This window comes from Roseivivax sediminis (assembly GCF_900112685.1).
GTDB lineage: Bacteria > Pseudomonadota > Alphaproteobacteria > Rhodobacterales > Rhodobacteraceae > Roseivivax > Roseivivax sediminis.
Genome location: NZ_FOMS01000002.1, coordinates 276,765 through 333,576 on the forward strand (window position 1 = coordinate 276,765; position 56,812 = coordinate 333,576).

The window sequence follows — 56,812 nt, forward strand, 5'->3', positions numbered from 1 at the left end:
TCGCCGGCTGGCTCAAGGCGGTGTTCCCGGCGGTCTACGCGCAGATCCGGCTGCCGGTCTACGTGGTGCTGGCCTATTCGATGTCTGTGGTCGACGTCGCGCTGATCCTCGGGCCGTCGACGCCGCCGACCCTGTCGGTGCAGATCGTGCGCTGGATGGGCGATCCCGACCTTGCCATGCGCCTGACCGCGGCGGCGGCGGCGATGCTGCAGCTTGCCCTCGTCGCGGGGGCGCTGGCGCTCTGGCGGCTGGGCGAGGTGGCGGTGGCGCGGATCGGCCTGCGCTGGATCGCCCGCGGCGGGCGCGGGGCCGGGGCCGACCCGGTGCTGCGGCCACTCGCCCTCGGCGCGGCGGGGCTGTCGGCGGCGAGCGTGCTCCTGGGGCTGTTCACGCTCGCGATCTGGAGCGTCGCGGGGTTCTGGGGCTTCCCCGATGCGCTGCCCGAGGGCCTCTCGGGCCGAAGCTGGATGCGTTTCGCGCGGGACGGCGGAGGCGCCATCGCGCAGACCGCGATCATCGCCGCCGTCGCGACAGGGGTTGCGCTGGCGCTGGTGATCGGCTGCCTCGAGGCGGAGCATCGCCGCCGCCGGCCGCTGTCGCAAAAGGGGCTGTGGCTGATCTACCTGCCGCTCCTGGTGCCGCAGACGGCGTTCCTGCCCGGGTTGCAGACGCTGCTTCTGACCGCCGGTCTGAGCAGCGGCATCGGACCGGTGATCCTCGCCCATATCGTCTTCGTGCTGCCTTACGTCTTCCTGTCGCTGGGCGATCCCTGGCGCGCATGGGAGCCGCGCTACGCCACCGTCGCTGCGGCGCTGGGAACGACGCCGACCGGCACGCTGTGGCGGGTGCGACTGCCGATGCTGCTGCGGCCGGTGCTGATCGCGGCGGCGGTGGGCGCGTCGGTCAGCGTCGGGCAGTATCTGCCGACACTGATCGTCGGCGGTGGCCGGGTGGAGACGCTGACGACCGAGGCGGTGGCGCTCGCCTCGGGCGGGGACCGGCGGGCCATCGGCACCTGGGGGCTGGCGCAGACCGCCGCGGTGATCCTGCCCTTCGCGCTGGCGCTGATCCTGCCGGCGCTGATCTTCCGCAACCGCAGGGGGCTGCATGGCTGAGGGACTGAGGCTCGACGGGCTGTGCATCCTGCGTGGCGAGACCCCGCTGATCGAGGTCGACGCCACCGTGCCGCCGGGCGAGGTGCTGACGGTGATGGGGCCCTCCGGCGTCGGCAAGTCGACGCTGCTGGCCTACCTCACCGGCACGCTGCCGAAGGGATTCGCCGGCATGGGGCGCGTGTTCCTCGGCGGGCAGGAGATCACCGATTTGCCGCCTCACGCGCGCCGCCTCGGCATCCTTTTCCAGGACGATCTGCTGTTTCCGCACCTGTCGGTGGGCGCCAACGCCGCCTTCGGCCTGGCCCCCGGCGGCCCGGCGGCGCGGCGGCGTAGGGCGGTGGCCGAGGCGCTGGCCGATGTCGGCCTCGGCGGCTTCGAGGATCGCGACCCGGCGACTCTCTCGGGCGGGCAGAAGGCGCGCGTCGCGCTGGTGCGGATGCTGCTGTCGGAGCCGCGCGCGCTCTTGCTGGACGAGGCGTTTTCGGGCCTCGACGCGACGCTTCGGGCGCAGACCCGGCGGCTCGTCTTCGACCGGGCGCGGGCGCGGGCATTGCCGGTGCTGATGGTCACTCACGATGCTGACGACGCCCGCGCCGCCGGCGGCGCGGTGCTGGAGATGCAGGCCTGGCGCCCCACGGACCGGCGCGCGCCGTAACGTCGTGCCGCGCATGTCTTTGACGGGCGAGAAAATGACGCTTTTGGCCGCGCGGGATGGCGCGCGCGACTTCATCAGGGGGGCTTGGGGATTATCCCGATTCGACCATAGGTGCCCTCATGCTTCGCGATGCGGACGTTCTCTCCCTCCTTCTCCAGCGGCAGCCGGGGCATTCGCTCGCGCGGCCGTTCTACACCGATCCCGGCCTCTACGAGGTCGACCTCGCGCGCATCTGGTACCGCGACTGGCTGATGACGGCCGTGTCCGCCGAAATCCCCAAGACCGGCAACTACGTCACCCGCCAGATCGGCGCCTATTCGGTCATCGTCGTGCGCGGCGCCGACGGCATCGCGCGGGCGTTCCACAATTCCTGCCGCCACCGCGGCAGCCGCATCTGCTCGGCCGCGAAGGGCTCGAACCCCAAGCTGGTCTGCCCCTACCACCAGTGGACCTACGAACTCGACGGCCGCCTCCTCTGGGCGCGCGACATGGGGGAGGATTTCGACGCCTCCAGGCACGGGCTGAAGCCGGTCGCCTGCGAGGAAGCCGCCGGCATGATCATGATCTGCCTTGCGGACAATCCGCCCGATATCGCGCCCTTCCGCGCGCAGGCCGAAGCCTATGCCGGCCCGCACGGCCTCAAGGACTGCAAGGTCGCCTATCAGTCCTCGATCGTGGAGCAGGGCAACTGGAAGCTGGTGATGGAGAACAACCGGGAGTGCTACCACTGCGCTGGCTCGCATCCCTCCCTCTGCCGCACCTTCCCCGAGGATCCCAAGGTCTTCGGCACCAACCCCAAGGAGCAGGCGCCGGTCCTGCGCGACCACATCGCCAAATGCGAAGCCGCCGGCCTGCCGTCGAAGTTCATGATGGCGCCGGACGCGCAGTGGCGCTTCATCCGCATCCCGTTCCTCGGCAACGCCGCGTCCTACACGATGGACGGCAAGCCCGCGGTGTCCAGGCGAGTCGGCCGGGTGTCGATCGACGATGCGGGCAGCTGCCTGGCCTACCACTACCCGTCGTCGTGGAATCACTTCCTGTCCGATCAGGGGCTGGTCTTCCGAATGACGCCGATCTCGCCGACGCAGACCGAGGTGTCGACCACCTGGCTCGTTCACAAGGACGCGGTCGAGGGCGTCGATTACGACCTCGAGCGGCTGACCGAGGTGTGGATCCACACCAACGACGAGGACCGCGCCATCGTGGAGGAGAACCAGCGCGGCGTGAACTCCCCGGCCTACGAACCCGGCCCCTATTCGCCCCAGCACGAGGCCGGCGTGATCGCCTTCGTCGACTGGTACGCCAGGACCCTGCAGGAGCGGCTGACCGGCCGCGCCATGCTCGCGGCCGAATAGGCGCCGCCCTGCGCCGCGACGCGCCGGCCCCCGGCTTCTTTGGGCCGGAAATACTCCGGGGTCCGGGGCAGCGCCCCGGTCCCATACTCACCACAGCGCCCGACGCAATCCGGGCAGAGCGCCCCACACACCACCGAGGAAAGACCCGACATGATCCCGATGCCGCGCGAGGACGCGCCCGTCTGGTCCGACAGCGAAGAGCTGGAATGCGTCGCCACGGTGCCCGAGGCGCCGAACGTGATGACCTTCGCCTTCCGCCCGCCGTCGGGCGCCCGCATCTGGTTCCGGGCGGGCCAGTTCATCACCCTCGACCTGCCGGTGCCGGGCGGCAACGTGCAGCGGACCTACACGATCTCCTCCTCGCCCTCGACCTCGGCCTTCCTGACGGTGACGGTGAAGGCGCAGGAGGGCAGCATCGGCACGCGCTGGATGCTCGACAACCTGCGGCCGGGCGCGCGCATCCGCGCCTACGGGCCGGCGGGGCATTTCCACATGCCGCCGCAGCCGGACGGCAAGTACCTGTTCATCTCGGCCGGGTCGGGCGTGACGCCGATGATGTCGATGGCGGCGTTCCTGTGGGAACGCGGCGAGGACCCGGACATCGCCTTCGTCCACTGCGCGCACTCGCCCAACAACATCATCTTCCGGCAGAAGCTGGAATACATGGCCAGCCGGGTGTCGGGGCTGAAGCTGCATTTCGTCGTCGGGCGCGACGATCCCTACACCGTGTGGACCGGCTATCGCGGGCGGCTGACATCGCTGATGCTCGGCCTGATGGTGCAGGACTACCTCGACCGCGACGTCTATTGCTGCGGCCCCGAAGGCTTCATGGAAAACGTGCGCGAGATCCTCATCTCGCTCGGTTACGACATGGACAAGTACCACCAGGAAAGCTTTGCCGCTCCGGCCGAGAGCCGCGCGGAGCTGACGGAGTTCGACGACCTCGTCCTCGACGAGAGCGCGAAGGCTTCGGTCATCTTCGCCAAGTCCGGCGTCACTTCGGATTGTTTCGAGACCGACACCGTGCTCGGCGTCGCGCGGGCCTCGGGGCTGAACATCCCGTCGGGCTGCACATTCGGCCTGTGCGGCACCTGCAAGGTCAGGAAACGGTCGGGCGATGTGCACATGGTCCACAACGGCGGCATCAGCGACGAGGACATCGAGGCGGGCTACATCCTCGCCTGCTGCTCCAACCCGATCGGCACCGTGGAAGTGGAGATCTGAGGCGCGGGCGGAGGCATCAGGTTTCCGCGCCGACGCCCCGCAGAAACACCGACAGGCCCAGCTCGAACCGTGCGGAGACGGCCTCGAAGTCGAAGGGCCGTGCCGGATCTACCAACCGGTCGAGCGGCGAGGGCCGGACCATGTCCGTCAACAGCGCCGCGGCGGCCTCGGTGTCCGCGATGTCCGCCTCGCCGCGGGCGTTGGCGCGGTCGAGTTCGGTGCGGATCGCGGCGCGGACCGCCGGCAGTCCGTGCTGGAAGATCCGCGAGGCCATGTCGGGCCGTTCCGGTGCCTCGGCGATGATCGTGCGGATGATCGCGAAGGGCAGCGAAAGCGACCGCATCGCATCCGACGGCGCCAGCAACCGGCGCAGGCGCTGCGCCAAGGGCAATTCGATGTCCTGCGGAGTCAGCTTGCGGACGGCGCGGGCCATGTGCCGTTCGGTGTAGGCTTCCAGAAGTGCGGCGCGGTCGTCGAACACGGCGTAAAGTGTCCGTTTGGACATCCCCGCTTCCTGTGCCACGGCTGCCATGGTCACGCCGGCCATGCCGGCGCGGTCGAACACCGCCTGCAGCGCGTCGAGGATCAGATCGCGCCGCTCGTCCGCGTCGAGCGCCGGGGGGCGACCCCGGCGGGCGGGGCTGTCGGGGCATCCGGTCATCGCGGGTCCTCGCGCAGGGCGGTGGCCCGATGCGGGCCGACATCGGGGATTGCCGCGTTTTCTATATCGCGCACCGCGTCGGCTCAAGGCCGAGCGGGATGGAGTTGCGGCGCGGGCAGAGTGCCCTAAGGTCTGGGCGCGGAGCCAAGTCCGGCTCCACGGTTTCGATAGGGGGTGCGCCCGGTGGCCTTCGGCCCAGTTCTGATCCTGCGCGCGGTGGAGCCGTCGCACATACGCCTCGCCGCGATGATCTGCCGCGACGATGCGGCCGAGCCCGCGCCGCTGCGCGCGGGGGGCGCCGACCATGCCCCCGTGCGGCTGGCCGAGATCGACGGGCGGTGCCTCTGGCGCTACGACTTCGAGCTGCCGCGCGGCGGTCGTCCGGATTACAGCCTCGACGGTCGGACCTACCGCGTGGCGACCGATTACGACGATCTGCGCATCGGCTTCGTCTCCTGCAACGGTGAGGAGGATGGCGATCTCGACCGGGACGCGGAGGAACGCAACGTGATGTGGCGCCGCCTCGCGGATACGAACGAGACTGCGCCCTACCACCTGCTGCTGCATGGCGGCGATCAGGTCTATGCCGACGAAGTCACGAAGGGCCACAGGCTCAGCGAGGACTGGCCCGACGACGTGCCCCAGGCTGCCACGCCCGAGGCGCTCGCGGACCTCGAGGCGCATCTGCGCAGGCGCTTCCTCGACCGCTACGACGCGACCTATTCGGCGCCCGGCTTTGCCCGGATCGCCGCCGAGGTGCCGTCGCTGATGATGTGGGACGATCACGACATCTGCGACGGCTGGGGATCGCTCGGCGAGGTGGAGGGGACGGCCGTGGGCCAGACCCTGTTCGGCTGCGCGCGCGAGGCGTTCCTGCTCTACCAGCACGCGGCGACCGACGCGGACGTGTCCGAACTGTTCCTCGATCCCGAGGGGCGGTCGCTGTCGTGGCGGCGCGATCTGCCGGGGGTGACCATCCTCGCGCCCGACTTGCGGTCCGAACGCACGCGCGAGCGCATTCTCGGTCCCGCCGGCTGGGCGGCGTTCACCGAGACTTGCGAGGACGTGGAGGCGCGCGTGGTGCTGGTGTCGAGCGTGCCGCTCCTCGGGCCACGGCTGTCGCTGATCGAACGGGCGATGCGGCTCACCCGCCGGATGGAGAAGTACGAGGACGACCTGCGCGACCAGTGGCAGAGCTATGCGCACCGCAAGGAATGGGTGCGGATGCTGCGACAAGTGCTGGCGCTGGAGGATCGCGGCCACCGCGTCGTCGCGATCTCGGGCGAGATCCACCTCGCGACACGGGCGGAACTGGCCGCCGACGCAACGCCGGTGCACCAGCTCGTCGCCTCGGGCATCTCGCACCGGGCGCCGCCGAAGCTCTGGGCGCTGTTCCTGGGCACGCTGGCACGCCTCGGCGAAGCGCCGATCCAGAAGCACCCGATCCGCATCCGCCCTCTGCCCGGCCAGCGCCACAACTACACGGCGGAGCGCAACTACCTCACGCTCGCCCGCGAAGGCGGCGAATGGCGCGCCTCCTGGGCGCTGGAGAAGAGCGGCGACACGCCTTGGCTTTCGGTCTGACGCCGCTTCGGCCGGGCGCGATCTTCGGCCCCGGCCACCCGTTCCTGACCGGCTTGCAAGCGTCCGAAGGCGAGCCATGCCGCGTGCTGGCGTCGGTCGATCCCGGGGCCTACGAGGTGGCCGCGTTCAGGGCCCTTGGCGTGACGTGCCCGGCGCGGCTGGACCGTGCCGTTGACGTGCGGCGGGCGGGATACCTCTCGGGGCGCATCGCGACGCGTGTGGCGCTCTGGCAGCTGGGGGTGCCGTGGACGGACCTTGCGGCGGACGACAATGGCGTGCCGCTCTGGCCCGAGGGCGTCGCCGGGTCGATCAGCCATACCGCCGGCGTGGCCTTCGCCGTCGTCTCGCGGGGCCATGCGCGGATCGGCGCCGATATCGAGGCGGTGCCGGACGGCGCGGCGCTGCAGGCGCTGCGGGACGTCGCGCTGTCGGAGGCAGAGCGGACGCGCCTGCCCGCACCCTGGCAGGCGACCTTGGGCTTCTCGGCCAAGGAAACGCTCTACAAGGCGCTGTTTCCGGAGCTACGGACGTTCTTCGGCTTCGACGCGGCCGAGGTGGTGGCCCTGTCGGACACCGCGCTCGATCTGCGACTATGCCACGATCTGAATGCCGACCACCGGGCGGGACGCCTCTATCGCCTGTGCTGGGACCAAGCGGAGGGGCGCGTCGCGACATGGCTGGCCGAGGGCGCGCGCTGAGGGCGGTTGCCCGCGCGCGGCCCGCCCGGCAGAGTTGTGCCGAGGCAGAACAGGCAATGGAGGACATCATGCAGATGTCGAGACGATGGGCCGTGCTCGCGGGCGGCGCGGCGATGCTGGCCGGATGCGGCGGCGGTGCGATGCGCGCGCCGCTGACGCCGGCGGCGGACCCCGCGCTGCAGCCGCAGCCCAATCCGGGATGGGACGCCTGGGTCGCGTCCTTCCGGCCCCGCGCGCAGGCGGCGGGCGTGCCGCAAAGCGCCATCGACGCGGGCTTTCGCGGCGCGGGCTTCCTGCCCGGTGTGGTCGAACGCGACCGCAACCAGACCGAATCGGTCCGCACGCTGGAGGATTACCTCGCCATCGTCGCCGACGAGGAAAAGGTGCAGACCGGCCGCGCGCAGGCCCGCGCGCAGGCAGGTCTGCTGCGCGAGATCGAGGCCCGCTACGGCGTGCCGGCAAATGTGGTCGCGGCGGTCTGGGGCATGGAGAGCAATTACGGCGCAAGGCGCGGCGAGATCCCGGTGGTCTCCGCCACCTCGACGCTGGCCTATGACGGGCGCCGCGGGGCGTTCTTCGAAAGCCAGCTGATCTCCGCGCTGAAGATCCTCGCGCGGGGCGACACGAGCGCGGATCGCCTGGTCGGAAGCTGGGCCGGCGCGATGGGGCACACGCAGTTCATCCCCACGACCTACGAGACCTACGCGGTGGATTTCCGCGGCGACGGGCGGCGCGACATCTGGTCGGAGGATCCGACCGACGGGTTGGCCTCGGCCGCGTCCTACCTCGCCGCCTCGGGCTGGCGGCGGGGCGAGCCCTGGGGGCAGGAGATCACCGCTGCCGACCCCGGAAGCGGCGGGCGGGTGATCCAGCCCGATCCGGGCGGGCCGCGCTTCCGCGTCTTCCGCAACTTCGACGTGATCCGGCGCTACAACAACTCCGTCAACTACGCGATCGGGGTCGGCCACCTGTCGGACCGGATCGCCGGGGCGGGGCCGCTGCGCGGCGAGTTCGCGCCCGACCGCTACGGCCTGACCCGCGAGAACCGGCAGGAGATCCAGCGCCGCCTGACCGCGCAGGGCTTCGACGCCGGGGAGGCGGACGGCGTCATCGGCGACCGCACAGAGGCGGCGATCACGGCCTACCAGCAAAGCGCCGGTATGGCGGTGACGGGGGAGCCGTCGCAGGCGCTCCTGTCCCGGCTGCGCTGACGGGCTTCAGACGGCCCCGGGGGATCGTCCGGGGCACGCCGCTGCGCGCGGGACCGGCCCTCAGCTCGGCTGGGTCGGCGCGTGGCGCGACAGGCCGGCGCCGCCGATCGGCGCCAGTATCCGCCGCATCCGCGCGAGGCCTCTGTCCCGTCGCGCGCGGTTCGGCAGTTTGCGGACCGAGGCCACGAGTTGGGCATCGTGCTGCCACCACGGCGTCAGCACCTCGCGGGCGACGGCGTTACCCGCGGACAGGCGCTGGGATCGCGCGGTGTTGACCTTGCCCTCGCTCGCCGCTGCGGCGCCGCGCCGGCGGGCATGCGCCTCGAGCGCATGGCGGAAGGCGACCTGGTCGTCGGACAGACCGACGATGGCGAAATCGCGCAGGGCGGCGCGCGCGCGGTCGAGATCCGCTTCGCCGACCGGCCGGCCCTTGGGAGCGTCCTGCGGCGTGACCATCCGGACCTGGAGGTTGTCGAAGAGGCCGTCGTCGCCGGCCTCGGTCAGCTTGGCGACCAGCGCGGCGAGGCTGTCGCGGTCGTCGAAATCGGTACTCTCGAGCGCGGTCACGATACGCGTGTGGGATGGGGCGAGCCGCGCCTGCGTGCCCGCGTCGATGCCGAGGTTGAACCGGTCCATCCAGTTGATATGCGACACCAGCCTGGTCCAGGGATCGCGGAGGACGGTCGCGGCGGGATAGAGATCGGACAGGCCCGTGAAGCGCCATGAGGCGTAGGCGATATGTCCGCTCACCGCGTCGGCGCGCATCGGCGGCGCGACCCGGTCGCGGATCGCGTTGAACCAGCTTTCGGCATGAATGATCGCGCTGTCCTGCCAGATCGCGGAGATTGCCGTGTTCTGCGCCGACCCGGAGGTCTTGGGAATGTGCAGGTAGAAGATCGGAGCTGTTTCGCCGATCGGTGTGAAAATTTCCCGGCGCATAGGTGGTTCGGGCTCCTCGCGCGTCAGAATGGAATTGACGGTTCGTTCAATGCAGAAAGCCGGCGTCCAGTGTATAGCGCACGGCGTCACCCGGCCGAAAGGGAGAATACCCGATGTCCATCTCACGCCGCCGACTTGTCGGCCTCGCGGCCCGAACCGCCCTCGCCCAGGCCACCGGCGGCGGTGCCCATGCGCACCTGCTGTACGAGGCGCAATACGGCGCCGCGCCCGGGCCGGGGGGCGGGGCGATCTTCGCCACCCGGCAGGCGGCGGCCGCCGCCGACACCGGCGCCGCAGAGGTCCTTTGGGTCGGCGACCTGGTATACCGCCCATCGGCTGAGGCCGCGCCGGCGCTCGTGACCGCGGACGGTCAGGGCTGGGTGCCGGCCGGGCCGGTCTTCCTCGATCACTGGGACGTGGACCCGAGCGGGGAGGCCGACGCGACCGATGCGCTTCAGGCCGCGATCGATTTCTGCATCACCGCAGGGGTGGGCGAGTTGAGCATTCCCGACGGCATCTTCCGCATCCGCGGCGTGACGGTGGGCGGCCCGCTGCACATCGTCGGCAACCCGCGGTCGGCCATCTTCCGCATGTTCGACCCCGAGGGCACGGCGTTCACGTTCGACGATACCCATTCGGGCATGATCGGCTGCCGCCTTCAGGGCAACGACCGGGGCGGCACCGGTGTCGCCTTCGCGCGGGCCGACCATTCCAAGGGCTCGGGAATACTCATCGGAACCGAGATCGAACGCTTCCGAATCGGGGTGCACAACCGCGGCCGCGGCGGGCTGAATTTCGACCGCATCCAGGTGCTCGGCTGCTCCCGCGCCGCGGTCGAGAGCGCCGGCAACTTCATGGAGTCGCGAATCACCAATTCGACGCTTTGGTGTTTCGGAAACGGGGGGGATGCCCTTGTCGTCGACCGCGAAAGCGACGACATGGTCAATCCCGAAGGCTGGGTCGTGGCGCATTGCACGATTCTGGCCACCGGCGGCTCGCCCTTCGTCTGTCGCGCGGCTTTGTCGGTGCGTCTTTTGGCCTGCACCTTTTCCGAAGGGGTGAAACCGCTCCTGATCGAAGGCGGCCCGAACGCGATCACGGGCCTTCAGTTCATCGGCTGCTGGCATCAGATCCAGAGCCCCGAAAAGCTGCCGACGATGCTGGTGCGCGGCTCCCGCATTTCCAATATCCACGTGATGGGCGGTCAGATCATCCACGAGGCGGGCGCCTCGGGGGTCCGCCTCGAAGGGCCCGGCCCCCAATCGATCCGCTTCACCGACGTCGATTTCCGTGTCGGCCGGAGGGACCGGGAGGCGCTCGCCGATACCACGATCGGGATCGAGAACCGGGGCGCCAAGGCCGTCTTCGTCACCGGCTGCACTTTTCGCTACTACGTCGAGGGTGCCCGCAACGTGGCGGAGAGCGAAGGCGCCGTGACCCGGTACGACGGCAACCGCTTCACCGTGCCGCCCTTCGACGACCTTTCGCCGGCCTCGTCCCTCGGCGTGAACTTCGGGGCCGGAAGTTCGCCGGCAGTGGGCAACTTCACTCTCTTCGTGCAGGACGGCGCGCCGGAGGATCCGGCGCTGGCCTTCCAGTCGCGCCCGGGAACGGGGCTGTGCCGACGCGGCGACGGCATGGCCTTCGTGCATGACGGGGCGATGGGGGCAGGTTTCGACCCGCGGGGCGTGATCGTCCCGCGCAGTGGCGCCCTTTGCGGGCAGGCTGAACGCATGGAGGCGGACACCGCGATCAGCTTCGAACCTGAGTTTCCTGCCGGCATGATCCTGGTGTCCACCGAGGACGCCGCCTGCGAATTCCGCTACTCGGTCGATGCGCGTCGCGCCGAATGCGTGCCGACGATAGCCAACCCGCCAGTCGACATCGCTGCGGCGTCGGGGGTGCTCGGCGGGCGCGACGGGCCGCCCGGAACGCTCAGCGTCTCTGCCCATCGCGACGGGCGCATCTACATCGAGAACAGGCGCGCTCCCGGCGCGGTCCGTATCACCCTGCGTGCCTGAGCGCCGGCTTGCCCGGGCGCCGGATCGCGCCTACACCGAGGGTCCGGGGCGCGGTGTGCCGCACGGCTCCCGGGCAGGAAGGGCGAGTATCTATGGCGGTGAGACGACAGCGTGACACAGGCGCGGCGGCAGGACGGCCAGCCCCGTGACGCCGGCCAATCCCGCCCCCCGGATTCACGTGCTGCTCGCGGTCTACAACGGCGGTGCGCACCTGGCCGAGCAACTTGGCAGCATCGCCGCCCAGACGCATCCCGACTGGCAGCTCATCGCAGCCGACGACGGCTCTTCGGACAACAGCCGATCGGTACTCGAAGCCTTTGCCGCAGACCACCCTGTGACGGTCCACGAGGGACCCCGGCAGGGCGCCGCGGCAAATTTCCTGGCGCTTCTGGGCCATGTGCCCGAAGCGCCGGACACCTGGATCGCCTTCGCCGACCAGGACGACATATGGCTCGAGGGCAAGCTTGCGCGCAGCTACGCCGCGCTGCGGGATCTGCCGCCGGACCGCCCGGCGCTTTATTGCAGCCGGAGCTGGATCACCGACGCGGACGGGCAGACCCGGCGGCTGTCGCCGCCGCGGCCGCGGCCGACCGGCTTTCGCAACGCGCTGGTGCAGAACGTGGTCGCGGGCAACACGATCCTGCTCAACCCGGCGGCCTCGGACCTCGTGCGCGCGGCCGCGCGCGAGGCCGGCCGCGTGGTGGTGCATGACTGGTGGGTCTATCAGATCGTCACCGGAGCCGGTGGCCGCGTGGTGCACGACGACGAACCGACGCTGCTCTATCGTCAGCACGGCGGCAACCAGATCGGCGCCAACGACAGTGCCCGCGAACGCGCCAAGCGCATCCGGATGATCCTCGACGGCACGTTCCGCGCCTGGAACGAGACCAATATCGCCGCGCTCCGCGGCTCCGCCGCGCGGCTCACGCCGGACAATCGCGCCCTCCTGGAGGATTTCGACGCGATGCGCCGGGCCGCCCTGCCCAAGCGCCTCTGGCGGCTCGGGCGTATGCGGCTGTACCGGCAGAGCAATATGGCGACCGCCGCGCTCTGGCTCGCGGCGGTGCTGGGTCGCCTCTGAGGGCTACGCCACGTCCATGACAACTTCGGTCAGGGCGAGGTTGTCGATCGTCACCGGGCTGCCATCGGCCGCTTCGAGCGTGGCGTAGTAGAAGTCCTCCGTACCCGAGAACGTGATCTGCTCACCGGGCGCGACACTCTGCGTGTATTGCCCCGCTTCCTCGTAGACGGCGTAAATCTGGTAGATGGCGAAGCTCGCACCTTCCGACACGGTCACTATCTCGTAGCCGACCGTGTAGAGTTGCAACGTGACGTCCGTTGGCGTTCCGGTGTCCGATGCAATCCCGGCGACAAACTCGAATTCGTCGACCGCCGTGCCGAACGTGGCCGGGTTGTTCGCTATGTATAGGTCCAACTGCGGCCGGACTTCCTCGTCAGAAGGCGGGGCAGGGGGGCTCGAGGTCGAGAAGGCCTGGTAGACATATGGCCTCGCCTCCAAATCGCCCGCGGCCCCCGCACCGAAGATGCCGAACGGGTCGACGCCGGTGACCACGGTCTCGCCCTCGTCGCGACCACCCTCCTCGGGATCCTGGGGCTCGGGCGCGGGGCCGAGGATCTCCTTTTCCCGAGCGAGCAGAAGCTGCGTGCCGCCATCGTCCGCAAGGTTGCCGGTGAGGTCGAGCCCGAGCCGCGAGGCCGCGAGCGCTGGCACGTCGACCACGGAAGCGCTGCCGCTTAGCCTATGGTCGCCCAGAAACCCGATTGACGCGGTCGGGCCGGTATCGGGCACCTCGATATCCTCGAAGGTATACAGCACCGACGGATTCACCTCCGCCGCGTCCAGGAATTCCAGTGTGATCCGGCCCTCGGACGTGAATTCGCCATCGCTGACGGTGAAGTCGAAATGCCCCAGCTGAGATTCACCGTCCTCCAGCGGAATATCGGCGAAGTCGATGGTGACGATGGCTCCGCCCGGCGTGGTGGTGGTGTCGAATTCGAACGGCAGCGCGTCGGCGACGCCGGTTTCTTCGTTCCTGAACAAGTAGAAGGGGCCCGGCGTCACGTCGAGTTCGGTATCGGCCGTCTCCGCATCCGACAGGAAGTCGTAAAGGTCGAAGCTCAGGCTGGTTGGTGCGTCCGGCCCCTCGGCGTCGACCTGCACGAGGCCCGGTCCGGCATAGTTGCCGGCGTTGTCCCTCTGCACCGGATAACCGTCGATGCTGAAGGCGAACCGGGCGTCCGGCGCGGTGTTGATGGGAGCGTCGGGGTCGTCGAGCACCACGTCCACCGCGAATCTGGTCGCAATCGTGTCGGTGCCGCCGGCTTCCTGAAGCTCGATCTCGTAGTTCAGGGTGACGGTCTGCCCGTTCAGGCTGTCGTCGTCGAAGAGAACCGAATAGGGATACTGACTGGCATCGAACGACAGCCCGCCCTCGCCGAAGGTCGCCGAAACCACGGTCGGATCGGCGATTGTCATCGCGCCGATAGATGGCTCGTCGGAGCTGACGTTGAGCGACACGACCTCTTTCTCGACACCGTCGGGATCGGTGATGAGCTTATCGAACGGCACCAGGAGCGGGCGTCCGTCGGCCTCCGTATACGTGAAGACGGCGTTGTCGATGGCGGTCGAGGCGATCGGTTCGGGCGGCTCCGGCGTGACCTCGTCGGCGCCCTCGATGGTCAGTTCGAAACTGCCGGTCTGGGACGTCGTGCCGTCTGTGACGTCGTAGGAGACGGTCGCCGTGTACGACTCGCCCTCGTCCAGCTCAAGCACTTCGGGATCGAAGGTGAAGCCGGTGTCGTTGAAGGTCGCGGGAATCACCAGAGCGCCGCGCTCGATCTGGATGTTCGAGAAGGCGAGCGCGTCACCGTCCACCTCCGTCACCCGCGCCCCGAGGTCCACCGTGGCGATGCCGTCGTCTTCCTGCACCGTCTGGTCGGCCTCGGGCGAGGTCTGCAGGATCGGGGCGTCGTCGACGGGTGCGATGTTCACCGTGACCGTCGCGGTGTCGGTAAGCCCGCCGCTGTCCGTCATCTCGTAGGTGAACGTGGCGGTGCCGGTGGCGTTCTCCGCCGGAGTGAACAGGATGGTGTTGTCACCCTGCACGACGGCGGTGCCGAGCGTGGCGCCGCTGGTGCCGGTGACCGACAGCGTGTCGCCTTCCCGGCCGATATCCACGTCGGTGTCGTTGGCCAGCACGTCGATCAGGATCGGCGTGTCCTCGATCGCGGCGATGGTGTCGTTGTTGGCGACGGGCGCATCGTTCACCGGCGTGACGATGACCGTCACAGTCGCGGTCGCCCGGGCGTTGTTGCCGTCGTTGATGGTGTAGGTGAACGTGTCCGTGCCGTTGAAGTCGGGAACCGGCGTGTAGGTCAGGCCGCCGCCCGCTTCGGTCGACACCGACCCCCACGGCGGCGACGTGGTGCCCGAGATTACCAGGGGGTCCTTGTCGACGTCGCTGTCGTTGGTGCGGGGATCGAAGGAAAGCGGCGTGTCCTCGGCGGTGGTGACCGTGTCGTTGCCGGCGACAGGCGCGTCGTTCACCGGGTCCACGGTCACGGTGACCGTGGCGCGATCCGTGCCGCCGTTGCCGTCCGAGACAGTGTAAGTGAACGTGTCCGTGCCGTTGAAGTTCGCGTCCGGCGAATAGGTCACCCGGTTGTCCGTGCCCACCGAGAGCCAGCCGTTGGAGGCGCCGCTGGCGCCGGTCACGCTCAGCGTGTCGCCCTCGACGTCCGTGTCGTCGTCCAGCACGTCGATGACGACGGAGGTGTCCTCGTTCGTGCGCGCGATGTCGTCCCCGGCGACCGGAGCATCGTTGACAGAGGTCACCCCCAGCACCACCTGCACCCTTTCAGCCGCGCCGGTGGTTCCGTCGAAGACCCGGTAGCTCAGCGTCTCGGTCCCGAAGAAATCGTCGTCCGGCGTGTAGAGGATGCCGCCGCCCTGTGCGACGGCGGTGCCGTTCGCGGCGCCGGTGACGTCCGTCACGCTCAGCGTATCGCCGTCGTAGTCGATGTCGTTCGCGGTCACGTCGATCAGCGTGGGGCCGGCATCCTCGGCCAAAGTGACCCTGTCGGCCCGCCCGATGGGCGCGTTGTTCCCTGTCAGGTCGAGCCTCAGGTCGTCGAAGACCACGGATTCCACGTTGAGCAGCCGGTTGCTGCCCTCGTCGCCGTCATCGGGGTTCAGGTCGGTGACCAGCACGAAGGTCGGAGAAAGGCGGTCGATACGGAAATCGAAGATCGATCCGGCGATCCGCACGACGTCGGTATCCTCGCCGCCGAGAACGGAATCGTCCCCGCTGCCGGGGTGAAACAGGTTCGTGCCGCCGGTCGCCGACAGCACGTCGTTGCCGGAGCGGCCCAAGAGCGTGTCGTCGCCCTCTCCGCCGAAGAGCGCGTCGTTGCCGCCGTTGCCGGAGAGTGCGTCAGCCCCGTCCTGGCCGAAGATGAGGTCCTGCCCGGAATTGCCACGGATCGTGTCGTCTCCGGCTCCGCCATAGATGGTATCGGGTCCGCCGAGCCCTTCGATGCTGTCGCCGCCGTCCGTGCCGGTCAGGAAGTCGCCCGACATCGTGCCGCTGATCCGGGGGGTGGTCGCCGCGATCTCGCGCGTGCTCGCAGTATGCCAGAGCGGCGCCTCTGTGCCGGGCTTGCGATAGGCCATGCCCTCTCCTCGGAGTTTGTTGTTGTTTCCTTGTCGTGCAGGAAACTATCACCGGATCCTCGACTTAGGGTAAAAATACGTCAGTTTGCGACCGCCGCTTGCAGATCGAAGATCGGCAGCAGCACGGCGAGCACGATGACCAGCACCGCAGTGCCGACGATTATCATCAGCAGGGGCTCGATCAGTGCGGCGATGCGCTTGCGTTCGGCGCGCAGGCCGTTCTCCACCAGCACTGCGGCGCGGGCCGCCATGCGCGCGACACGCGCCGACATCTCGCCGGCCTCGACCAGTTGCCGCGCCACGGGGGGCACGAAGCTGAGTCGTCCCATCGCCTGTGCGAGGCTCTCGCCGCGGCGCACCGCTTCGGTCGCGGCCTGCGCCTCGGTGCGGAAGCGGGCGACCGACAGGACCTCGCCGGCGCTTTCCGCCGCGGCGATCACCGCCTGGCGGGAGCCCAGGACCAACGCCAGCGTGCGCAGGTATTGCACCGCCGCCGACAGCCGCATCAGCCGGCCCACGAGCGGCAGCCGCAAGGCCGCGCGGTCGCGCCCGGCGCGCAGGGCCGGCACGTTGGCCGACAGCGCCCAGAGCGCGGCAAGAACCGCGCCGAGGATCGCCAGCGGCACCGGATGGCTCTGGATCCATCCCGAGACCGCCAGCACGTATTGCGTGATCTCAGGCAGCGGCCGGCCCGACAGCGCGAACATCTCCACGATCTGCGGCGCGACCGAGGTCATCAGGATCCCGCAGACCAGCAGCGCCACCGCCGCGACGAAGCCGGGATAGACGAGGGCGGAAGCGATCTCCGCCCGTTCGGTGCCCGCCGTCTCCAGGTGGTCGGCCAACTCGCCCATCACCGCCGCGGTATCGCCCGACCGCTCGCCGGCACGCAGGGCGGCGATGTAGTAGCGCGGCCAGCCTGCGCCCGTGGCGGCCAGCGCGTCCGACAGGGCCGCGCCTTCCATCACGGAGGCCCGCGCCCGTGCCGCCATGGCGTCCATCGCGGTGCCCGTTCCGCTAGTGCGCACCGCCTCGAGCGCGGCTTCGGCGGGAAGGTCGGCGCCAAGAAGAACGGCCATCTGCCGGGTGAACACCGCCTGCAGCTCGCCCGAGAGGCGCGCGCGTCGTCGCCTGCGTGTCGCAGCCTCGCCGCGCATGTCGATCGAGGACACGAAGAGGCCCTGCGCCGCGAGGTCCTGCGCCGCGCGCGCCTCGCTCTCGGCGACGACGGTGCCGCTGCGGCGGCGTCCCTCCGCGGTATAGGCGGTGTAGGCGTAGGCCCTCACGCCAGGTCACCGACCACGCGCATCGCCTCGGTGAGGCCGGTCTCGCCGGCGGCGACGCGCGCGAGGGCCTGTCCGGCCAGCGTCTCGCGCGGTTCGAGGCCCTGGCGGCGCAGCTCGCTCTCGCTCCGGCCCTCGTCGATGGCGGTGCGCAGGCGGTCGGTCACCTCCAGCATCTCGAAGATGCCGACCCGGCCGCGATAGCCGGTGCCGCCGCATTCCGCGCAGCCCCCCGCCTCGTGGATGGTCAGCGGCATCGCCAGCCCGTGCCGGTCGAAGATCTGCGCCTCGCCCGGCGTCACCGGGTGCGGCCGGCGGCACTCGGCGCAGAGCCGCCGCAAAAGCCGCTGCGCGATAACCCCGCGCAGCGTCGCCGCCACCATGAAGTTGTCGATGCCGAGATCGCGCAGCCGCACCACCGCCCCCACCGACCCGTTCGCATGGAGCGAGGAAAACACCAGATGCCCGGTCAGCGCCGCCTGCGTCGCCACCGAAGCGGTCTCGCCGTCCCGGATCTCGCCCACGAGGATCACGTCCGGGTCCTGCCGTAGCGTCGCGCGCAGGCCGGCGGCGAAGGTCATGCCGATATCTGCGTTGATCTGGCTCTGGCTGATCCCCGGCAGATCGTATTCCACCGGATCCTCGACGGTGACGATATTTCGCTCCTCGCGGTTGGCGAGCTTGAGGAGCGAATAGAGCGTCGTGGTCTTGCCCGACCCGGTCGGCCCGGTTGCGAGAATGACCCCGTTCGGCAGCGCGGACAGCCGTTCCAGCAGCGCGACCTGCGCCTCCGACAGCCCCAGCGCGTCGAGCGGCACGAGCCCGGTTGAGCGGTCGAGGATCCGTAGCACCACCCGTTCGCCGTAATTGCCCGGCAGCGACGATACTCGCGTATCGATCAGCCGCCCGCCGAGCCGCAGGGGAATGCGCCCGTCCTGCGGCAGCCGCGTCTCCGCGATGTCGAGCGCGGCCATTACCTTGAGCCGCGAGACGATGCGCTTGGTCGGCACGTCGGCGCGGTCGAGAACGGTTTGCAGGAAGCCGTCCACCCGCATCCGCGCGCGCAGGCCGCCCTCGTAGGGCTCCACGTGCAGGTCGGAGGCGCCCGCCAGCACCGCCCGGCGCAGAAGCTGGTTCACAAGCTGGATCACCGGCGCATCCTCGGCCTCGTCCAGAAGGTCGCGCTCGGTGTCCGGGCGCGTATCCGCCGCCACGTCGAAGGACAGCGCGTCCGTGCTCTCGGCCTCGGCACCGTCCTGGTAGAGCCGCGCAAGCGTGGCCTCGAACGCTTCCGCGTCCTCCTCATTGATCTCCAGCTCGGGGCCGCCGCGGCGCCGCGCTTCGCGCAGGCCCATCTGCGTCGCCTCCGGCGACAGGATCAGCCGCGCTCCGTCGAGCGCCACGCCATTGTCGCGCGCGAAAGCGAAAGGCAGGCGTCCCGCGCCGAGCGTGCCGTCGCGTCCGTGCGGCGTATGTGCAGGCTCGGGTTCCACCTCGGGCGGAGCGGTGGCCGCATCGGCGATGAGGGCGGAAGGGGTGGAGGACATGCGATCCCGGGACATCTCTGGCCCCGGCACAATGCTCTGCCGGGGCGTCCCTTCGCAAGGCCGCGATTGCCGTCCGTAGCGGCCGCGTGTCCGCCGCGTCAGCCGTCGAGCGCGGCGAGGCGCTTGTTGGTGACGGCCTCGACATGGCGCTGCATCTCGACATGCGCCTCTTTGGACAGGTGTCGCGGCGTAACGTATTCCAGCAGCTTCAGCAGACGGTGTTCGTAGCAATGTTCCGCGATCGCACGACGCTGCGCGGCCAGGGCCATGGCGCGCCAGCGTTCCGGATCGGCCGCGATATCGCGCGCGGCGTCGTAGCCTTCCTGGCCCGACTGGACGAGCCGGATCTCGGTCTCGGGGGAGAAGTAATCCTCGATCTCGAAGGACACGAATTCGCAGATCTGCACGGTCCCGGCGAGCGCCGCCTCGAACAGCCGCGGCCCCGGCGTCGTCGACACCAGCTTCTGACGCTCGTTGGCGATCATCAGGCTGCGATGCAGGTAAAGAACGAACCGCGACCGGGCGTAGAGATCCTGCAGCATCGTATGCGTCAGGTCGAGGTCGATCGCCTCTTGCCCCAGCGTCTTCCACTGTGCCCCGGCGAGGTGCAGAGTCAGAGGCTGCATCGCCTCTATTTCCGCCGCGCGCATGTCTTCCACGAAGATCTGCCGGTTCTGGTAGGGTGCGCCGCAGAAGAAGATGTCGATGCCGTGCGCGTCGTAGGCCTTCATCGGCCGGAAGTCCTGTTCGTAGCTCCCGCCAAGCGGCAGATGGTGCACGTCCTCGCGCTCGAGGGCCAGTTTCGTGCTGGTGCCGTCGTTGGAGAGGAAATAGTCGAACTCTCTGGCCCGCCAGGCGAAATCGCGTTCGTACGGGTCCTCGGTCGACCAGAAAACCGAGGCAGCGCCCGCGCGGCGGGCGAGGCCCGGCATCTGTTCGACGGCATTGGTGGCGTCGCTGAGAGAGCCGAGGAAGACCAGGAGGTCGGTGCCATCGAGGCTGCCCGGCTCCAGCACGTATCCCGTCGGCATGACGTGGAGTTCGCAGTTCGGGCCCAGGTTGCGGGCCGCCGAGGCCATCGCGCTCAGGATGTGCTTGTTCAGCGGGTGCGACAGGATGGAGGACGTCAGAACGATACGAAACGGCATGTCACTTCCTGTTCGCCGGGCGTTTGGTCATGTGGCCGGTCACGGTGCGCAGGGCGGTCAGCGCCACGACGCGCCCCTCCGGTGTCAGAAGGCCCACGCCGATGCGGACGCGTCCGCTGAGATCCTGGTTCGGGTTGGCGATGTGCGCGACCGAGAAGAGGCCCCATTCGGTCGCCTCTTCGCCGAAATACTCCGCCAGGTCGCCGCGTTTCTCCGTCCGGGCTTCGAACAGCGCCCACATGTCCGACCCTTCCGATTGCAGCGCCACGACCGGCCTTGCCTTCGCGGGATCGGCGATTTCGACCGGCAGTTCGTCGAACTTGATCCAGCCGCGGATGTTCAGCGTGTCGTCGACGAAGACGTCCTCTTCATGGTCGAGCCCGTCGTGGCCGTCGATCCGGGCGGGCGTTGTCGCGTTCTTTGCCAGATCGATGCGGTCGACATTGCCGCGCAGCGTCTCGACCATGGAAAGGCGTGCTGCCTCGTGGTCGGTCCAGTACGGACCACGCACCGCGACCGGGCGCACCGGTTCCTGCGGCGGGGTCGCACCCGTGCGGGTCCATATGTCGCGCCGCGCCGCCCGCCCCAGAACGTCAACGGTCACCGGCGCCGGGGCGATCTCGGGCATCGGCCGCGCACGGTTGCCCGAGGTCCGGACCAGGACGTCGGCAAAGGCCTTCTCGTATTGCGCCGCGGCGCGCGGGGGATCCATGAACAGGCCCTCGGTGGGGATATCACGCAGATGCTCGAAGCTCTGCGGCGACTTGGCGATGTAGTCGAAGACCGCTGCCAGAGAGCTGGGGTTCTGCGGATTCACCTTCACGCCGTTCTTCATGTGCACCACCCGCTCGCCGAGCGCGCCGATATCGGTGACGATCGGGACCACGCCCATCGCCCAGGCTTCGGAAAGTGTCTGGCAATACGTCTCGGGCCAGGTCGACAGGTGCAGGGAGAAATCGTAAGCGGTCAGGTCGAGCGAGCCGGGCGCATAACGGCCATGGAAGGTCGCCCGGTCGCCCACAGCCCTTTTCACCCGCGTTTCGATGTCCTTGTTCATCGACCCGTGGAAGTGCAGGTGGCCCTTGAACTCCTTGAGCGCTTCCAGCGCCTTGATCAGATACGGCCCGCCCTTGTGCGCGGCCATGTTGCCCAGCAGCACGAAGCTCGGCTCCGAGGTCAGCGGTCGCCGTTTGGCGCCGGAGCGGAAGACCTTGTAATTGGCCGAGGGCAGCGGCGCGTGATGGATGCGGACGGAGGGATGATCCTCCAGCCCGGGGAACGCGGTTTCAAAGATCTTCCGGCCGGCATCGGAGATGTGGATGATCGTCTCCGCCCCCTGCAGCACGCTGAAGAAAACGCTGTGCCGACGCATGTAGGCGCCGGGCGAGACATCCCAGATCTTGGCGGTCAGGCGCTCCATCTCGTTCAGGCAGTCGATCTTTTCGCCCATGAAGTTGCCGTCGCCGTCCGCGAGCGTGAAGTTGCGGAAGATCATGTAGTAGTCGTGCAGCGATACCGTGTAGGGCACGCCGAGGGCGCGGGACACGGCGGCAAGCGACGGCGGCACTTCGCGGAAATGGAAGAAGTGCGTCAGATCGATGTCGTATTTCTGCAGCATCTCCGAGAAGAAGCGCTCGAACGCGTTGTGCTGCAGCAGGACGGAGGTGTCAGACACCGGCGTCTCGCGGCTATCCAAAGTGTTGTAGTCCTTGTCGAGCAGGACCACGTCGCGCCCCTTCTCGGACGGGTGCGCCCAGAAGAAATAGATATCGTAGTTGGCCGAGAGATAGCGGGCGACGATTTCCTGGTGCAGCTCCAGCCCGCCGAAGGCGTTGTCGCCCCGGATGTTGTGCACGACGAACAGGATCTTCTGGCGCCTCGCGGGAGCGGCCGGGGCCTTGGCGGGGGCGAGGCCGGTCGGCGCCTGTCCGGCGGTGGCCGGGGCCGTGTCGCCCTTGGTGCAGACGTCGAAGATGCTGGTCAGGCGGTGGACATAGGTGTGCTTGGCCGCCACCTTGGCCTGGGCGCGGCCTGCCGCCGCTGCACGCCCCTCGGGATCTGCAATCCACTTGCGCAGCGTGTGTGCCAAGTCGGTCACGCCATCGCAGCTCGGCACTTCCTTGTCGTCGAAGGCATCGCGCAGGCCCGGCGTATTGACGCTGAGCTGGAACGCCCCGCGGCCGGCCAGTTCGAACACCCGCGGGCCGGGATAGGTCGCAGACAGCGCCTCCGCGCTGCGGTCGGTGCCGCCGAAGGCGCGGTTGAGGTCCAGCGTCACCCGCGAGCGCGCGGACATCTCCAGCATGTCATCGAAGGCCAGCGTGCGCAAATAGGCGCTTTCCGGCAGGTTAAGCGGGAACGGCGGCAGGTGCGGGTTGTAGGTCAGGCTGATCCGCCAGTCGAGGTCCGGGCACAGTGTCAGCAGCCGGTTGAGCTGCACCACGCGGTTCGGCCAGGCGCTGCCGCAGAAGAACACGTCGTAGGACTTGCGGCTTTCGTCCGGCACGCCGCCGGGATGAACCTCGCCACCGAGCGGCAGAAAGTGCGCCTCCCCGTCATACTGCGGAACGGCGACCGGTTCGTTGGTGAAGACATGATCGAAGATCCGCGCGTTCGTCACGTTCTCGGACATGTTGTACGGATCGTCGAAGAGCCACAGTGCCATCGTCCGGGTATGCAGCCGCGCCGCGCGCAGCACCGCGGTATTGAGGCGCTGGCCGTCGATCACGAGCAGAAGAGGTGCCTCCTCCGCACGGCAGGTGGCGATCACATTGTCGTAGGTCGCGTAGTGCACGCGGTCGCGACCGAGCATCTCGCGAGCCGCATCCAGGATCATCTTGGTGATGTGAATGTTGCGGGTGTGGGTGTTCGAGTTGAGCACCACGAGCCCGCTATGAGAGCCAATTCCAGTCATGCCGCGTGTCCATCGCACCAAAAATGTTGCGGCTCTTCGGTCTCACCCGCGGCAAGCCCAAGCCTTGAGTATACTGTCTTCGGGTATGATGCGCCGTCTGCAAGCGCAAGCTCCATTTCGTGCAGTCCGGGCGGGCGGCGCATACCTGGCATGAGAGGCCGTGCCGGGGTCGCCCGGTCGCCTCCAAGCCGCAAGGGGCGCATTTCTCTGCTGCGATCGGGTCCGAACGGGTGGCTCCTCGACCGCCGGTTTCGCTCTACGGCGTACCGCCTGTAACCACGGGCCGGGATCAGGTGAGTGAGCGCAGGTACCTGCCGTAATCGTTCTTGCGGAAGAGCTGCGCGCGTTCGTCCAGATCCGCGCGATCGATCCAGCCGTAGTGATAGGCGATCTCCTCCAGGCAGCCGGTCTGCTGGCCCTGGCGCTTTTCCAGCGTGCGCACGAAGTTACCGGCGTCGAGAAGGCTCTCGTGCGTGCCGGTGTCGAGCCAGGCGTAGCCGCGGCCCATCCGCTTCACGTCGAGCTTGCCCTCGTGCAGGTACATCTCCAGCAGCGTGGTGATCTCGAGCTCGCCGCGATCCGACGGCTGCACGTGGCGGGCGCGCTCGGGGGCGGTGCCGTCGAGGAAGTAGAGCCCGGTGACAGCGTAGTTCGATGGCGGCTGTTTCGGTTTCTCGATGATCGAGGTCGCGCGGCCGTCGTCGTCGAAGGCGACGACGCCGTAGCGTTCCGGATCGGCCACATGATAGCCGAAGACGGTGCCCCCGGTCTCCTTTTCATCGGCATCCGCGAGAAGCTCGGCAAGCGAATGGCCGTAGAAGATGTTGTCACCCAGCACGAGCGCCGAGGGCGCGCCGTTGAGGAATCCCTCAGCCAGGAGGAAGGCCTGTGCCAGCCCGTCGGGTGAGGGCTGCACGACGTATTCGAGGCTGACGCCCCATTGCGAGCCGTCGCCGAGGACACGGCGAAACTGGTCCTGGTCTTCGGGTGTAGTGATCACGCAAATTTCGCGGATGCCGGCGAGCATCAGCACCGACAGCGGATAGTAGACCATCGGCTTGTCGTAGACCGGCAGAAGCTGCTTCGAGACGCCCATGGTGATCGGGTAGAGCCGCGTGCCCGACCCGCCGGCGAGAATGATGCCCTTGCGCTTGGTCATGCCTTGGCTCCCAGCTCTTTGAGGATGTCGGACAGGCTGTGCCGCCAGTCGGGCCGGGCGATGGCGAAGGTCGCTTCCGTCGCACTGTTGTCCATGCGCGAATTGGCGGGGCGCGCGGCGGGCGTGGGGAAATCCTTCGTGGGGATGTCGACGACCTCGGGGGCCAGTCCCGCCTGCGCGAAGATCTCGCGCGCGAAGTCGGCCCAGCTCACGTCCGGTCCGCCGGAAAAGTGGTAGGTGCCGGTCTTGCCGGCGTCGTCGGCCAATTGCCCGGCAATCGACAGGCACGCATCGGCGATGTCGGCGGCCGCGGTCGGCCCGCCGATCTGGTCGGCGACGATGGTCAGGCGGTCGCGCTCGGCACCGAGCCGCAGCATCGTCTTGACAAAGTTCTTGCCGTGCGCCGACACGACCCAGGAGGTGCGCAGGATCGCGTAGGTCGCGCCACTGGCGCGCACCGCCTCTTCCCCGGCCAGCTTGGTGCGGCCGTAGGCGCCGAGCGGTGCAGTGGGCGCGTCCGTTCCGAACGGCTCCGCGCCGTTGCCGTCGAAGACGTAGTCTGTGGAAATGTGCACGAAGGGGATGCTCTTGGCCGCCGCCGCGCGGGCCATGGCCGCCGGCGCTTCGCCGTTGATGACCAGGGCCTCGGGCTCCTGTTCCTCGGCGGCGTCGACCGCGGTCCAGGCGGCGGCGTTGACGACCGCGTCCCAGTCTCCGCCCTCGATCGCCGCGGCGCAGGCTGCCGGATCCGTCAGGTCGGCCTCGTCGCGGCCGAGGCAGCGCACGCGATCACCGCCCTTGCGCGCCAGCTCGGTCGCGACCTGACCGGTGCGGCCGAAGACCAAAATGGTCATGCAGACCCCCTTTCCGTCGATATGCTCAAAGTATTCTGCCGATATTCAAAAGGTACTGTCCACTCAACCGCCGGTGCCGAGCCGCTCGCCAACGCCTGCACGGTTCTGAAGCGCGCGCCACCATGCTTCGTTTTCGAGGTACCAGTCCACGGTCTTTTCCAGCCCCTGTTCCAGCGTCACGGAAGGCCGCCAGCCCAGTTCCTCGCGGATGCGGGTGGGGTCGATGGCGTAGCGCAGATCGTGGCCCGGCCGGTCGGTGACGAAGGTGATCTGCTCGGAATAGGGCTGGTTGCCCGGCCGCTTGGCATCGAGGATGCCGCAGATCGTGCGCACCAGCTCGATGTTCTGCGCCTCGTTCTCGCCGCCGATATTGTAGCTGCGCCCGATCTGCCCCTTCTGCACGACCGTCAGCAGCGCGTCGGCGTGATCTTCGACGAAGAGCCAGTCGCGCACGTTCTCGCCCTTGCCGTAAACCGGGATCGGCGCGCCGGCGAGCGCTTTCAGGATCACCACCGGGATGAGTTTTTCCGGGAAATGGAACGGCCCGTAATTGTTCGAGCAGTTGGTCAGCACCACCGGCAGCCCGTAGGTTTCGTGCCACGCCCGGACGAGGTGATCGGACGACGCCTTGGACGCCGAATAGGGCGAGCGCGGATCGTAGGGCGTGTCCTCGGTGAACTGCCCGTCGGTCTGGGGGTCCGGGCCGAGCGATCCGTAGACCTCGTCGGTGGAGATATGGTGGAAGCGGAAGCTCTCGGGTCTGCCCGCCTCGGTCCAGTAGGCGCGGGCGGCCTCCAGCAGGTGGAAGGTGCCCATCACGTTGGTTTCGATGAACGTGCCCGGCCCGTCGATGGAGCGGTCGACATGGCTTTCGGCGGCCAGGTGCATCACCGCGTCGGGCTTGTGCGCAGCGAAGATCCGGTCGAGCGCGGCCCGGTCGCGGATATCGGCCTTCTCGAAGGCGTAATTGGGATCGTCCGCGACCTCGGCCACGTTGTCGAGGCAGGCCGCATAGGTCAGCGCATCGACATTGACGACCTGGTGCCCGGCACGGACCGCCTGACGCACGACCGCGGATCCGATGAAGCCGGCACCGCCTGTCACCAGAAGCTTCATGGCCTCAGCCCTCCCACGTGAACGGGGTGTCGAAGTCCGCGAGCCGCTGCGCCGCCTGGTCCTTTTCGGACAGAAGCGCCTCCGAGGCGTCGATGCCCCAGTCGATGCCGATGTCGGGATCGTTCCACAGGACCGCGCCGTCGCATTCGGGGCTGTAATAGTCCGAACACTTGTAGACGATCTCGGTGTCCGGCTCGCGGGTGACGAAGCCGTGCAGGAAGCCCTTGGGCACCAGAAGCTGCTTGCCGTTCTCGAACGACAGCTCCACGCCGACCCACTTGCCGTAGGTGGGCGAGCCGCGGCGTACGTCCACGGCGACGTCGTAGAGCCGCCCGCGCCCGCAGCGCACCAGCTTGTCCTGCGCCATCGGGGGCGACTGGAAGTGCAGACCGCGCACCGTGCCGACCTTGGCCGAGAGCGAGTGGTTGTCCTGCACGAAGTCGAAATCGTAGCCGGCCTCCGCCATCCGCTTGCGGTTCCAGCTTTCGCTGAAGAAGCCGCGCGCGTCGCCGAAGCGTTTCGGGGTGAGGATCACGACCCCGGGCAGGGCGGTTTCTTCGATCTCGAGCATGGGTGCGGTATGTTCTCTTGGGTGGCTCATGAGGGCATTTCGCGCACCCCTTACACCGTTTGCCCGGCCTCGGAAAGGCCGCCGGAACCGTGCTGCATGAACACGCCGGCGCGGCGCAACGCGCGCGACTTTAGGGCAGTGTTTGGGGTGGCGCGGCAAGGGTCGGGCGGCCAGAACAGAGCTGCCCGAAAGGCCCGCCAATGTCCGACACCTCCCCGATCCTGTCGTTGCCCTATCTCGCGCCCGCACAGGCGCAGAAGCATGTCACCGTAAACGAGGCGCTGACGCGGCTCGACATCCTTGCCCGGCTGAGTGTGGCCGCCTTCGCGGCAGAGACGCCGCCGGAACAGCCGGCGGAGGGCGATGTCTACGCGCTGGGCGCCGCGCCGACGGACGCCTGGGCCGGCCAGCCGCCGGGGACCGTGGCTGCCTTCACAGGGGGCGCATGGCTGTTTCTGGAGCCGGGCCCGGGCTGGTTTGCCGTCGCGCGGCAGACCGGCGAGGCACTGGTCTGGACCGGCACGGACTGGAGCGCGTCGCCCCTCGGCATCGCGGAGGCCGACCGCCTCGGCGTCGGCACCACGGCCGATGCGGGCAACCCGCTCGCCGTGGCGGGGCCCGCGGCGCTCTTTACCCATGCCGGCGCCGGACATCGCGTCAAGGTGAACAAGGCCTCGGCGGCCGATACCGCATCGCTGCTGTTCCAGTCAGGCTGGTCCGGCCGGGCGGAGATGGGGCTCGCCGGGTCGGACAACTGGTCGATCAAGGTCTCTGCCGACGGTGCGAGCTGGACCGAGGCGCTGGCGATCGACGCCGCCACGGGGCGGGCCTCGGGCGCCGCGGTGCAGGCCTCGCCCGCAGACGCCTCGCCCGGCAAGCTGATGCGCGCCGATTACGGCTACGGGCCGGCGACGCTTGTCGGGACGGTGTCGCAGGCGGGCGGCACCCCCACCGGCGCGGCGATCGAGACCGGAACGAACGGCTCCGGCACCTGGACACGCTTCGCGGACGGCACGCAGATCTGCCACCATGTCGGCCTCGCCACCGCGTCCGGCGCGGTGGCGACATGGACCTATCCGGCGGCCTTCAGCGCCGCGCCTGCGGTCACCGCGACGCCGACCTCGGGCGCCACCGCGCGGATTGTCACCCTCGGCACCCGGACCGCGACCGCGGTCGAGCTGCACAGCTTCGACATCTCGGGCGGCGACGCGGTGTCGCCGTCCTGCGACGTGGTCGCGCACGGGCGCTGGTTCTGAGGAAAATGGCTGTCTTCGAACCTAGACTTTAGGAAGGATATGAGCGCGGGGAGGCTTCGGCTAACACTTTCTGTCGTGGCCACCCGCGCGTGGCACGCCCGAAAGGCTGACACGAAGAAGACGTTCCAAGGAAGGAAGCCCATGTTCAAGACCCTGCTCGCCGCCACCGCAATCGTGGCACTGCCAGCCGCCGCTGCCTGGGCACAGGATGCCGGCGATCCCGAAGCCGGCGAACGCGTGTTCCGCAAGTGCCAGGCCTGCCACCAGGTCGGAGAGGATGCGCAGAACCGCGTCGGCCCCGTCCTCAACGACGTGTTCGGCCGTGCTGCCGGGGGGCTCGAGGGCTTCAACTACTCCGACGCGATGGTGGCCAAGGGCGAAGAAGGGCTGGTGTGGGATGCGGAGTCGATGGCCGCGTTCCTCAAGAACCCGCGCGAATACGTGCCGGGCACCAAGATGTCCTTTGCCGGTCTGCGCAAGGACCAGGAGGTCGCGGACGTGACCGCCTATCTCCAGCAGTATTCGGGTGGAGGCGAAGGGTCCTGAGCCTGGGAGGGGCGAGGCGGACACGGCGCAGCCGGGACACGTGTCCCGCGCAGCGGTCGAACGGTCCCCGGCGCGGGATAAGGGCCCAGGGCCGCCGCGCATCGCCGGGCCGCCCCGCCGGACCGGCGCTCTGGTGACGCTTGGCGCGACGATCTGAGATCGTCCGGATGTGGTTGGGATAAAGCGCTGTTGTTCGGCGGTCGGGATCGCCGGACCGCGGCCCGTCGATGTGCGGCTCGCGCGCCGTTCGAACCGCATTTCTCGCGAACGGCTGGAACAACCGGCGAAGAGACCGCCCCCCAACCTCAGACGATTGTCTACTCGACTCCGGCGTGGCGGCGTCCCACTCTTCGCCCAGGATCGTCCGGGCGTCCGTCGCCCGGCACTCTGGGAGGAGACATCGATGAGACGCCTGATCGCGGCCACGTTCGCCGCCACATGCCTCGCCGTGCCCGGCTGGGCGCAGGACCTGCCCGTCATCCGCGCCGCTGTTCTCCAGATCGGGACCGTCAACTGGGAGCTTTCGACCATCGTCGACAACGGCCTCGATGAGAAGCACGGCTTCGAGCTCGAGGTCCAGCCCTACGCCGACAACGGCGCCACCCGTGTCGCGGTTGAAGGCGGCGAGGCCGACATGGCCGTCGCCGACTGGATCTGGGTCGCGCGCCAGCGCGCCGCCGGCAAGGATTACGTCTACATTCCCTATTCCAAGGCCGTCGGCGCGCTGCTCGTGCCGGAAGGCAGCGAGGCGCAGAGCCTTCAGGACCTCGCCGGCGGCAAGGTCGGCATCGCCGGCGGGCCGCTCGACAAGTCCTGGCTGATCCTGCGCGCCTATGCCTCGCGCGAGCATGAATTCGACCTCGCAGCCGAGACCGAGCAGGTGTTCGGCGCACCGCCCCTGATCTTCAAGTCCGGCCTGTCCGGAGAGCTCGATGGCGCGATCAACTTCTGGCACTTCCTGGCGAAGATGAAGGCCGGCGGAATGCGCGAGCTGGTGAACGTCGAAGAGGCGGCGGTCGCGCTCGGCCTCGACCCTGACACCCCGCTGCTGGGCTACTACATGAAAGAAAGCTTCCTTTCGGAGCACGAGGGCCTCGCGCAGCAGTTCTACGACGCCAGCCAGGAGGCCAAGGCGCTGCTGCGCGACAACCCCGACGAATGGGACAAGCTGCGCCCGCAGATGAACGCCAGTACCGACGCCGAGTTCGAGGCGCTCAAGACCGACTGGATCGCCGGCGCGCCCGAACGCGGCCCCATCGACCTGGAAAGCATGGACGCTTTCCTGCAGGTGATGAACGACCTCGGCGGGCAGGAACTGGTGGGCCAGGCTACGACGCTGCCCGACGGCCTTTTCGCGGACGTGGAGTGACCGCGCCGCGATGACCGACCCCCGCGCCGTCACCGCGATCTCGCTCGTCGGGCTGCTGGCGCTTTGGGTCGTGGCGGCGGCTCTGACCGCCGATCCCCAGATCCTGCCGGCGCCCGGCGCGCTGCTCGGCCCGTTCTGGGCCGAGCTGACGTCCGGAGAGCTGCTCTATCACCTCTCCCAGACGCTGATCCGGGTAATCTGGGCGTTCGTGCTGGCGATGGCCCTCGGCGTCGCGCTCGGCATCGCAATGGGACGGTCGGAGCGGCTCAACCGCTGGCTCGATCCGTGGCTGGTGGTGTTCCTGAACCTGCCGGCGCTGGTGCTGATCGTGCTGTGCTACCTCTGGATCGGCCTCAACGAGACGGCGGCGATTGTCGCGGTCACGCTCAACAAGGTGCCGAACGTCACCACGGTCGTCCGCGAAGGCGCGCGCGCGCTCGATCCCGGGCTCGACGCGATGGCGCGGGTCTACCGGATGCCGTGGACCACGCGGCTCATGCACGTCACGCTGCCGCAGCTTGCCCCGTTCATCGCCGGCGCGGCGCGGTCGGGCATCGCGGTGATCTGGAAGATCGTGCTGGTGGTGGAATTCCTCGGCCGCTCCTCCGGCGTCGGGTTCAAGATTCATATGTTCTTCCAGCTTTTCGATGTCGGCATGGTGCTGGTCTATGCGCTGTCGTTCATCGCGGTGATGCTGGTGATCGAATGGGCCATCCTGCAACCGTGGGAGCGGCGCGTGCGCCGCTGGCGCACCGCATGATCCGGGCCCACGTGCGCGAGAAGCGGTTCGGCGAAAGCCGGGTGCTGAGCAACATCGCCTTCGAGGTCGCGCCGGGCGAGACCGTGGCGATCCTCGGCCCCTCGGGCATCGGCAAGTCGACGCTTCTGCGCATTGTCGCGGGCATCGACACCGCCTTCGACGGCCACGTGGAGACGCCCGAGCGCATGGCCATCGTCTTTCAGGAGCCCACCCTGCTGCCCTGGCGATCCTGCTTGCGCAACCTGACCATCGTGCATCCGGACCTGTCCGAGGACGACGCCCGCGCGATGCTGGGCAGGGTCGGCATCCCGGACAAGGCCGGCGCCTTCCCGCTGCAGCTGTCGCTCGGCCAGCAGCGGCGGCTGGCGCTGGCCCGCGCCTTTGCCGGGCGGCCCGAGATGCTGATCATGGACGAGCCCTTCGTGTCGCTCGATCCCGAGACCTCTGAGACGATGCTGGCCCTGACCGAGCGGCTGATCGCCGAGGTCCGGCCCGCGACGCTCTTCGTCACCCACGCGCGGGAGGAGGCGGAACGCCTCGGCTCCCGCATCCTGGAGCTGCGCGGTACGCCCGCCACGCTCGCCCCTCGCCTAGTCCAGAACGGAGAATTGCCATGAAGACCCTCTTGCTCGCCGCCTCCGCCACGCTCATCGCGGGCGCCGCGGCGGCGCACGATTTCGGCTTTGCCGGGATCCTGTCCAACACCAACCAGGGGGAGGATCTGCCCACGCTCACCCTCGCCTCGGGCCAGCCGATCGCGGACGGACCGATCGAACTGGAGTCCGGCAAGGTCTACGAGCTGGAGATCGAGGCCGACGGCTCGGCCGAGTTGGGACTCGAAGGGCCAGGGTTCTTCCGTAACGTCTGGGTGAACGAGGTCGTCATAAACGGGCTGGAAATCCGACCCTACGGCCTCGAATCCGTGGAATTCGACCAGGCCGGCACGATGGAGATCGAGTTCATCGCCATCAAGCCTGGCCAATATTTCCTGCGCATTCCCGGCTCGACCGGCGAGTCTCAGCGCGTCGACATCACAATTCGCTGACGGAGGTTATCCGCGATCACCTTTGCACAAGGGGCAGGGCGCCTATGCGCGGCGCCCGCCTTGCCCGCATCGACTCCGGGCCCCATCGTTGACGGTAACGCTGCGGCGCAGCAAATCCTGACACCCCGGCCCGGAGCCCTCGCATGTCACGCGACCAGACGCGGTACGCCGCCACGATCCTGTCCCTCGCGCTCGGCGCCTTCGCCATCGGCGTGAGCGAGTTCGCGGCTATGGGGCTTCTGCCCTATTACGCGGCCGACCTCGGCGTCTCCGAACCCGTGGCCGGCCACGCGATCAGCGGCTACGCGCTGGGCGTGGTGATCGGCGCGCCGGTCCTCGCCGTCCTCTGCGCGCGGATGCGGCGGCGGGCGGTGCTGGCGGCGCTCATTCTCGCCTTCGCCTTCGCCAACGTCGCAGGCGCGCTGGCGCCCGAGATGAACGTGCTGACCGGCACCCGCGTGATCGCCGGCCTGCCGCACGGGGCGTATCTGGGCATCGCGATGCTGTTCGCGGCCGACCTTCTGCCGCGCGGACAGCGGGCGAAGGGCGTGGCGCAGATCCTAATGGGGTTGACGCTGGCGAACATGATCGGCGTGCCGTTGGCCAGCGCCATCGGACAGAGCCTCGGGTGGCGCAGCCTCTTCGTGATCGTCGCGGGGCTTGCGGTGCTCTCGGCGATCCTGATCGTCCGCGTGGCGCCCGACCCCGATCCGGCCGAAGGCGCAAGCCCCCTGCGGGAGCTTGGCGCGCTCGGCAACCGGGCGGTGTGGCTGACGCTCGCCGTCGGGGCGGTGGGCTTCGGCGGGGTCTTCGCGGTCTATTCCTACTTCTCCGCGGCGATGATCGACGCCGCCGGGGCGCCCGGCTGGGCGATTCCGGTGTCGCTATCGCTGTTCGGGGTGGGCGCCACGGCGGGCAACTTTGTGGCCAGCCGGCTGACCGCGTGGTCGCAGATGGGCGGCGCGCTGGTGCTGCTTCTGGGCATGGTGGCGACCGCGCTGCTTTACGCCTCGGTGGTCGGGTCCTGGCCGCTGATGGCGCTGAGCGTGTCGCTGCTGGCGATGACCGCGGGGCTCGTCGTGCCGCTACAGACACGGCTGATGGACGTGGCGGGCGACGCGCAGACGCTGGCCGCAGCCCTCAACCACGCGGCGTTCAACTTCGCCAATGCGCTGGGGCCGTTCGCGGCCGGGCTGGCCCTCTCGGCCGGGCACGGCTGGGCTTCGACCGGGCTTGTGGGCGCGGCGCTTTCGGCCGGCGGCATCGCGGTGCTCGGGCTGGCCTGGATGGACGCGCGGCGCCGGCCGGGCGCGCTGGTTCCGGCCTGAGGCGGCGCGGCGCGGGGGCCTAGAACCCCTGCGCGGCCGCCACGGCGCGTTTCCAGCTGTCGTACTTGCGCGCGCGGGTCGCCTCGTCCATCGCCGGCGTGAACTCGCGCTCGCGCCTCCACATGTCGGCGAATCCGTCCATGTCCGGGTAGACCCCGGCCCTCATCCCGGCGAGCCACGCGGCGCCCATCGCCGTCGTCTCCAGCACCTCGGGCCGGTCCACCGGCGCGCCGATGATGTCGGAAAGGAACTGCATCGCCCAGTCCGACGCGCTCATCCCGCCGTCGACGCGCAGCGTGGCGTCGCCGTCCGCCGAGGTCCAGTCGGCGTGCATCGCCTCGATCAGGTCGCGGGTCTGGTAGCCAACGCTTTCGAGCGCGGCGCGGGCGAATTCCTCGGGCCCCGAATTGCGGGTGAGCCCGAAGATCGCGCCCCGGCACTCCGCGTTCCAGTAGGGCGCGCCGAGGCCCGTGAAGGCCGGGACCAGCACCACGCTCTGCGTGTCGTCCGCCTTCTCGGCTAGCGGCTGCGTCTCCTTCGCGGCGCGGATCAGGCGCAGACCGTCGCGCAGCCACTGCACCACCGCACCGGCCACGAAGATCGACCCTTCGAGCGCGTAGGTCGGCTTTCCGTCCATCTGGTAGGCGATGGTGGTCAGAAGCCGGTTGTTCGACCGCACCGGTTCGCTGCCGGTGTTCAGCAGCGCGAAACAGCCGGTTCCGTAGGTCGATTTCAGCATGCCGGGGCTGAAACAGGCCTGGCCGATGGTCGCCGCCTGCTGGTCGCCGGCGACGCCGAGGATGGGGATTTCGCGGCCGAAAAGGTCGGCGCGGGTGGTGCCGAACTCCGCCGCGCAATCGCGGACCTCGGGCAGCATCTCCATCGGGATGTCCAGAAGCTCCGCGATGGAGGTGGACCAGCGCCCCTTGTGAATGTCGTAGAGCATCGTGCGGCAGGCATTCGTCGCGTCGGTGACGTGGCTCTTGCCGCCGGTGAGCTTCCAGATCAGGTAGCTGTCGACCGTCCCGAACAGCAGCTTGCCGTTCCGGGCCTTCTCGCGCGCGCCGTCCACCTCGTCGAGGATCCATTTCAGCTTCGAGCCCGAGAAATAGGGATCGAGCAGCAGGCCGGTGCGGGCCGTCACCATCTCCTCGTGGCCCTCGTCGTGCAGCATCGAGGTGATGGAGGCGGTGCGCCGGTCCTGCCAGACGATCGCGCGGTGCACCGGCTGGCCGGTGTCCTTGTCCCAGACGCAGACGGTTTCGCGCTGGTTGGTGATGCCGATGGCGGCGATGTCGTCCGGCGCGCAGCCGGCCTTTTCGATCACGCCGCGGCAGGTGGCGGCGACGGTCGTCCAGAGGTCGGAGACGTCATGTTCGACCCAGCCCGATTGCGGGTAGTGCTGCGTGAATTCTTCTTGCGCGATGGCGACGATCTTCAGGCTCTCGTCGAAAAGGATCGCCCGGCTCGACGTGGTGCCCTGGTCGATGGCGAGGACGTAGCGCATGGATCCCTCCCGGTCTTGATTACTGCGCGGCCGCGGCCTGCGCCTCCCGCCGGGCATCCTGCATCCAGGTGTCGAGCGCTGCAATCTCGCTTTGATCCATACGGATGCCGAGGCGCGTGCGCCGGAACACCACGTCCTCCGCGCTGCGGGCGTATTCGCGGCGCATCAGCCAGCGGACCTCGGCCTCCGTCAGGCCATGGCCGAAATCGCGGCCGAGATCGGAGTCGGAGGTGGCGCTGCCGAGGAACTCCCAGGATTCGGTGCCGTAGTGGCGGATCAGCCGCTCCGCCCGCTTGGGCCCGAGGAACGGGTAGTCGGCGGCCAGCTTGTCGATCTTGGCACGCGCCTCGCTGACCTCGAAATCGCCGCCGGGCAGGGTGACTCCTGCCGTCCAAGGCCCGCCTAGATCGCTGAAATGCGGCGCGATCTTCTCCAGCGCGCTCTCGGCGAGCCGGCGATAGGTGGTGATCTTGCCGCCGAAGATGTTCAGCACCGGCGCGCCGGCGCTGTCGTCGACCTTGAGCGTGTAGTCGCGCGTCGCCGCCGTGGCCGAGGAGGCGCCCTCGTCATAGAGCGGCCGCACGCCGGAGTAGCTCCAGACCACATCGTCGGCGGTGAGCGTCCGCTCGAAGTAGTTGTTGGCGAAGTCCAGCAGGTAGTCGCGCTCCTCGGGCGTGCATTCGGGGCGCACGTCGGGATCGTCCTGCTCGCTGTCGGTAGTGCCGATCAGGGTGAAGTCCTGCTCGTAGGGAATCGCGAAGATGATCCGCCCGTCGGTGCCCTGGAAGAAGTAGCACTTGTCGTGATCGTAGAGCTTGCGGCACACGATGTGGCTGCCGCGGACGAGCCGCACGGACTCCGTCGCGTTCGATCGGATCTTGGTGCGGATGATGTCCCCGGCCCAGGGTCCGCCGGCATTCACCAGCATCTTCGCGGTGACGGTGCGGGTGGCGCCGGTCTCGCGGTCCTCGAGCTCGATCCGCCAGCCGTCGCCGCCGCGTTCGGCAACGCGCACCTTGGTGCGGGTCAGGATATCGGCGCCGCGCGCCTCGGCGTCGCGCGCGTTGAGCACCACGAGCCGACTGTCCTGCACCCAGCAATCGGAATATTCGAAAGCCTTGCGGAACTTGTCCTTGAGCGGCTTGCCCTCGGGCGCATCGTGCAGGTCGAGCGTCTCGGTCCCCGGCAGGATCTTCCGCCCGCCGAGGTTGTCGTACATGAACAGCCCGAAGCGGATGAGCCAGGACGGCCGCCGCCCCTTCATCCACGGCATCACGGTGTTGAGCAGCCGCGACGTGGGTGTCGCGTTCTCGAATCGCATGCTGGGATGGAACGGCAGCACGAAGCGCATGGGCCACGAAATATGCGGCATCGCGCGCAGGAGCGTCTCGCGCTCGATCAGACTTTCGCGAACGAGCCGGACTTCGAAGTACTCGAGGTAGCGCAGCCCGCCGTGAAACAGCTTCGTCGAGGCCGAGGAGGTCGCCGAGGCGAGGTCGTGCATCTCTGCCAGGCCGACCTTGAGACCGCGGCCCTGGGCGTCGCGGGCGATGCCGCAGCCGTTGATGCCGCCGCCGATGACGAAGAGGTCGTACTGCGCGGATGTCTCGCTCTGGTCTGCCATGGCGCCCTTCCGATCGCGTCGCGTCTGATCGCGCGGTAAGAGGATAGGGCGGAGAATGAAAGGGCAAGCACTGCGGGCGGTGCATGGGCCTTTGGCACCTGCCTGTTTTGCAGGCGGTAGCGGTCCCTCAGAAATAACTGCGCACGAGGCTGCCGGCGAGCAGCGACCAGCCGTCGGCGAGGACGAAGAAGGCGAGCTTGAAGGGCAGGGAGACGATCGCCGGGGGAACCATCATCATGCCCATCGCCATGAGCACCGCGGCGACGACGAGGTCGATGATCAGGAACGGCATGAAGATCAGGAAGCCGATCTGGAAGGCGCGCGCGATCTCCGACAGCATGAAGCTGGGCACGAGGATCGACAGCGGCGCATCCGGAGCGAGCGCGGTGCCGGCGGCGTCGGGCCGCAGCTCCGCCATGGCGGTGAAGGTGTCCGGGTCGGCGCGGCCGGCCATGAAGTCGCGGAACGGGCCCATCGCGGCCTCGAAGGCGGCGGCGATGGCCATGTCGTCCTCCAGGAGCGGTTCGATTCCGGCGGCGTAGGCCTCTGTGAACACCGGCTCCATCACGAAATAGGTGAGAAAGAGCGCGAGGCTGACGATCAGCATGTTGGGCGGCGATTGCTGCAGCCCGACGGCCTGCCGCAGGATTGCCAGCACCGTCACCATGAACGGAAAGCAGGTGATCATGATGGCGATGCCGGGCGCGAGGCTGAGCAGCGTGACGAGCGCGATGAGCTGCAGCGTCGTGCCGGTAAGCGTGCCGCCCTCGCCGCCGAGATCGAGCGTCAGTTCCTGCGCTTCCGCCGGGGCTGCGAGGGTGGCGAGGAGCGCCGCGATCAGGGCCGCGGCGAGAGCGGGGGGCGCCGCACCTCCTCCGCCCTGACCGGGCGTCGTCGGAGCCGGGCGCGCGGGCCTTCTGGCCGCGCCTTCGGTCATGGTCAGGCCTGTGTCTTGAGGTCGGCGACCTCGGTCAGGCGCACGGCGAGCCGGGTCTGCCCGCCTTCCTCGATGACTTCCAGCGCACCGGTGCCGATCAGGCGGTCGCCGACATACAGCTCCACCGGATCGTCGAGCTGCTTGTCGAGCGTCAGCACGGAGCCCTCGTCGAGTTGCAGAAGGTCCCGGATCAGCGGGCGGGCGCGGCCGACCGAGACGGTAACCTCGATCGGCACGGCTGACAGGCCGTAGGCTTGGGCGGGGGCGGTGTCTGCGCTGTCATCCATGGGTTAGTTGTCCTTCGCTCATCTCGGTCAGTCCGGCGATGGCGTCGCGGATGCCATCGGCGATGTCTGTCAGGTCGATGTGCTGTTCGCTGTCGGCCAGACGGATGTCGGCCTGGCCCTCGTCGAGCGTGCCGTCGGCGACGAGGTCGACGGGGAAGCCGACTTCGCGCATGACCAGCGGCTCCACGAGGGGCACCTGTTCGGGCGCCACTGCGACCGTGACGTGCAGGCCGGCCAGCTCCGCGCTTCGCGCACGAAGTTCGGAGACCACGTGCGCGCCCATCCCGCCCTCGAGGACGGAGGGGAGCACGGTTTCGACAATCTCCTCCAGCAGCGGGCCCATGGCCTTGAGTACGTGGCTATATGCTTCGTGATAGGTGAAGGAGAGGTCCTTGAGGTTCTGCGCGAAATCGCCGCCCAAGCGTTCGCGGTCCTCGGTCTGGGCGCGCACGGCATCGTCCCAGCCGGCCCGGTAGCCGGTTTCGTAGGCGCGTTCCTCGCGAACCGTCACCTCCGCCTCCGGGATCGTGGCGCTGGACCTCGTCGCGCGGGGAGCCGGGTTCGAGAAATCCTGGAGCAGGTCGACAAGGCGGGTCACTCGACCTCCTCCGGCGTGTCGAGCCAGCTGCGGAGGATCTGCACCGCCTCGTCGCGGCGTTCGTCGATGAGCCCGCGCAGCCGCTCGACCGGGTCCTCGGACGTATCCGAGGCCATGTCGAAGCTGCCGTCTCCGCCGCCGGATAGCATCGGCAGGTTGGCGAACCCGTCGCCATCGTCGACCTCCCCGCTCAGCGCCTCGGCGACCGCGAAGGTGGGAATGCCGTCGTCGTCATCCGCCTCCGGGCCGGGCGCGGGCAGGGCCGCGACCCCGGCGCCGGTCAGGACCGGGCGCACGACGAAAAGGCCGAGCACCAGAGCCACGAGCGCCAGCACGCCGAGCTGGATCAGTGTCATCGGGTCGAGCCGGAGTCCGGCGAAGAGACCCGGATCCTCCGCCGCGCTGCCCAGCCCCTCGGGTTGTTCGAACGGCATGGAGCGGATGGTGATCGAATCGCCGCGCGCCTCGTCGAAGCCGACCGCGGAGGCGACGAGTTCGCGCAGGGCGGACTGTTCCTCCTCCGGCAGGGGCACGAAGGCCTGGCTGCCGTCGGCCTGTGTCTCGACCTGTCCGTTGACCAGCACCGCGACGCTCAGCCGCCGGATCGCGCCCGGGGCGCGCATGACCTCGCGTGTGGTCTCGGAGACCTCGTAATTCAGACGTTCCCGCGTGGTGCTTTCGCTCGATTGCGAGCTGTCGCCGCCGCCAGCCTCACCGTCCGGAAGGTTCGAGGCCACGGTCACACCCGCGGCGCCCTGGTCCTGGCTCTGTTCCGTCGTCTCCTCGGTGTCGGAGCTGATGACCACGCGGCTTTCGGGGTCGAACACCCGCTCGCGAATCTGCTCGCTCTCGGTGATGGTGTCGACGCTGACCTCGACCACCGCGTTGCCGATGCCGACGCGCGCCTCCACCAGACGCAGCACGCGTTCCCGAAGCGCGTCGGCGCGATCCTCGGCACTGGGACCGGACATCGCGTCCTCTTCGGCGGTGAGAAGGCCGCCCCGGCTGTCGATCACCGCGACATCGGCGGGGGCGAGCCCCGGCACCGCCGCCGCGACAAGGTAGCGGATCGCCTGCGCCTGGCCCGAATCGAGCGCCGCCGAGGCCCCGGTGACGGACACCGAAGCCGAGGGCGTCACGCTGCGCTGGAACGGATTGGCGCTGCTGGAGGCGATGTGCACGCGTGCGGCCGAGACGTGCGGCGCGGCGGCTATGGTGCGGGCAAGTTCGCCTTCCTTCGCGCGCCAGTAGGCGGCGTCGAACATCTGCGACGTGGTGCCGAAACCGGTCAGCCCGTCCAGCAATTCGTAGCCATCGGTTCCGTTCGCGGGCAGGCCTTCCCCGGCCAGCGTAAGGCGCAGCGCGTCCCGCTCCGACGCAGGCACGAAGATGGCGCCGCCGCGCACCTCGTATTGCACGCCGCGGGCATCGAGCGCGGCGACGATTTCTCCCGACGCGGCCGCATCGAGGCCACCATACAACAAGTTCATGTTCGGCGCGGTGGCGATTCGCGACAAGGCGATCACCGCGGCGAACATCAGCACCGTCGCGCCGGTCACGACGATCCGGCGCTGCAGGCTGAGCGCGTTCCAGACTGACAGCAATTGCTGCACTTCGACCTCCGAATCCCGGTCCGACTTCTTCGGATCGAGGACGACCATGGCCGGGGGCGCTTAATAATCGGTTAGCTGGTTTCCGTTTATCCCTGGTGGCAGAGAAACGGGGAATCGAAGATGACCGATGCCACGGCCGAGGACGCAGAAGCGCCATCCAAGGCTTCGAAACTGCCGCTCATCCTGGGCGTCGTCCTTGCGCTCTTGGGCGCCGTCGGCGGGTTCGTCGCGGTGTCCTCCGGAATGCTCCCGCTCGGGGGCGGGACAGAGGCGCAAGGCGATGACGGGCACGCCGCGGAAGGGGTCCGTGCGGATGAGGAGGCGCATGGCGACGGCCCCGGCGCCCCGGCGCTGGGCGATATCGCCTTTCTGGAATTGCCGGCGCTCGTGGTGTCGCTGGGGCAGGGGGCGAGCAATTCGCACCTGCGGTTCCAGGCGACACTCGAAGTGCCGAGCGGATACGCCGAGGAGGTGCGCGCGCTGCAGCCGCGCGTCCTGGATGCGATGAACGGCTACCTCCGTGCGCTCGAGCCGTCGGATATCGAGGCGCAGGATGCGCTCGTCGTCATCCGCGCGCAGCTCACGCGGCGCGTACAGCTTGTGCTGGGAAAAGAACGGCTGCGCGACCTTCTTGTGCTCGAATTCGTACTCAATTGAGGGAGCGGAGATGGACCTGATCGCCGACATTCTTCTCGTCACGGGGGCGCTGGCCGCCGGGTTTTACTGTTTCGTCCTGGCCCGGCGGCTGTCGCGGTTCACGGATCTCGAGGGCGGGGTCGGCGGCGCCGTCGCCGTCCTGTCGGCCCAGGTCGACGATCTGTCGAAGACGCTGGCCGCCGCGCGGAGCACGACCGGAGCCTCTCAGGACTCGCTTGAGAAACTGACGCAGCGGGCCGAGGAGGTCGCCCAGCGGCTGGAGCTGCTGGTCGCTTCCATGCACGACTTGCCCGACCAGTCCGATCCGGCGCAGGCCTCGGAACGCGCCTGGACGGGGCCGGAATCCGGGACCGTGCCGGAACCGGCCGGGCCGATCTTTTCGCGCCGTGCCAGGACCGGGACGAAGGGATGACGCGGATCCTGAGACACGACGGTACCGGCGCTGCGAGGGCGTCCGCCCGCACGTCGGGGCGGGGCGCACGGGGCCCGGCGGGCGCCACGAAGAAGACGTCCAAAGGACGCAAGCCCGGGCGTCGGCGCGGTACGCTCGCTCTGATCGGCAGCCTGCTCGTCGCGTCCGCCATCCTGCGCCTTGGCGACGATGCCAGCCGGCTTGTCGCCCGCGCTGCAGAGGCGCAGGCGAAGGCTCCCGCGACCGCTGCCGACGGCGGCGGCGCGGAGGTGACCGGGGACTCGGGCGCGCTGCTCGAAGCGCTGGACGCGCGGGAGGCGCGACTCGACAAGCGTGAGCGCGACCTTCTCATACGGATGCAGGCGCTACGGGTGGCCGAAACGGAGATCGAGCAACGGCTTACCGCGCTGGAAGAGGCCGAGGCATCTTTGCGCGCCACGCTCGACCTGGCCCGAAGCGCGGCGACGGAGGACCTCAACCAGTTGACCGAGGTCTATGCGCGGATGAAGCCGCGGCAGGCGGCCGCCCTGTTCGAGGAGATGGACCCGAACTTTGCCGCAGGCTTTCTCGGGCGAATGAGGCCGGAGAACGCCGCGGCGATCATGGCAGGGCTCACGCCGGACGCGGCGTACCTGATCAGCGTGATGCTCGCCGGGCGCAATGCCGACGTGCCGAAGGCCAGCGCCCCGGATGACGCGCGTGCGGATGATCCGGCAGGGGAGGGCGGCTGACGCGGAGCGTCGTCTTGGCATTCGCCTCCGGAGGATTTAGCGTCCCCGCGGACTGGAACGGAAACGGCGCCGGTTGGCGGTTCGGCAGCAGGCCGAGGGAGAGTGACGTGCGGATCGAGATGTGGTCGGGGCCGCGCAACCTGTCGACGGCGATGATGTACGCTTTCGGCAACCGGGCCGACATGCACGTCGTCGACGAGCCGTTCTACGCCGCCTATCTGGCCGAAACCGGATACGCGCATCCGATGCGGCAGGAAATCCTCGCGGCCCAGCCGCAGGACCCGGACGCCGTCATCGACCAGCTCACCGCGCCGGCCCCGGACGGCAGCCCGCACCGATATCACAAACACATGGCCCAGCACATGACGCCGTCGGTGCCCCGCGACTGGATCGCCGGCGGGGTGAACGTCTTCCTGTTGCGGCACCCGGCACGCGTGGTGGCCAGTTTCGGCGCCAAGTATCCCGATCCGGCGCTTGCCGATATCGGCTTCGCCCAGCAGGCGGAGCTGCACGACCGGCTGATCGGCGCGGGCGGCGCCCCGGTGGTGATCGACAGCCACGACATCCGCGCCGCTCCGGAACTCATGCTGCGCCGGTTGTGTGAGGCGATCGGACTTGCCTTCGATCCGGCGATGCTGGCCTGGCCGGCGGGAGGGCACGCGAACGATGGGGTCTGGGCGCCCGTCTGGTACGGATCGGTCCACAGCTCGACCGGGTTCGCCGGCCCGGAAGGACCGCTGCCGGAGCTTGACGGCGCCGGCGCCGAGCTCGCGGACGCGGCGATGCCCGCCTACCGCTACCTTGCCGCGAAAAAAATCTGAAAAAATCTCGTCGCTCCGAAACAGGCACTGCACGCGTTACGTGTATGGTGCGTCGGCACCTTGACGCGGTCCGATCCTCTGGTGCGTCCCAGCGCCCCCCTAGATGGGAACGCCAGAGTTCGAGAGCCCGGCATTCCCCCCGGAATGCCGGGTTTTTCGTCTTCACCCCGTCGCGCTGCCCCGGATCGCGTCCCGCGTATGACTGCAGCGGACCCCGCCATACACCTGCCGCAACACCTCCGGGACCTCGGGTGGCGGCGCCTTCGTGGCCTCGAACAGCGTCATGGAGGAGCGCACCTTGAGCGCATCGACGCTGCCGAGGATCGTCTCGGGTGGTGTTCCGGCATGAGACAGGAGAAGCGCGCTGGCCTCGGCCAGTCGCGGACCAAGGACCGGATGGGCGAGATAGGCCGATGCCTCTTCCACGCCCGACAGGCCGAAATGCCGTGCCCGGGTCGACCGGCCGAGCGTTTCGAGCTGCGGAAACACCCACCAGATCCAGTGCGTCGTTTTGCGGCCGGCGCGAAGTTCCGCGATCACGTCGCCCCAGACCGCGGCCTGCGCCTCCACGAATTCCGACAGCTCTGCCATGCGATCCGACCTAGCGCCAGCGGGACCTCCCGCAAGCGCTTGCGTTCAGCCGCGCAGCCGGCGGTCTCGGGCCGCGAGCAGCTTCAGCCGCAGCGCGTTGAGCTGGATGAAGCCGGCGGCGTCCTTCTGGTCGTAGGCGCCGGCGTCGTCCTCGAAGGTCACGTGCGCCTCGGAGTAGAGCGAGTGATCCGACCAGCGTCCGACCGTCCGCGCCAGGCCCTTGTAGAGCTTGAGCCGGACGGTGCCGGTGACGTGCGCCTGCGAGCGGTCGATCGCCGCCTGCAGCATCTCGCGTTCGGGCGAGAACCAGAAGCCGTTGTAGATCAGCTCCGCGTAGCGCGGCATCAGCTCGTCCTTGAGATGCGCGGCGCCGCGGTCGAGCGTGATCTGCTCGATACCGCGATGCGCCTCGAGCAGGATCGTCCCGCCGGGCGTCTCGTAGATGCCGCGGGACTTCATGCCGACGAAGCGGCCCTCCACGAGGTCGAGCCGGCCGATGCCGTGGCGACGGCCGTATTCGTTGAGCTGCGTGAGGATCGCCGCGGGGCTCATCGCCTCGCCGTTGAGCGCGACCGCGTCGCCCTTCTCGAACGTGACCTCAAGAAACTCGGGCGTGTCCGGCGCGTCTTCGGGATGCACGGTCCGCTGGAAGACGTAGTCGGGTGCCTCCTCGGCGGGATCCTCCAGCACCTTGCCCTCGGACGAGGTGTGCAGAAGGTTCGCGTCGACCGAGAACGGCGCCTCGCCGCGCTTGTCCTTGGCGATCGGGATCTGGTTCTCCTCGGCGAAGGCCAGGAGCTTCGTGCGCGAGGTCAGGTCCCATTCGCGCCACGGCGCGATGACCTTGATGTCGGGGTTGAGCGCGTAGGCCGCCAGTTCGAACCGCACCTGGTCGTTGCCCTTGCCGGTGGCGCCGTGGGCAACGGCGTCGGCGCCGGTCTCGGCCGCGATCTCCACCAGCCGCTTGGAAATGAGCGGCCGCGCGATGGACGTGCCGAGCAGGTAAAGCCCCTCGTAGACGGCGTTCGCCCGGAACATCGGGAAGACGAAATCGCGCACGAATTCCTCGCGGATGTCCTCGATATAGATGTTCTCGGGGCGGATGCCGAGAAGCTCCGCCTTCTGTCGCGCCGGCTCCAACTCCTCGCCCTGGCCGAGATCGGCGGTGAAGGTGACCACTTCGCAGCCGTATTCGGTCTGCAGCCATTTGAGGATGATGGAGGTGTCGAGCCCGCCGGAATAGGCGAGCACGACCTTCTTGGGCGCGTGTGCGGGCATGTGTCGGCTCCTTCGGCGATGATCGCCGCGCGGATAGCGGCTTTCGCGCGCCGCGGCAAGGCGACGGCGCTTGCCTCCGCTCCGCGCATGGGGCAGGAGCCGGACCCATGACCGAGTTCCAGTATGCCGCCCGCGCCGCCGCCGATGCGATGCGCGAGATCTTCCCAGCCACGCCCTGCGCGCGCAACGAGCACCTGTCGGCGCTCTACGGCGCGGATATCTGGCTGAAGCGCGAGGATCTGGCGCCGGTGCGGTCCTACAAGATGCGCGGCGCGTTCAACGCCATGCGGCACCAGGCGGATGCGCCGCTTTTCGTCTGCGCGAGCGCGGGCAATCACGCGCAGGGGGTGGCGTTCATGTGCCGACATTTCGGCACCCGAGGCGTGATCTTCATGCCGGTGACGACGCCGCAGCAGAAGATCCAGAAAACGCGCATGTTCGGTGGCGACGCGATCGAGATCCGCATGGTCGGTGACTATTTCGACGATTGTCTGAAGGCCGCGCAGACCTTCTGCGACGAGGCCGGGGGCGCCTTCCTGCCGCCCTTCGACGACGAGGCGGTGATCGAGGGGCAGGCCAGCGTCGCGGCCGAGATCGAGGCGGAGATCGGCGTGCCCGACCATATCGTGGTGCCGGTCGGCGGCGGCGGGCTGTCTGCGGGGATCCTGTCCTACTTCGGCCCGGAGGTTCAGTACACGTTGGTGGAGCCGGCGGGCGGCGCCTGTCTGCGCGCGGCGCTGATGGCAGGGGAGCCGGTGGCGCTGCCCAAGGTCGACACGTTCGCGGATGGCGCGGCGGTGGGCCGGATCGGCGCGGCACCCTTCGCGCGGCTGCGCGATGTCGGGCTCGCCAACACGCTGACCATCCCCGAGGATCGGATCTGCACCACGATGCTGGAGATGCTGAACGTGGAGGGCATCGTGCTGGAGCCGGCCGGCGCGCTCGCGATCGACGCGCTCAAGGATCTTGGCCAGTCGATCCGCGGTCGGCGCGTGGTGTGCATCGCCTCGGGCGGGAATTTCGATTTCGAACGGCTGCCCGAGGTCAAGGAACGCGCGCAACGCTATTCCGGGGTGAAGAAGTATTTCATCCTGCGCCTGCCGCAGCGGCCCGGCGCGCTGAAGGATTTCCTGAACGTGCTCGGCCCCGAGGACGATATCGCCCGGTTCGAGTACCTGAAGAAATCGGCGCGCAACTTCGGGTCGGTCCTCATCGGGATCGAGACGCTGGAGGCGCGCAATTTCGAGGTGCTCTTCGCGCGGCTCGACGCCAAGGGATTCGTCTACCAAGACATCACCGAGGACGAGACGCTGGCGCAGTTCCTGATCTAGGCGGCCGTGTAGCGTTCCGCGAGACCGCGTTCGAGAGCTGCTCGGGATGCGTCGAAGACCGGCCTGAGGCGCCCCGGATCCGGGACCGGACGTCCGGCCCTGGCCGCCGCTTCCCCTTCGGCGCAAAGACGCGCCAGGCCCGACATGCCGAGGTTGAGTGCGCTGCCCTTGAGAAAGTGCAGTGCCGCGGCCAGTTCCGTGCTCCTGGAGTCCAGCCCGGCGAGCGTGCGGTCTACCTCCCGGAGGAAGACCCCGGCGACCTCTGCAAAGTCGTCCGGCCCGATTTCATCGCGCAGCTGGTCCACCTGGTGCCAATCGATCATGCAGCCCTCCGTTGCTGGTCAAACGTGTCACGACGCCGGTGAAGGCGGCGTTAAGCGGTGCGGTTCAGTGAAGATTAACCCCTGGGCGGTAGACCGGAGCGAACAGGCGCGGGGGCGTCGACCGGATAGGATACAGGATGAGCCAACTGCGACGGCTGCCGGACGGGCCGCGCCACGGCGCGTGCGTTGTGCCTTCGGCGCCAGGGCCGGCGGGGCAGCCGATCCGGCGCGTGATGGTCGTCGACGACTGCGCCGGTCAGCGTATCATGCTTGCGCGTCTGCTGGGCCGCTGGGGCTACGAGGTTACGGAAGCGTGCAATGCCGAAGATGCGCTGGGACTTCTGGCCCGCCGACCGCAGGACATCGTGCTGTCGGACTGGATGATGCCGGGACTCGACGGTCTCGATCTGTGCCGGCGTTTGCGCGGGTTGCCCGATGCCGGTTACAGCTACTTCATCCTGCTTACCTCAAAGTGCGACAAGGCCGAGGTCGCGCGGGGCCTCGACGCAGGGGCCGACGATTTCCTGAGCAAGCCGGTGAACGCCAACGAACTGCGGGCGCGGCTCAATGCCGGGGCGCGCGTTGTCGGGATGCAGCGGGAGCTGCAGGAAAAGAACGGCGTGATCTCGGACACGCTGGGCAAGCTGCAGCAGGCCTACGACGCCATCGACCGGGACCTGAAACAGGCGCGCAACATCCAGCAGGCGTTGGTGCCCGAGCGCACGCTCGACAGGCCCCGCGGCCGGGTCAGCCTGCTGTTCAAGCCCTGCGGCCATGTCGGCGGTGACCTTGTCGGCATGTTCAGCCCGGACGAGGCGCAGATCGGCGTTTACGGCATCGACGTGTCGGGCCACGGTATCACCTCCGCAATGGTGACGGCGCGTGTGGCGGGCTATCTCAACCCCAGGTATGACGACCAGAACATCGGGCTGCGGCGGTGTGCCGGCGGTGTTCATGCCATGCAGCGGCCCGATGACGTGGTCCGCCTGTTGAACGAAAGGTTCATCGCCGATCCGGGCGTCGACGAATACTTCACCATGGCCTACGCGACCGTCGATCTGGCCGCCGGCTTGTTGCGCCTCGTGCAGGCGGGCCACCCGAGCCCCCTGCTGATCCGGCCGGGCGGGCGGATGCAGTTCGTCGGCAGGGGCGGTCTGCCGGTCGGCCTCTTGCCCGACGCGGCCCACGAGACGCTGGAGATGCAGCTCGAGGAGGGCGACCGGCTGCTGATCTACTCCGACGGCATGACCGAAGCGGCGACGCCGGACGGCAGGATGATCGACGACGCGGGCCTGTTGCGCATCGCGGCGGCGTGCGGCGCGGCCAGCGGCACCGAATTCCTCGACGAGCTGTTCTGGCGCCTCGCGCAGGAGGTCGCGCCGGAGAGCGGCTTTCAGGACGACGTCTCGGCGGCGCTTTTCGAATACGGCCTAAGCCGTGCGTGACGCGCCAGATAGGCCCGGTCGCCGCCATTGCCGAGCTGGCCGGCCGCAAGCTCCGGCGCCATCCACACCGCCATGTGCCCCGGCTCGCTCGGCGGGCCGAGCGGCAGCACCGGGCGGGCAGCATAGATGATGCACAGCTTTTCCGCCCAGAGATCGTATTCCGGCATGTAGGTGAACCGTCGGAAGGCGCCGAGCCGGCGCGGCGCGGCGATGCGCCAGCCGGTCTCTTCCAGCACCTCGCGGTGCAGCGCCTGAAGCGGACTCTCGCCCGGATCTATGCCGCCGCCGGGCAGCTGGAATTCCGGCCAGGGCTCTTCCTGGTGCGTGACCAGCACCTCGCCGCCGCGCATCAGCACCGCGTAGGCGCCGGCGCGCAGGGTGTAGCGGCGCCCGCCCTCTGGCGGCGGGCCGAAGCGTTCTGTCATGTCCCGGCCCCCTTGGACGCCTGCTTGCGCTGCATATATGGGGCCGATATGCCAATCCGAGGCCCACAAGGAAACCCCATGACTCTCGGCACGAAGCTCGCCTGGGACGATACCGTCCTGCCCTTTCAGCTCGACCGCTCGGACATCCGTGGCCGGGTGGCGCGGCTCGACGGCGTGCTGGACGGGATCCTCAAGCAGCACGACTACCCCCCGCAGGTGGAGGCGCTGGTCGCCGAGATGGCGCTGCTGACGGCGCTGATCGGCGAGACCATCAAGCTGCGCTGGAAGCTGTCGCTGCAGGTGCAGTCGAAGGGGCCGGTGCGCATGATCGCCACCGATTTCTACGCCCCCGAGAAGGAAGGCGAGCCCGCGCGCATCCGCGCCTATGCCAGTTTCGACCGCGGCCGCATCTCGGGCGCGCCGATGGACAACGTGGGCGAGGGGTATTTCGCGATCCTCATGGATCAGGGCCAGGGCATGACGCCCTACCAGGGCATCACGCCCCTCACGACCGATTCGCTGTCGCGCGCCGCAGAGACCTATTTCGCGCAGTCCGAGCAGCTTCCCACCCGGTTCGAGCTGAAGTTCGGCCGCTCCACCGAGCGCGGCGGGCAGGAGCATTGGCGCGCCGGCGGCATGATGCTCCAGCACATGCCGAAGGCCAGCCCGCATGTCTCGGGCGGTGGCTCGGGCGAGGGCGGCCTGTTGCAGGCCGCGGACATCCTGGGTGACGACGAGGGCGAGGACTGGAACCGCGCAAACTTCCACCTCGACACGGTCGAGGAAATGGAGCTGATCGGCCCGTCTCTGCCGCCCACCGACCTCCTGGTGCGCCTCTTCCACGAAGAGACGCCGCGCGTCTTCGACACCCAGCCGGTGCGCTTCGGCTGCACCTGTTCGGAGGAACGGGTGCGCCAGTCGCTGTCGATCTACTCGGCCAAGGACATCTCGAAGATGACCACGGACGACGGGCTCGTGACCGCCGACTGCCAGTTCTGCGGGGCGCATTACGTGCTCGACCCCGCGACGCTCGGCTTCGAGGCGACCGAGGATCCCGAAGGCGGCGCGGATGACACGCGGCCGGGCGATGACGGCTGACCCTTACGCGCCGCTTCTCGCCGCGCTGGCCGGGGAGGGGGAAAGCTCGTCCGATTTCGACCTGCATCCCGACACGGTGCTGCCGGAGAACCGCAAGCTGCGCCCGGCCGGCGTGCTGGTCGCGGTGATGCCGGCCGAGGACGGTCTGCGGCTCATCCTCACCAAGCGATCCTCGCGGCTGAAGCACCATCCGGGGCAGATCGCCTTTCCCGGCGGCAAGCAGGAAGACATCGACGCCGACGTGACCGCCGCCGCCCTGCGCGAGGCCGAGGAGGAGATCGGCCTGTCGCGCGGCCAGGTCGAGATCCTCGGCCACCTGCCGCCGCACGAGACGGTGACGGGCTTCCTGATGTCGCCGGTGATCGGCCGCGTGGGTGGCGCGTTCGATCCGGTGGCCGAACCCGGAGAGGTCGACGAGGTCTTCACCGTGCCGCTGACCCATGTCACCGACCCCGCGCGCTTCACGGTGCAGTCGCGGCGCTGGCGCGGGACGCGGCGATATTACTACACGGTGCCTTACGGACCCTACTACATCTGGGGGGCGACCGCGCGAGTCCTGCGCGGGCTGGCCGAGCGGATGTCCGCGTGCGGCTGACCGGGGCGGACTGGCTGGACGCGCCCGCGACGCAGGCCGTGCTGGGCATGCTGGAAGAGGCCGGCCACCCGGCCTACGCGGTCGGCGGGTGCGTGCGGAACGCCCTGCTGGGCCGGCCGGTGGACGACGTCGACATCGCCACCCGCGCCCGCCCCGAAGAGGTCACGCGGCTTGCAGAGGCCGCCGGGTTGAAGGCGGTTCCGACCGGCATCGCCCACGGCACGGTCACGGTGGTCGCGGACGGCACGGGGTTCGAGGTTACGACCTGGCGCGCGGACGTGGAAACCGACGGCCGCCGCGCCGTAGTCCGCTTTGCGGACACGCTGGCCGAGGATGCGCGGCGCCGCGATTTCACCATGAACGCGCTCTATGCCGCGCGCACCGGGGATATCGTCGATCCGCTGGGCGGGCTTCCGGACCTTCAGGCGCGGCGGCTGCGCTTCATCGAGGACCCCGCGCGCCGCATCCGCGAGGATTACCTGCGCATCCTGCGCTTCTTCCGCTTTTCCGCCTGGTACGCCGACCCGGCCGACGGCATGGACCCCGACGCGCTCGCCGCCATCGCGGACGCGCTGGACGGCATCGCCACCCTGTCGCGCGAACGGGTCGGCGGAGAGGTCATGAAGCTGATGGCCGCGCCCGACCCCGCGCCTGCCGTTGCCGCGATGCAGGCGACCGGCGTCCTTTCCGCGACCCTGCCGGGGGCGGACGCGCGGGCGCTTGCGCCGCTCGTGCACATCGAGAATACCGAAGGCATACCGCCGGCCTCCCTGCGCCGCCTCGCCGCGACGGGCTTTTACGACGGAGAGGCGCTGCGCCTGTCCAAGGCCGACCGCAAGCGGCTTGTCGCGATCGCGGAGGCCGCGTCGGACGGCGCCCCGCCGCGCGCGCTCGGCTACCGCTACGGCGCTGACACCGCCCGCGATGCGCTGCTGGTCCGGGCCGCGAGCCTCGGCGCGTCGCCCGATCCCGGCGCGCTGGACGCCGCCGGCGAGGGCGCGACGCTCCGCCTGCCGGTCAGGCCGCGCGACCTGACGCCGGGCTATGAAGGTGCCGCGCTCGGCGCCCGCCTGAAGGAACTGGAGGCCGCCTGGATTGCATCGGACTTCCGCCTCACCCGCGAGGAGCTGCTGGCGCGCTGAGCCCGCGGTTTGCATCGCGCCGAAGGAGGGCCTAGGTATCGGCCATCCGCATCGGCCGGCCTGGACGCGCCCCGACGTCCGCCGCCCCGGTCGGCCATCCAGCGACATCGAGGAGCCGTCCGGTGCGCCTCTTCCGTTACTTCGAGGGCCTCGTCGACCCTTACGCCGACTATCCCGAAACCGACGCTCCGCCGCGCCGGCTGCTGCCGTTCATGCTCGACTATTCGAAGCCCTTCCGGGGCGTGTTCGTGGTCGCGGGGCTTCTGTCGGTCGTGGTCGCGGGGGTGGAGCTTCTGCTCATCTGGGCGATGGGCTGGGTGGTCGACATCCTCGCCGGGTCCCCGGCGGAGGTCTGGGCGGAGCATGGCTGGAAGCTCATCGCGCTTGGCGTCTTCATCCTGGTCCTGCGGCCGGCGCTGCAGGCGCTCGACGTGCTGATCCTCAACAACGCCATCCTGCCGAACTACGGCACTCTCTTCCGCTGGCGCGCGCATAGGCACGTCCTGCGCCAGTCCGTCGGCTGGTTCGAGGACGACTTCGCCGGGCGCATCGCCAACCGCATCATGCAGACCCCGCCGGCGGCGGGCGAGGCGGTGTTCCAGATCTTCGATGCGCTGACCTATTCGCTGGCCTACGTGATCGGCTCGTTCTTCCTGCTCGGCGCCGCCGATCCGTGGATGGTGGTGCCGCTCGCCATCTGGTTCGGGCTGTGGCTGGCGCTGATGCGCTGGACGGTGGCGCGGGTGAAACCGGCCAGCCAAGCCGCCTCCGACGCGCGCAGCTTCGTCACGGGCCGCGTGGTCGACAGCTACACCAACATCCATTCAGTGAAGATGTTCGCCCACCACGACCGCGAGGTCGAGTATGGCCGCGAGGCCATCGAACACGCGCGCAAGACCTTCGCCGCGGAGATGCGCATCTACACGATCATGGACGTGGCGTTGACCGTGCTGAACGGCATCCTGATCGTCGGGGTCGTCGGCCTCGCGCTCTGGTTCTGGGGGCTCGGCGCCGCGACGGTCGGCACGGTGGCGGCGGCGACCGCGCTGACGCTGCGGCTCAACGCCATGACCGGCTGGATCATGTGGGCGATGACCAGCTTCTTCCAGCAGCTCGGAATCGTGTCCGAGGGGATGGAGACCATCGCCCAGCCGATCCGCCTGACCGACGATCGTAGCGCCGCGCCGCTGCGGCTGACCGAGGGCCGGATCGAAATCGACCGCCTGTCGCACCATTACGGCAAGGGGCAGGGCGGGCTCGACGCCGTCACCCTGACCATCGCCCCGGGCGAGAAGGTGGGCCTTGTCGGCCGCTCCGGCGCGGGCAAGTCGACGCTGGTCAAGCTGCTCCTGCGCTTCTACGACCCCGAATCCGGCGCGATCCGGATCGACGGGCAGGACGTGACCGGCGTGACGCAGGAAAGCCTGCGCCGCGGGATCGGCATGGTGCAGCAGGATTCGGCGCTGATGCATCGCTCGGTCCGCGACAACATCCTCTATGGCCGCCCGGAGGCGGACGAGGAGGCGATGATCGCGGCGGCAAAGCAGGCGCAGGCGCACGATTTCATCCTCGGGCTGAGGGACGCGCACGGTAATGCCGGCTACGACGCGCAGGTGGGCGAGCGCGGCGTGAAGCTCTCGGGCGGGCAGCGCCAGCGCATCGCGCTCGCGCGCGTGATCCTGAAGGACGCGCCGATCCTGGTGCTGGACGAGGCGACGAGCGCGCTCGATTCCGAGGTCGAGGCGGCGATCCAGGACACGCTCTACGGCATGATGGAGGGCAAGACCGTCATCGCCATCGCGCACCGGCTGTCGACCATCGCCCACATGGACCGCATCCTCGTGATGGATGACGGCCGCATCGTGGAGGAAGGCACGCATTCCGAGCTTCTGGCAGCGGGCGGGCAATATGCCGGCTTCTGGGCGCGGCAATCGGGCGGGTTCCTCGCCATGGACGACAGCGAGGCGGCGGAATGACCCGGCCACTTGCCCTCGCCCGCCGAAGATACAGGTAGCCCCGGCATGACGCATCCCTCCGACTGGATCGACCCGTTTCAACCGGCCGACGGCCCGCCGCCGCGCACGCTCTTGCGGTTCATGCGCTGGGCGCTGAGCGGCGCGTGGGGCGTGCTGCTGGCGGGCTCCGTCCTCGCCATCATCGTGGGCGTGATCGAAGTCGCGGCAGCCATGGTGCTCGGCCGCGTTGTCGACGCCGCTGTGGCCGCCGAAGGCGCGGTCTTTTCGGAGGCGACGTGGATCCTGATCGGGGCGATGCTGTTCTTCGTGGCGCTCAGACCGCTCGCCTATGTGTGCAGCACCTATTTCAACACTCTGATCATTCAGCCAAACGTCTTCAACCTCGTCCTGTCGCGCCTTCATCGCTACACGATCGGGCAGGCGACCACGTTCTTCGACAACGACTTCGCCGGCCGCATCGCCCAGAAGGAAATGCAGACCGCCCGCGCTCTGACCGACGTGGTGGTCGAGATGGTGACCTCGATCCTCGTCGCACTCGCCTCCTTTGTCGGGGCGATCCTGCTGGTCGGGACAATCGACCCGAGGATCGGCTTGGGGCTGCTGGTCTGGCTCCTGGGGTACGGGCTGATGATCCGGCATTTCATGCCGCGCATCCGCACGACGTCGAAGGCGCGCGCCGGCGCCCGCGCCGGGGTGACCGGCCAGATCGTCGACACCGTCACCAACATCAAGACCGTCAAGCTTTTCGCGCATTCCGATCACGAGGATCGCGCGGCACTGAACGCGATGGGATATCTGCGGGGCCGCACGCTCGATTACGGGCGCGTGGCGACGGCGTTCCGATTCTGGCTGGTGATGATCGCGGGGCTGCTGCCGGTCTTCATGGTCGGCGGGGCGCTGGCGCTCTGGTCGTCGGGCGGGCTGTCGGCGGGCGACATCACGGCGACCGGCGCCGTGTCCCTCAGGCTCGCGCAGATGACCGGCTGGGTCAGCCACACGCTCATGGCCCTCTACTCCAATGTCGGGGAGACCGAGGACGGCATGCGCACCCTCACGCCGCCCTACACCCTCACCGATGCGCCGGACGCGACGGAACTTTCGGTGCCCGAGGGCCGCATCGCCATCGAGGATCTGACCTTCCGCTACGGCCACGACCGCGGCGGGATCGAGGATATCGATCTGACCATCGCGCCGGGCGAGAAGCTCGCCGTGGTCGGCGCCAGCGGCGCGGGCAAGACGACGCTCGTGGGGCTGATGCTGCGGATGTACGACACCGAGCAGGGGCGCATTTCCATCGACGGGCAGGACATCTCGCAGGTGACGCAGGAAAGCCTGCGCCACAAGATCGGGATGGTCACGCAGGAAACCGCGATGTTCAACCGCTCGGCGCTGGAGAACATCCGCTACGGCGATCCGTCCGCCAGCTTCGAAGAGGTGCTCGAGGCGGCGAAGAAGGCCGAGGCGCACGAGTTCATCGAGGTCATGCAGGACCACGAGGGGCGCCAGGGCTACGCCGCGCATCTGGGCGAGCGCGGTGTCAAGCTGTCGGGCGGGCAGCGCCAGCGCATCGCGCTCGCCCGCGCGATCCTCAAGGACGCGCCGATCCTGGTGCTCGACGAGGCGACGAGCGCGCTCGATTCCGAGGTCGAGGCGCAGATCCAGGCCGCGCTCGAGAGGGTGATGGAGGGCAAGACGGTGCTGGCCATCGCGCACCGGCTTTCGACCATTGCCCACATGGACCGGATCGTGGTCATGCATGAGGGGCGCATCGCCGAGATCGGCACTCACAGCGAACTTCTCGCCAAGGGCGGCCTTTATTCGCGCTACTGGAACCGCCAATCCGGCGGCTTCATCTCCACTCAGGCGGCTGCGGAATAGCGAGGCCGCGCGGCGATCAGACCCGGGCGGCGGTGCCGGCCTGCGTCGGGACGAGCCGCGCTGCCTGCATGCGCACCATATGCGCCAACGCCCCCTCCCCGGGACAGGAGGGGATCGACGAGATCGCCCCCGACAGGATGTCGTTCAGCCGCGCGATGGCCCCCTCGCGCCCGAGCCGCGCCACGGCGTTCGGCCTGCCATGGGCGGCGTCCTGCCCGATGGGTTTGCCGGTCTCGGCCTCGCTCTCGCAGGCGTCGCGCAGATCGTCGGCGACCTGGAACGCCTCCCCGATGCGGGCGCCGAGTTCGGTCCAAGGCTCCGGGTCCTGCCCGGCGGCAACCGCGCCCATCTGCGTCGCCGCGACGAAAAGCGCGCCGGTCTTGGCGCGGTGATAGGCCGACAGGTCGATCCTCTCCTCGCTTTCCCAGCCCTGACCGGCGCAGATGCCGCCCGGCATCCCGGTCTGCCGGGCCAGGATCTCGATCAGCGCGACTGCGCGCGTCGGGTCCTGCGGCGCCGCCCGGGCAAGCGTCTCGAAGGCGATCACGATGAGCGAATCGCCGGTCAGCACCGCCACCGGCTGCGAAAAGGCGCAATGAACGGAGGGTTTGCCGCGGCGCGTGGCGGCATCGTCGAAACAGGGCAGGTCGTCGTGAACAAGACTGGCGCAGTGAATGAATTCCAGCGCGGCCGCCGCGGCATCGGTGAGGGGCGGGCGGTCCTCGCCGCAGGCCTCCGCCACCGCCGACAGGATCGTCGGCCGGATCCGTGCGCCCCCCGGCAGGCAGGCATAGGAGAGTGCGGCCGAGAGCTGCCCCGGCGCCGTCGCCCCGCCACGCGCCCGGGCGAGGGCTTCGCTGATCGCGGCTTCGATGCGGTGGGCGTCGGGCATCTCGGGTCTCCCTGCGACCGCGGACTGGATCGGCGCCATTGAAAAAGGACGCCGCGCTCGAAATCCGGGGCCGGACACGTGCCGGGGCCTGACAATAAGGCCATCTTACCCGATCCCCCGAATCGGCCCCACCCTAGGTGGAGACGCGGTCAGCGTCATCGCCCGTGCCGGATGTCGGGCGCCGAGTGCGACACTGTGGGCGCAACATCGGGTAAGGGCGGTCTCGCGCCCGCGGCAGCCGAACCGAAAACGGGCCGGGCGACGCGCGCCCGACCCGTAGGGGTAAGGTCCCGATTGCTACGCGCGCCATCGGCGGCGCGCGGCCCGATCAGGTCCAGTCGAAGAGCTTCTTGGCCGCCTTCGCGGTCTTCTCGGCGATCTCGTCGGCCTCTGCTTCGGTCAGGCAGAACGGCGGCGCGAAGCCGAGGATGTCGCCCTGCGGCATGGCCCGGGTGATGATCCCGTCCTCGAGCATCGTCCCCGCGAGGAGCGCGCCGATCTTGTCGGATGCCTCGAAGAAGGTGCGCGAATCGCGGTCCTTCACGAATTCCACCGCGCAGAGCATGCCTTCGCCGCGCACCTCGCCCACATGGGGGTGGTCGGCCAGCGCCTCGGACATGACCTTGTTGAAGTACGCGCCGGTCTTGCCCGCGTTGGTCACGAGGTCGAGCGTGTCGATCAGCTTGAGGTTGGCAACGCCCGCCGCCGCGCCGATCGGGTGGGCCGAGTAGGTCCAGCCGTGGCCGATCGGGCCGTTCTCGTCGGTGCCCTGCTCCAGCACCTTCCACATCTTGTCGGACACGATGGAGCCCGAGAGCGGCGCATAGGCCGACGTCAGGCCCTTGGCGATGGTCATCAGGTCCGGCTTGATGCCGTAATGGTCCGACCCGAACATCGAGCCGAGCCGCCCGAAGCCGGTCACCACCTCGTCGGCGATCAGCAGGATGTCGTACTTGTCGAGCACCGCCTGGATCGCCTCCCAGTAGCCGGCCGGCGGCGGCACGATGCCGCCCGTGCCGAGCACCGGCTCACCGATGAAGGCGGCGATGGTGTCGGGGCCTTCCGCCTCGATCAGCTTTTCCAGCTCGGCCGCGCAATGCTGGCTGAACTGCTCCTCGGTCATCGAGGAATCTTCACGGCGGAAGTAATACGGCGCCTCGGTGTGGATCACCTGGTTCAGCGGCAGGTCGAACTTCTGGTGGAACAGGTGCAGCCCGGTGAGCGAGCCGGTCATCAGGCCCGAGCCGTGATATCCGCGCCAGCGCGAGATGATCTTCTTCTTCTCGGGCCGGCCGAGGATGTTGTTGTAGTACCAGACCAGCTTGATGTTGGTCTCGTTCGCGTCCGAGCCGGACATGCCGAAATAGACCTTCGACATGTGATCCGGCGCGCGATCGAGGATCATCTTGGAAAGCGTGATCGACGCTTCGGTGCCGTGGCCGACATAGGCGTGGTAATAGGCCAGTTCGTGCGCCTGCTCCGCGATCGCCTCGGCGATCTCGGTGCGGCCGTAGCCGACGTTCACGCAATAGAGCCCGGCGAAGGCGTCAAGAAGCTTCTGGCCGTCCCGCGTCTCGATGTGGCTGTCCTTGCCGCCCT

At 68.8% G+C, this 56,812-nt stretch carries 50 protein-coding genes (2 of these 50 only partly in view); 27 read left to right on the plus strand and 23 right to left on the minus strand.

All coding sequences use genetic code 11. The features are described 5' to 3' along the window. From F3H57_RS04440 to F3H57_RS04455, 4 genes are all read left to right on the plus strand, one after another. Positions 1-1,115: the 3' portion of an ABC transporter permease gene (locus F3H57_RS04440; RefSeq protein WP_149754900.1), read on the plus strand. 529 nt of this gene lie to the left of the window's left edge; 1,115 of the gene's 1,644 nt are visible here — the last part of the coding sequence; its start codon lies off the left edge, out of view; the stop codon is at positions 1,113-1,115. Next, positions 1,108-1,770, plus strand: a complete 663-nt coding sequence (locus F3H57_RS04445) for an ATP-binding cassette domain-containing protein (RefSeq protein ID WP_149754671.1) — start codon at positions 1,108-1,110, stop codon at positions 1,768-1,770. Before F3H57_RS04440 ends, F3H57_RS04445 begins: the two co-directional genes overlap by 8 nt. 119 nt (positions 1,771-1,889) lie before the next feature. Continuing rightward, complete coding sequence (locus F3H57_RS04450) at positions 1,890-3,125, plus strand: aromatic ring-hydroxylating oxygenase subunit alpha (RefSeq protein WP_149754672.1); 1,236 nt, start codon at positions 1,890-1,892, stop codon at positions 3,123-3,125. 159 nt (positions 3,126-3,284) lie between these two features. After that, positions 3,285-4,349 (plus strand): hybrid-cluster NAD(P)-dependent oxidoreductase, encoded by a 1,065-nt coding sequence (locus F3H57_RS04455; RefSeq protein ID WP_149754901.1) that lies wholly within the window; start codon positions 3,285-3,287, stop codon positions 4,347-4,349. Positions 4,350-4,365: 16 nt separating this feature from the next. Here F3H57_RS04455 and F3H57_RS04460 read toward each other — a convergent pair whose 3' ends face one another. Beyond that, a complete protein-coding gene (locus tag F3H57_RS04460; RefSeq protein WP_149754673.1) occupies positions 4,366-5,010 on the minus strand; it encodes a TetR/AcrR family transcriptional regulator in 645 nt (214 codons plus the stop codon). Positions 5,011-5,193: 183 nt separating this feature from the next. On the opposite strand from F3H57_RS04460, the gene F3H57_RS04465 reads away from it, so the two are divergent. The 3 genes from F3H57_RS04465 to F3H57_RS04475 all read left to right on the plus strand — a co-directional run bounded on the left by F3H57_RS04465 (position 5,194) and on the right by F3H57_RS04475 (position 8,503). Beyond that, positions 5,194-6,594 carry an alkaline phosphatase D family protein gene (locus tag F3H57_RS04465; protein WP_223162948.1) on the plus strand — a complete coding sequence of 467 codons (1,401 nt, stop codon included), beginning with the start codon at positions 5,194-5,196 and terminating at the stop codon, positions 6,592-6,594. Then, complete coding sequence (locus F3H57_RS04470; RefSeq protein WP_188129597.1) at positions 6,579-7,292, plus strand: 4'-phosphopantetheinyl transferase family protein; 714 nt, start codon at positions 6,579-6,581, stop codon at positions 7,290-7,292. The genes F3H57_RS04465 and F3H57_RS04470 overlap by 16 nt, the downstream gene beginning before the upstream one ends. Positions 7,293-7,360: 68 nt before the next feature. After that, the gene (locus F3H57_RS04475) at positions 7,361-8,503 is read left to right on the plus strand and encodes a lytic murein transglycosylase (RefSeq protein WP_149754675.1); all 1,143 of its coding nucleotides are present in this window, start codon (positions 7,361-7,363) and stop codon (positions 8,501-8,503) included. 60 nt (positions 8,504-8,563) lie between these two features. Here the strand turns inward: F3H57_RS04475 and F3H57_RS04480 are convergent, their stop codons facing one another. Next, positions 8,564-9,442: a hypothetical protein gene (locus tag F3H57_RS04480; RefSeq protein ID WP_149754676.1), complete on the minus strand. Its 879-nt coding sequence runs from the start codon at positions 9,440-9,442 to the stop codon at positions 8,564-8,566. A gap of 113 nt (positions 9,443-9,555) precedes the next feature. Between F3H57_RS04480 and F3H57_RS04485 the strand changes: the two genes are divergently transcribed. Continuing rightward, entirely contained in the window at positions 9,556-11,463 is a 1,908-nt protein-coding gene (locus tag F3H57_RS04485) for a hypothetical protein (protein ID WP_149754677.1), read from the plus strand. Between the two features lie 145 nt (positions 11,464-11,608). Beyond that, complete coding sequence (locus tag F3H57_RS04490) at positions 11,609-12,544, plus strand: glycosyltransferase family 2 protein (RefSeq protein WP_149754678.1); 936 nt, start codon at positions 11,609-11,611, stop codon at positions 12,542-12,544. A gap of 3 nt (positions 12,545-12,547) precedes the next feature. Here F3H57_RS04490 and F3H57_RS04495 read toward each other — a convergent pair whose 3' ends face one another. The 9 genes from F3H57_RS04495 to rfbC form a co-directional block, all read right to left on the minus strand. Beyond that, the gene (locus tag F3H57_RS04495) at positions 12,548-16,156 is read right to left on the minus strand and encodes an Ig-like domain-containing protein (RefSeq protein ID WP_149754679.1); all 3,609 of its coding nucleotides are present in this window, start codon (positions 16,154-16,156) and stop codon (positions 12,548-12,550) included. An 80-nt stretch (positions 16,157-16,236) separates the two neighbouring features. Continuing rightward, positions 16,237-17,442, minus strand: coding sequence for a type II secretion system F family protein (locus F3H57_RS04500; protein ID WP_188129598.1), 1,206 nt, complete (start codon positions 17,440-17,442; stop codon positions 16,237-16,239). Beyond that, positions 17,439-19,001, minus strand: a complete 1,563-nt coding sequence (locus F3H57_RS04505) for a GspE/PulE family protein (protein ID WP_223162949.1) — start codon at positions 18,999-19,001, stop codon at positions 17,439-17,441. The genes F3H57_RS04500 and F3H57_RS04505 overlap by 4 nt, the downstream gene beginning before the upstream one ends. 83 nt (positions 19,002-19,084) lie before the next feature. Then, the gene (locus tag F3H57_RS04510; protein ID WP_149754680.1) at positions 19,085-20,134 is read right to left on the minus strand and encodes a CgeB family protein; all 1,050 of its coding nucleotides are present in this window, start codon (positions 20,132-20,134) and stop codon (positions 19,085-19,087) included. A 1-nt stretch (position 20,135) separates the two neighbouring features. Beyond that, positions 20,136-23,048: a glycosyltransferase family protein gene (locus tag F3H57_RS04515; protein ID WP_149754681.1), complete on the minus strand. Its 2,913-nt coding sequence runs from the start codon at positions 23,046-23,048 to the stop codon at positions 20,136-20,138. A 289-nt stretch (positions 23,049-23,337) separates the two neighbouring features. Further along, entirely contained in the window at positions 23,338-24,207 is an 870-nt protein-coding gene (gene rfbA, locus F3H57_RS04520; protein ID WP_149754682.1) for a glucose-1-phosphate thymidylyltransferase RfbA, read from the minus strand. Next, positions 24,204-25,061, minus strand: coding sequence for a dTDP-4-dehydrorhamnose reductase (rfbD, locus tag F3H57_RS04525; RefSeq protein ID WP_149754683.1), 858 nt, complete (start codon positions 25,059-25,061; stop codon positions 24,204-24,206). The genes rfbA and rfbD overlap by 4 nt, the downstream gene beginning before the upstream one ends. A gap of 63 nt (positions 25,062-25,124) precedes the next feature. Then, entirely contained in the window at positions 25,125-26,177 is a 1,053-nt protein-coding gene (gene rfbB, locus F3H57_RS04530) for a dTDP-glucose 4,6-dehydratase (protein WP_149754684.1), read from the minus strand. A 4-nt stretch (positions 26,178-26,181) separates the two neighbouring features. Continuing rightward, positions 26,182-26,748, minus strand: a complete 567-nt coding sequence (rfbC, locus tag F3H57_RS04535; protein WP_149754685.1) for a dTDP-4-dehydrorhamnose 3,5-epimerase — start codon at positions 26,746-26,748, stop codon at positions 26,182-26,184. 200 nt (positions 26,749-26,948) lie between these two features. Here rfbC and F3H57_RS04540 point away from each other — a divergent pair, with 200 nt between their 5' ends. From F3H57_RS04540 to F3H57_RS04570, 7 genes are all read left to right on the plus strand, one after another. Then, complete coding sequence (locus F3H57_RS04540) at positions 26,949-28,004, plus strand: DUF2793 domain-containing protein (protein WP_149754686.1); 1,056 nt, start codon at positions 26,949-26,951, stop codon at positions 28,002-28,004. A gap of 141 nt (positions 28,005-28,145) precedes the next feature. Beyond that, positions 28,146-28,550 (plus strand): c-type cytochrome, encoded by a 405-nt coding sequence (locus F3H57_RS04545; RefSeq protein WP_149754687.1) that lies wholly within the window; start codon positions 28,146-28,148, stop codon positions 28,548-28,550. Between the two features lie 403 nt (positions 28,551-28,953). Next, positions 28,954-29,919, plus strand: a complete 966-nt coding sequence (locus tag F3H57_RS04550) for an ABC transporter substrate-binding protein (RefSeq protein ID WP_149754688.1) — start codon at positions 28,954-28,956, stop codon at positions 29,917-29,919. A 10-nt stretch (positions 29,920-29,929) separates the two neighbouring features. Continuing rightward, complete coding sequence (locus F3H57_RS04555; protein WP_149754689.1) at positions 29,930-30,679, plus strand: ABC transporter permease; 750 nt, start codon at positions 29,930-29,932, stop codon at positions 30,677-30,679. After that, positions 30,676-31,296, plus strand: coding sequence for an ABC transporter ATP-binding protein (locus F3H57_RS04560; protein ID WP_149754690.1), 621 nt, complete (start codon positions 30,676-30,678; stop codon positions 31,294-31,296). Before F3H57_RS04555 ends, F3H57_RS04560 begins: the two co-directional genes overlap by 4 nt. Then, positions 31,293-31,724 (plus strand): cupredoxin domain-containing protein, encoded by a 432-nt coding sequence (locus tag F3H57_RS04565; RefSeq protein ID WP_149754691.1) that lies wholly within the window; start codon positions 31,293-31,295, stop codon positions 31,722-31,724. The genes F3H57_RS04560 and F3H57_RS04565 overlap by 4 nt, the downstream gene beginning before the upstream one ends. 143 nt (positions 31,725-31,867) lie before the next feature. Beyond that, entirely contained in the window at positions 31,868-33,052 is a 1,185-nt protein-coding gene (locus tag F3H57_RS04570; RefSeq protein WP_149754692.1) for an MFS transporter, read from the plus strand. A 19-nt stretch (positions 33,053-33,071) separates the two neighbouring features. Here F3H57_RS04570 and glpK read toward each other — a convergent pair whose 3' ends face one another. From glpK to fliF, 6 genes are all read right to left on the minus strand, one after another. After that, positions 33,072-34,559: a glycerol kinase GlpK gene (gene glpK / locus F3H57_RS04575; RefSeq protein ID WP_149754693.1), complete on the minus strand. Its 1,488-nt coding sequence runs from the start codon at positions 34,557-34,559 to the stop codon at positions 33,072-33,074. 19 nt (positions 34,560-34,578) lie between these two features. Further along, positions 34,579-36,183 carry a glycerol-3-phosphate dehydrogenase gene (glpD, locus tag F3H57_RS04580; protein WP_149754694.1) on the minus strand — a complete coding sequence of 535 codons (1,605 nt, stop codon included), beginning with the start codon at positions 36,181-36,183 and terminating at the stop codon, positions 34,579-34,581. Positions 36,184-36,310: 127 nt separating this feature from the next. Beyond that, the gene (gene fliP, locus F3H57_RS04585; protein ID WP_149754695.1) at positions 36,311-37,120 is read right to left on the minus strand and encodes a flagellar type III secretion system pore protein FliP; all 810 of its coding nucleotides are present in this window, start codon (positions 37,118-37,120) and stop codon (positions 36,311-36,313) included. Between the two features lie 2 nt (positions 37,121-37,122). After that, a complete protein-coding gene (locus tag F3H57_RS04590) occupies positions 37,123-37,407 on the minus strand; it encodes a FliM/FliN family flagellar motor switch protein (protein ID WP_149754696.1) in 285 nt (94 codons plus the stop codon). Continuing rightward, positions 37,400-38,005, minus strand: coding sequence for a FliH/SctL family protein (locus tag F3H57_RS04595; protein ID WP_149754697.1), 606 nt, complete (start codon positions 38,003-38,005; stop codon positions 37,400-37,402). The genes F3H57_RS04590 and F3H57_RS04595 overlap by 8 nt, the downstream gene beginning before the upstream one ends. Next, a complete protein-coding gene (gene fliF, locus F3H57_RS04600) occupies positions 38,002-39,666 on the minus strand; it encodes a flagellar basal-body MS-ring/collar protein FliF (RefSeq protein ID WP_223162950.1) in 1,665 nt (554 codons plus the stop codon). The genes F3H57_RS04595 and fliF overlap by 4 nt, the downstream gene beginning before the upstream one ends. 72 nt (positions 39,667-39,738) lie before the next feature. Between fliF and F3H57_RS04605 the strand changes: the two genes are divergently transcribed. The 4 genes from F3H57_RS04605 (at position 39,739) to F3H57_RS04620 (ending at position 42,239) form a co-directional block, all read left to right on the plus strand. Next, positions 39,739-40,275 carry a flagellar basal body-associated FliL family protein gene (locus F3H57_RS04605; protein ID WP_149754698.1) on the plus strand — a complete coding sequence of 179 codons (537 nt, stop codon included), beginning with the start codon at positions 39,739-39,741 and terminating at the stop codon, positions 40,273-40,275. A gap of 10 nt (positions 40,276-40,285) precedes the next feature. Then, positions 40,286-40,687: a hypothetical protein gene (locus F3H57_RS04610; protein WP_149754699.1), complete on the plus strand. Its 402-nt coding sequence runs from the start codon at positions 40,286-40,288 to the stop codon at positions 40,685-40,687. After that, positions 40,684-41,418, plus strand: coding sequence for a MotE family protein (locus F3H57_RS04615; RefSeq protein WP_149754700.1), 735 nt, complete (start codon positions 40,684-40,686; stop codon positions 41,416-41,418). The genes F3H57_RS04610 and F3H57_RS04615 overlap by 4 nt, the downstream gene beginning before the upstream one ends. Before the next feature lie 107 nt (positions 41,419-41,525). Further along, the gene (locus tag F3H57_RS04620; protein WP_149754701.1) at positions 41,526-42,239 is read left to right on the plus strand and encodes a sulfotransferase-like domain-containing protein; all 714 of its coding nucleotides are present in this window, start codon (positions 41,526-41,528) and stop codon (positions 42,237-42,239) included. A 162-nt stretch (positions 42,240-42,401) separates the two neighbouring features. Here F3H57_RS04620 and F3H57_RS04625 read toward each other — a convergent pair whose 3' ends face one another. After that, positions 42,402-42,830, minus strand: a complete 429-nt coding sequence (locus F3H57_RS04625; RefSeq protein WP_149754702.1) for a DUF1810 domain-containing protein — start codon at positions 42,828-42,830, stop codon at positions 42,402-42,404. Positions 42,831-42,875: 45 nt separating this feature from the next. Then, positions 42,876-44,108: an argininosuccinate synthase gene (locus F3H57_RS04630; RefSeq protein WP_149754703.1), complete on the minus strand. Its 1,233-nt coding sequence runs from the start codon at positions 44,106-44,108 to the stop codon at positions 42,876-42,878. 107 nt (positions 44,109-44,215) lie between these two features. On the opposite strand from F3H57_RS04630, the gene ilvA reads away from it, so the two are divergent. Next, entirely contained in the window at positions 44,216-45,439 is a 1,224-nt protein-coding gene (gene ilvA / locus F3H57_RS04635; protein ID WP_149754704.1) for a threonine ammonia-lyase IlvA, read from the plus strand. Here ilvA and F3H57_RS04640 read toward each other — a convergent pair. Further along, complete coding sequence (locus tag F3H57_RS04640; protein ID WP_149754705.1) at positions 45,436-45,762, minus strand: Hpt domain-containing protein; 327 nt, start codon at positions 45,760-45,762, stop codon at positions 45,436-45,438. The genes ilvA and F3H57_RS04640 overlap by 4 nt on opposite strands. A 233-nt stretch (positions 45,763-45,995) precedes the next feature. Here F3H57_RS04640 and F3H57_RS04645 point away from each other — a divergent pair, with 233 nt between their 5' ends. Continuing rightward, positions 45,996-47,207 (plus strand): PP2C family protein-serine/threonine phosphatase, encoded by a 1,212-nt coding sequence (locus tag F3H57_RS04645; protein WP_223162977.1) that lies wholly within the window; start codon positions 45,996-45,998, stop codon positions 47,205-47,207. On the opposite strand, the gene F3H57_RS04650 is transcribed toward F3H57_RS04645, so the two are convergent. Beyond that, positions 47,156-47,632: an NUDIX hydrolase gene (locus F3H57_RS04650; RefSeq protein ID WP_149754707.1), complete on the minus strand. Its 477-nt coding sequence runs from the start codon at positions 47,630-47,632 to the stop codon at positions 47,156-47,158. The genes F3H57_RS04645 and F3H57_RS04650 overlap by 52 nt on opposite strands. A 78-nt stretch (positions 47,633-47,710) precedes the next feature. Between F3H57_RS04650 and hslO the strand changes: the two genes are divergently transcribed. From hslO to F3H57_RS04675, 5 genes are all read left to right on the plus strand, one after another. Beyond that, positions 47,711-48,730 carry an Hsp33 family molecular chaperone HslO gene (hslO, locus tag F3H57_RS04655; protein ID WP_149754708.1) on the plus strand — a complete coding sequence of 340 codons (1,020 nt, stop codon included), beginning with the start codon at positions 47,711-47,713 and terminating at the stop codon, positions 48,728-48,730. Next, positions 48,702-49,325 carry a CoA pyrophosphatase gene (locus tag F3H57_RS04660; protein WP_394349814.1) on the plus strand — a complete coding sequence of 208 codons (624 nt, stop codon included), beginning with the start codon at positions 48,702-48,704 and terminating at the stop codon, positions 49,323-49,325. Before hslO ends, F3H57_RS04660 begins: the two co-directional genes overlap by 29 nt. Next, the gene (locus tag F3H57_RS04665; protein WP_223162951.1) at positions 49,316-50,467 is read left to right on the plus strand and encodes a CCA tRNA nucleotidyltransferase; all 1,152 of its coding nucleotides are present in this window, start codon (positions 49,316-49,318) and stop codon (positions 50,465-50,467) included. The genes F3H57_RS04660 and F3H57_RS04665 overlap by 10 nt, the downstream gene beginning before the upstream one ends. Positions 50,468-50,589: 122 nt before the next feature. Continuing rightward, positions 50,590-52,443, plus strand: coding sequence for an ABC transporter ATP-binding protein (locus tag F3H57_RS04670; protein WP_223162952.1), 1,854 nt, complete (start codon positions 50,590-50,592; stop codon positions 52,441-52,443). A gap of 45 nt (positions 52,444-52,488) precedes the next feature. Further along, positions 52,489-54,321: an ABC transporter ATP-binding protein gene (locus tag F3H57_RS04675; RefSeq protein ID WP_149754709.1), complete on the plus strand. Its 1,833-nt coding sequence runs from the start codon at positions 52,489-52,491 to the stop codon at positions 54,319-54,321. 16 nt (positions 54,322-54,337) lie between these two features. On the opposite strand, the gene F3H57_RS04680 is transcribed toward F3H57_RS04675, so the two are convergent. Further along, positions 54,338-55,213 (minus strand): polyprenyl synthetase family protein, encoded by an 876-nt coding sequence (locus tag F3H57_RS04680; RefSeq protein ID WP_149754710.1) that lies wholly within the window; start codon positions 55,211-55,213, stop codon positions 54,338-54,340. Positions 55,214-55,541: 328 nt separating this feature from the next. Next, positions 55,542-56,812 carry the 3' portion of an aspartate aminotransferase family protein gene (locus tag F3H57_RS04685; RefSeq protein WP_149754711.1) on the minus strand. Its footprint extends 106 nt past the window's final position, so only the last 1,271 of its 1,377 coding nucleotides appear in the window; its start codon lies beyond the right edge, outside the window — the gene reads right to left on this strand; the stop codon is at positions 55,542-55,544.

Excerpts from the sequence above, each read along its gene's own strand:
- glpK (WP_149754693.1), bottom strand. The coding sequence starts at position 34,559 with ATGCGCTACGTCCTCGCCATCGACCAGGGCACCACGTCGAGCCGGGCG.
- F3H57_RS04610 (WP_149754699.1), top strand. The coding sequence starts at position 40,286 with ATGGACCTGATCGCCGACATTCTTCTCGTCACGGGGGCGCTGGCCGCC.
- F3H57_RS04680 (WP_149754710.1), bottom strand. The coding sequence starts at position 55,213 with ATGCCCGACGCCCACCGCATCGAAGCCGCGATCAGCGAAGCCCTCGCC.
- F3H57_RS04630 (WP_149754703.1), bottom strand. The coding sequence starts at position 44,108 with ATGCCCGCACACGCGCCCAAGAAGGTCGTGCTCGCCTATTCCGGCGGG.
- F3H57_RS04645 (WP_223162977.1), top strand. The coding sequence starts at position 45,996 with ATGGTCGTCGACGACTGCGCCGGTCAGCGTATCATGCTTGCGCGTCTG.
- F3H57_RS04570 (WP_149754692.1), top strand. The coding sequence starts at position 31,868 with ATGTCACGCGACCAGACGCGGTACGCCGCCACGATCCTGTCCCTCGCG.
- rfbB (WP_149754684.1), bottom strand. The coding sequence starts at position 26,177 with ATGAAGCTTCTGGTGACAGGCGGTGCCGGCTTCATCGGATCCGCGGTC.
- F3H57_RS04650 (WP_149754707.1), bottom strand. The coding sequence starts at position 47,632 with ATGACAGAACGCTTCGGCCCGCCGCCAGAGGGCGGGCGCCGCTACACC.
- F3H57_RS04615 (WP_149754700.1), top strand. The coding sequence starts at position 40,684 with ATGACGCGGATCCTGAGACACGACGGTACCGGCGCTGCGAGGGCGTCC.
- ilvA (WP_149754704.1), top strand. The coding sequence starts at position 44,216 with ATGACCGAGTTCCAGTATGCCGCCCGCGCCGCCGCCGATGCGATGCGC.
- F3H57_RS04590 (WP_149754696.1), bottom strand. The coding sequence starts at position 37,407 with ATGGATGACAGCGCAGACACCGCCCCCGCCCAAGCCTACGGCCTGTCA.
- F3H57_RS04495 (WP_149754679.1), bottom strand. The coding sequence starts at position 16,156 with ATGGCCTATCGCAAGCCCGGCACAGAGGCGCCGCTCTGGCATACTGCG.
- F3H57_RS04605 (WP_149754698.1), top strand. The coding sequence starts at position 39,739 with ATGACCGATGCCACGGCCGAGGACGCAGAAGCGCCATCCAAGGCTTCG.
- F3H57_RS04560 (WP_149754690.1), top strand. The coding sequence starts at position 30,676 with ATGATCCGGGCCCACGTGCGCGAGAAGCGGTTCGGCGAAAGCCGGGTG.
- hslO (WP_149754708.1), top strand. The coding sequence starts at position 47,711 with ATGACTCTCGGCACGAAGCTCGCCTGGGACGATACCGTCCTGCCCTTT.
- F3H57_RS04485 (WP_149754677.1), top strand. The coding sequence starts at position 9,556 with ATGTCCATCTCACGCCGCCGACTTGTCGGCCTCGCGGCCCGAACCGCC.
- fliP (WP_149754695.1), bottom strand. The coding sequence starts at position 37,120 with ATGACCGAAGGCGCGGCCAGAAGGCCCGCGCGCCCGGCTCCGACGACG.
- F3H57_RS04510 (WP_149754680.1), bottom strand. The coding sequence starts at position 20,134 with ATGCCGTTTCGTATCGTTCTGACGTCCTCCATCCTGTCGCACCCGCTG.
- rfbD (WP_149754683.1), bottom strand. The coding sequence starts at position 25,061 with ATGACCATTTTGGTCTTCGGCCGCACCGGTCAGGTCGCGACCGAGCTG.
- rfbA (WP_149754682.1), bottom strand. The coding sequence starts at position 24,207 with ATGACCAAGCGCAAGGGCATCATTCTCGCCGGCGGGTCGGGCACGCGG.
- glpD (WP_149754694.1), bottom strand. The coding sequence starts at position 36,183 with ATGGCAGACCAGAGCGAGACATCCGCGCAGTACGACCTCTTCGTCATC.
- F3H57_RS04505 (WP_223162949.1), bottom strand. The coding sequence starts at position 19,001 with ATGTCCCGGGATCGCATGTCCTCCACCCCTTCCGCCCTCATCGCCGAT.
- F3H57_RS04625 (WP_149754702.1), bottom strand. The coding sequence starts at position 42,830 with ATGGCAGAGCTGTCGGAATTCGTGGAGGCGCAGGCCGCGGTCTGGGGC.
- F3H57_RS04450 (WP_149754672.1), top strand. The coding sequence starts at position 1,890 with ATGCTTCGCGATGCGGACGTTCTCTCCCTCCTTCTCCAGCGGCAGCCG.
- F3H57_RS04555 (WP_149754689.1), top strand. The coding sequence starts at position 29,930 with ATGACCGACCCCCGCGCCGTCACCGCGATCTCGCTCGTCGGGCTGCTG.
- rfbC (WP_149754685.1), bottom strand. The coding sequence starts at position 26,748 with ATGCTCGAGATCGAAGAAACCGCCCTGCCCGGGGTCGTGATCCTCACC.
- F3H57_RS04460 (WP_149754673.1), bottom strand. The coding sequence starts at position 5,010 with ATGACCGGATGCCCCGACAGCCCCGCCCGCCGGGGTCGCCCCCCGGCG.
- F3H57_RS04475 (WP_149754675.1), top strand. The coding sequence starts at position 7,361 with ATGCAGATGTCGAGACGATGGGCCGTGCTCGCGGGCGGCGCGGCGATG.
- F3H57_RS04540 (WP_149754686.1), top strand. The coding sequence starts at position 26,949 with ATGTCCGACACCTCCCCGATCCTGTCGTTGCCCTATCTCGCGCCCGCA.
- F3H57_RS04550 (WP_149754688.1), top strand. The coding sequence starts at position 28,954 with ATGAGACGCCTGATCGCGGCCACGTTCGCCGCCACATGCCTCGCCGTG.
- F3H57_RS04675 (WP_149754709.1), top strand. The coding sequence starts at position 52,489 with ATGACGCATCCCTCCGACTGGATCGACCCGTTTCAACCGGCCGACGGC.
- F3H57_RS04445 (WP_149754671.1), top strand. The coding sequence starts at position 1,108 with ATGGCTGAGGGACTGAGGCTCGACGGGCTGTGCATCCTGCGTGGCGAG.
- fliF (WP_223162950.1), bottom strand. The coding sequence starts at position 39,666 with ATGGTCGTCCTCGATCCGAAGAAGTCGGACCGGGATTCGGAGGTCGAA.
- F3H57_RS04660 (WP_394349814.1), top strand. The coding sequence starts at position 48,702 with ATGACACGCGGCCGGGCGATGACGGCTGACCCTTACGCGCCGCTTCTC.
- F3H57_RS04565 (WP_149754691.1), top strand. The coding sequence starts at position 31,293 with ATGAAGACCCTCTTGCTCGCCGCCTCCGCCACGCTCATCGCGGGCGCC.
- F3H57_RS04545 (WP_149754687.1), top strand. The coding sequence starts at position 28,146 with ATGTTCAAGACCCTGCTCGCCGCCACCGCAATCGTGGCACTGCCAGCC.
- F3H57_RS04455 (WP_149754901.1), top strand. The coding sequence starts at position 3,285 with ATGCCGCGCGAGGACGCGCCCGTCTGGTCCGACAGCGAAGAGCTGGAA.
- F3H57_RS04515 (WP_149754681.1), bottom strand. The coding sequence starts at position 23,048 with ATGACTGGAATTGGCTCTCATAGCGGGCTCGTGGTGCTCAACTCGAAC.
- F3H57_RS04640 (WP_149754705.1), bottom strand. The coding sequence starts at position 45,762 with ATGATCGATTGGCACCAGGTGGACCAGCTGCGCGATGAAATCGGGCCG.
- F3H57_RS04480 (WP_149754676.1), bottom strand. The coding sequence starts at position 9,442 with ATGCGCCGGGAAATTTTCACACCGATCGGCGAAACAGCTCCGATCTTC.